Source organism: Candidatus Nitrosotalea sinensis, from assembly GCF_900143675.1.
Taxonomy (GTDB): Archaea; Thermoproteota; Nitrososphaeria; order Nitrososphaerales; family Nitrosopumilaceae; genus Nitrosotalea; species Nitrosotalea sinensis.
In genome coordinates this window covers 57292-114962 of record NZ_FRFC01000005.1, presented here as the reverse complement: position 1 = coordinate 114962, position 57671 = coordinate 57292, and the positions used below count along the sequence as shown (strand labels likewise).

Here is a 57671-nt window from a genome sequence, read left to right as displayed (position 1 = left end):
TGAAACTGGTCTCAGCTCTCTATATGTTATTTTTATAGTTGTAATCACGGCCATTTTAGCTATCTATTTAGCAAGGAGATTGAAAAATGGGGTTTAAGCGATTTCTTGTTAAACGTGCAATTACCATGTTTGGAGTTCTAATGGCTACACTTCTGGTTACTGTATCACTTGTAGGTTCCAACATGGATTCTATATCAAAACAAAGTGTTGCACTAGAGATACGTCAACAAGTGACTGCGAACAAGAATCTACTGTCAAGCTTCAAAACTAGTGAACAGCTTGATACGTATGTTTCAGATCAAATAAAACAAAGAATTACTGCACTTGGACTTGATCAACCGTGGTATTCCCCACAAAGAATAGGATTATCTATGTACAAAATACTTACTCTGGATTTTGGTCATGCTAAATTTCTCACAAGTGATAGCGGTTCATCTGATGTAAAAGACATAATATTGGAAAAATTACCTAGGACAATACTGCTTTTCACGACCGCAACCGTAATTGTTTCTGTACTTGGTATATTTTTGGGAATGATTGTTGCAAGTAAAGTAAACTCGATGCTTGATAAAATTACCTCTGGTTTTGCTATAATTTCTAGTAGCTTCCCAGTGTGGTGGGTAGGTGTCTTAATGATATTTGTATTTGCATTTCTCTATCCAGTATTTCCCGCAAGAGCAACTCCTGATGTACCAGTAACTGATCCTGGTTATTTGGGGTCTCTATTGTACCACATGATTCTTCCTATGATTACTCTTGTGATTATTGGATTTGGTTCATGGGCCTATCTTGTCAGAAATTTCTTGATAGGAATATTGCAGGAAGATTTCATATCTGCAAAAAGATCTGTGGGCATAAATGAAAAAGATATTCTTTACTCACATGCATTAAAGAATGCAGCTCCTCCCATAGTGACCATTCTGGCTCTTAGTCTGTCAGGTTCTCTCGGAGGTGCAATAATAACAGAAGCTGTATTTGACTGGCCTGGCATGGGAAGATTATATTTTGAAGCAATAAGTGTTCTTGATTTACCTGTGATTATCGGTGAAACCTATGTGTTAACTGTACTCTTTCTTGCAAGTGTGTTCATATCTGATATATTGTATGGTTATTTCGATCCACGGGTGAGACACAAATGAGTATTTCTAGTAAAGAAATCTGGACTGAATTTTCTAAAAGTAGAATTGGACTGGTTGGAATCTCTATACTGGGGATTCTTTTTTTCATGTCTGTTTTGGCATTTGTTACTGTGCCTTTTGATCAATTTAAAACCTGGAATGATCCTACAAACTGGCTATCTTATCCAAAATCGGCTCTTCCATCATGGATAAATTATTTTGAATCTGAAAAAATTCCAGAACATTTGATATTGTCACCTACTACTTCATCGCAACAAATTGATTCGATACATGTTTCAACCAATTCCTTTGCTGTAGACTATCAATATGATGGATTCCCGAGCGATTTTATCTATCAATACACTGCAAAATATCAAGGCTCCCCACTGTTGAAATTATCTGTTTTAAGGCCTGATGGGGTAGAGGTCATGTTAATTTCCGCTGCTCTACCGTTCTCAAATGGCAGTACAGAATATCATGGTATGATATTTTCCACACAGAATACGATTGCAAAAAATATCGGAAACCTACAAAACGAATATACTTTTTCTCTAGACGGACTTTCTTCTGAAAAAATCATTTTTTCACAATTGTCGATAAATAAAATTCTAAAAGGTCATTATATTTTCAAAGCAAATCTGTATGATATATCTGCAAAGTCGTCTATTGAACAATCTCACTTTATCCTGGGTGGCAAAGTGTATGGCATGATGGGCACTGATGAACTAAGGCGAGACCTATCTATTGGGCTTCTTTGGGGAACTCCGCTAGCTCTTTTTGTTGGAATTACTGTTTCTATTGGATCTGTGATCTTAGGACTTGTCTATGGCGTCTATGCTGGTTACAAAGGTAATTTAACAGATGAGGCATTGATGCGTTTCAACGATATCATATATGCAATGCCTGCACTTCCACTATTGATAATTCTGGCTGTAACGATTGGCAATAGTATATTTTTGATGGTTGGATTTCTTGTAATATTTGGTTGGGTGGGAGTGGCCAAAGTCTCTCGAAGCATGGCTCTGCAGATTAAAACGCTTCAATATGTTGAGGCTTCAAAATTAATGGGTCAAAAAGACTATAAAATAATTTTCAAACATGTTCTACCTCAACTTCTTCCTTATGCTTTTGCAAGTATTGCCATATCTGTACCGTCTGCAATCACAACTGAGGCGGGCCTGAGTTTTCTTGGTCTGGGTGATCCAACCTTTCCCACATGGGGACAAATATTGCATGATGCAAGCACATACAATGCTGCAGCAAGAGGAATGTGGTGGTGGATATTGCCTCCTGGAATAATGATTGCAGTGACCGGTTTAGCATTTGTCTTTATGGGTCAAGCAATGGATGCTATTGTAAACCCTAGGCTGCGGCGGAACTAAATTGACGAATTATCTTTATCGTGCTATCTGAAAGTTTGATTGTATATGCAGCGGCGTTTGGATCTGTAGATTGTGCAAGTGTTTCTGCAAATTGTGTTTTATCTCTTCCTCTTTGATACATCCCGCCTGATTCTTTTATGCATAATGGGAATTTCTGTAGTTTCAAACCATTCTGAAATAGATGGGATATGAATTTCTTGTAATTTTCTGGTAAAAACCATTCTGCATTTTTTTCTTCACATAGCATTATCCATGTATCAATTGTGTTTTGGAATAATGCCTTACTTCTAAGCTCTTCTAGAGTCATTTTTACTCTAAAAATCTGCTCGTTTCATTTTGGAGCCACATCTTGGACATGTTCCACCTTTGTATCTATTGTTGCAAGCAAGACAAATGTACTTTACTCCTTGATTTTGGCCAAAGAATCCTCCTCCGCCAACTCCTGAATCTGAACCCATTCCACCCATTCTCTTCATGGCTCTGTTTCTTAGAAAGAGTGGGAATACTATGAAGATGGCCAACGCTGCAATCAAGCCATATGGGAATGGCAATAACATTTGTAATCCTATGCTAACTGCAAGTGAACCAAAAAGGAATATGAGATAAGTCTTGTAATTAATCAACGTTATTGCTTATCATCAAAAAGCTTATAAATTTTTGTCAGAATTGGTCTGAACTTACCGTAGTTTCAAGCAAATTTCCATCACGATCATAAGAGAAAATGTCACCGTCTTCATAAGGTGACTGTATTATTATGGAAACAAAGCCAAAAAAATTGTGCAGATCGGTAACTGATGGCCTGGCAAGCCCTGTTGGGTGAGAATGCACCGTTCCTACATAGCTAGTATCTAATGGTAGAAATGAATGTGGGAATCCTGCAAATGTCGGACCTGTATGAAAAAATGGTGGTATAACAAGACCATCGACATAGATGTTTCCTTGCTTTGATCTACCCCTGAGTATCAATATGCATTCGTTTGGATGATTCATCTTGCAATATGATAGAATGCCATCTCTGACATCTTTCTTTATAGTGACTGTTTTTTTGCGTTTTTCTTTTCTAGAAAAGATCAATTGTGAATATGATTAGATGTCGTTCTAATTAATCTTAGATGTATCAAGAAAATTCAATTGATATTTTTGAATTTGTCAATTTAGAAAGATTTACTTCTAATTCTTTAACATTCTCTGAAAGCGTCTGCCTGTTATTCTTTACCTCCTCTTCTAATTTCTTTTTGAGATTCTCTGTACTTGTTAGATTATCTTCTGCTTTTTTTAGATCTTGTTCTTTTGACTCTAATGCTTTGATATTAAATATTGACAGATCCTTCTCTAGTTCTGATACTTTTTTCATGTATAGTTCTTTTAATGCAATAAATTCATCCAACTTGGATATTGTTTCTTGTATTTGTTCTAGTGATTTCTCTGAATCTTTGACAGAGATAGAGCCTGAAATTACAGATTTTTCAACTGCCTCAAGTATGTTAATTATAGAATTTTTACTTTGTGAAGAGACTACTTCATAAGGATCTACAAGTAAATCATCCATCATTTTTTTTACAGATTTTTCAAATGATGAAATGTATGTATATCTTCCAAGTGGTCTTGAAATTTTTGAAAATTGTAAACTAATTATATTTTTGATACTGGTTTTTTCAGACAATGTCAAATCTATTTTCTCTTTCACATCTAAAAATCTTCTATAATCATTACTTTCCTTTAATTCTTGAATCTGTTTCTGTAAATCTATTATGCTATGTTTTAAAGATTGCATCTCGACATCTATCTGTAACAGTCTGTCTGTTTTTTGCTTGATTGTTGTCTTGTATTCTGAAATTTTTTGCATCATGCTTGAAATATTTTCTTGATGTGCTTTGATGTTTTCAACAGAATTTATTGATGCCTGTAATTGGTTTCGACTTTTTGCTATTTTTGCAATTTCATCTTTAAGGATATCTGCATATTTTTTTGCAAAAATATGTATTATTCTGGAATTCATTCCTAATACATCTCCAATTCTTTTTAACATCTGGGCAATTTCCATGTTAAGTAAAACTACCTGATCATATTTTACAGGATTTGTCAAAGATGAGGATGTTTCTTTTTTAATGGTGGCTACTATCGAGCCTTTGCCTCTCTTCACTATTGTTGCAAGATTCTTGTCTATTTCGTCAAGTTTGAGATCATCTGATTCTAATTGAATGATGATCTCTCGAATTTTTTTTCTATGTATTTCTATTTCTTCTTTAGATGTTTTTGAAATGTTAATTGCATTTTCAATGCTGGGAGTCTCTATCTGACGTAGCATAGTATGGATATCGTCAAGTTTTATTGTTTTTTCGATTTGTGTCGGTACTGTGGGTGGTTCTGTTTTTTTCTTACCTAGACCAAAAACCATTTTTATTCGCTTATTGTCCTACGATGTTAACAACATTAAATATTGTGCAGATGATTATCTCTGCATAATGAGTGATATAAGACTCATAATGATAGGAGCTGCTATTATATTTGGAGGCTTTGTGGTTGGCGGAATTGGAAATTCAGGATACTCTCAATATGCAATACAGCAACAAAATTTTGATGATTGCTATGATTATTCGTCGGGTATTGCAATGCATGTGAAATGTTCTGATAAGAGTTATGATCATATGTTGTATCTACTGATGTCTCTTGCTCTGTTGGGAGTAGGAGGAATTGTCATGTATAAAGGAATACGGGGCAAATGGGATCATGATGTGAAAGACAATGAAATGCTTGGCCCTGAAGATTCATGATGTTACTTTATGATGTTCGTACTTATCAAGTATCTTATAATGTCTAAAAATTCTTTTTCTGATATTTGCCCATTCTCATACGAAACTGCATTATGTTTTACCCAATTTGGAATTTTTGTAAAATTGTGATTGTTTAGAATTATATCAGTAATATGTGATTTTAAAGAATTAATGAACTCTGAATCGGATGTTTCATTTTGAGACCATTTGTAAATACTTGATACTGTTGAATTTTGATTCTCAGATAAACTTGATAGTTTTTTAATTGTACTTATCTGGTATCCTCTATTTCTTATCTCGTCTATTATTTTTTCAAGATTTTGTATCTTTTCCATATCAGGTGTATCTATTTTGATTGTACCATTAGTCATGGCATAATCTTGAAAATTAAGTGAAATTATGGCATAGCCATTTGTTTGAATACTATTGTCTATAGAAGATAGCATTTTGTCGTTTACCGTGCTTTGATTATTGTTTTGTGTTACGATGTTCGGAAATACGCTGGTCGGATAACTGGATATTTTTCCAGCAAGATCTTGAGGAATCTGAAGTTCACTACCGCTAATGACGGTGACATTATTGTCTCCCATTGCGTATAATGTGTCATTGTTGGCCTTGCCATATGGTGGTATGAAGACAATTGGGCTAATGCCGATTATGTGTGATATCTTTGATCTTGATTCACGTAGTAAATCTGTCTGTTGATTTTTTGTCAAAGTTGTAAAGTCTTCAAAATTCCATCCATTTATAGCAGCATCTATGTTTCCGGTATTTGTTTCTGATTTTAGATAACTTATAATTTTTGTATCATTACCAAATGTATTCCCAATTATTCCTGCTGTAATCCCTATGTCCTTGCTAACAAAACTATCTATTATTTTGATCTGAACATCGTCAAGCCAATAGTCCTGTATGTTGTCAAGCCTAAATACTATGCAATTACAATCTGTCTTTGATTTTTGTGATGTGCTAGTTGGTGACGGAGTGTGTGTCTCTGTATTGTTTTTGATTGGGATTATATGTACATTAGTAATAGACCCATCCTCAGCTATTGTTGTATTTGCCCATTCTGAACCATCATCTGTTTTCATGGCCTTGAATGTATAATCGCCTACCTTAATGTTTGAAAAATATGCTTCTCCTCTTGATGTTACAGGAGAATTGGCAATTTCATTTCCATTACTGTCAAATAAGTTCACTGTAAATTTTCCATCTGATAGTCCAACTGTGTGTGATTGTTGATTGAATATTTTTACTGTTATGAGTGAATTTACTATTGGAGGCCAATTTGTTATAATTTTTGCCTCTTGAGCTGTTCCAGGTCTCAAATATATTGGAGATTCAGAATACGACAAATGATTTCCTATGCGTATTTCAGTAATATAGTGATCATCTTGATATGTTGTGGGTTGTATCCAAAAACGTAATGATTCGCCATCTGTGTTTGTATAGCTATGTGCCCATGTTTTATTATCTTGGGCTGATTTTATGAATACTGTAGCATTTGCAATTGGTGTAATTCCGTCATTGTAAAACGCGTTTATTCGTATTCCTCCCGGAAGAGGTATTTTCATTATTACATCTTGATGACTTTGTTGTAGGTTAACATATGACACACTTGAATACATACTGTCTGCATATGCTACTATCTTGTATTGGTGATTAATGGGAAGAGATGTGATGTTAAATGGATTCCCTGTCACTGATTCAATTTCTTTGTATGGTGTTTGACTAGTGTCTTGGTAGATCTTTAGGGATACTGGCCAATAATCTGCAGTATCTCCATTTGTATAAACCAACGTAACTGCTACTGATCCATTGATTTCTCCAAACACTGTTGTTGGAATTGAAAGCATGAAAACTGAAAATACAGCCAAGTAAATCTTTTTTTGAATTGATCCTAATATGTTCAAATTTTGCTTCATTTCTGCTAATTCTTGCTAGTTATTAAGAATCAATATTGTTACTTTTCTGGTTGTTACACTCCAACTCTTTCTGCACTAGTCCATGTACCGTCTCTACTTTTCAAGTATCCAAATATTGCACTTAGGAGAAATATGTCCAAGATTTGTTTGAATCCTATGACTAGGAAAATCCCGTATGCAACAAGCCTTGATTCTTCGTTATCTAATCTAACTGCAAGTGCAACCTGTAATGTTTGTAACACTGAAAATATGGTAAACATTCCAAGCACAAACCATGTGCCACCAGTAAGCCCTGCATATATTGCACTGCCTAATGTTATAAAACTGACAAAAGGCATAACACAGCTAGAAAAAACCATGTATGGAAAAACAAGTCTTTGTAATGTCCCAAACCTGGGATTTGTTAGTGCATCCGAATGTCGAGAAAAAACTTGCAAGTTTCCCTGATACCATCGTTTTCTCTGTTTGTATAAATTCCTTAATGACTCTGGTGCTTCAGTATAGGCAGTAGCGTTTGTGCTTCCAGATATGACTAGTTTTGTTTTAAGAATTTTAAGTGTAACATCAAAGTCTTCAACAAGTGTATCCTTGTGGTAACTGCCGATCTCTTCTAAAATATTTTTCTTGAATGCTCCTAGTGCTCCTGGCACTACTGATATTGCCCCAAATACATCTAATGCTCTTCTTGCTATTTGAATGCCTGATACATATTCTGCCGCCTGGCACCATGTAAGCCAATTTTTACGATTTCTTACCTTGATATTTCCTGCAACTGCTGCATTTTTGTCAGTGGAAAATCCTCTGACTAGATGTGTCAGTGACTCCCGTCCAATTATTGTATCAGCATCAACAATTGTTATTATCTCTCCTGTTGAATATGCGAGTCCTAGATTTATCGCGCTGGCCTTTCCTCCATTTTCTTTGTGTAATACTTTAGCCTGCTTTTTGTATCTAGACATTATCGCAAATGTTTCATCTTTACTACCATCATCTATCAGAATTATTTCCTTGTCTGGATATTTTGTTTCAATGAGGGCCTGAATTGTTTTTTCTATGACTTTTTCTTCATTATATGCAGGAACAATTATTGATACTCGAGGAAATACTGTTAATTCTGGTATGGACATTTCTCTGTGTTTACTGTATAATGCAAGTGGTATGAACAAAAGTGTATTCCAAAATGTCAGAGTGAGACCCCATAACAAAACTGCTTTTGATATGGATGCCTGGGTAAAGTATGTGTCAGAACCAACCGTGATGCCAAGAGCTATTGGAGTTGCAATAAAAAAAACAAACAACAGAGAAGGAAAATGTACACCCTGTTTAAATTTAGAAGATAAATTCTTGCGTAAGGTAATTATCTGATAGACTATCACTGCCATTCCAATTAATATTGCAATAATACTGATAAACGATAATGCCATGTATGCCATGATCATCAGCAGAGAAAATATTGCTACACTGATGGTAATCATAACTGGATCATTTTTTTGATACTGCATATTTTTTATCTACAGTTCATCTTAATTGGTCTTTTTATACCGCTGGTGATATTTTACACATATTGTATCTCTACATTTGTAATTTGAGAGAACATAGTTTGCAATTTCTCATGTCGCATACCTGTGAGAACTGGGATTTTCATACTGATGCAAGTATTCAACAAAATCTGAATCTCTAAGAAAGATTTAGTTAATTCCATTATGATTAAATTTTTAGTTGGATGTTCTTCAAAGTCTTGAGGTGTTGGGGCTTAAGCCTGGTGCATCTATGGATGAGATAAAATCTGCATATAGAAATTTGGCACTCAGATATCATCCTGATAAGGATTTTTCTGACGGTGCCGAAGAGAATTTTATTAAAATATGCAATGCCTATGAGATTCTCAAGGATCAGGGCGTCCCACAATCAAAGTCAATACAAAAATTTGATGATATCTATCCTGAAGATGCTGTAGAATACTATCGTCAAGCCGAATCAAAGATGCTACAACACAAATATGATGAAGCCATACTATTTCTTGACAAAACGCTGAATAAACTACCAAGATATGCAAATGCCTGGATAAAAAAAGCAAATGCGTTGTCTGCATTAAAAAAATACGATGATGCATTGTATTGCTATGGAAAAGCATTACAGATAAATCCTGAATCTTCTGATATCTGGAATCTACAAGGCATATGTTTTTCTGAATTGCAAAAATATGATGACGCATTACGATCATTTGACGAAGCAATATTATTAGATCCTAAAAATGCGGCTACTTGGAATTTCAAAGGAGTTTGTTGCTTTATTCTGGGAAATTTTGTACAATCCTTAGAATGTTTTGAACAAGCAATACGTCTACGGCCAGAGTTTGCAGCAGCCTGGCAAAACAAGGGACGTGTACTTGCCAAAATGGGTAAAAACAAAGAATCTGAGAAATGTTTCACAAAATCAAATAACTTGAAAAATAATATCTGATCTATTCTAAAAACAAGGGACTTCATAATTTTCAAATTTCTAATCTACATCTGTCTACGAATTAATGTAAACTCCAAGAGGATAGTGCAGAAAGTTTGGCACCGTGATGTCTTCTATGTGAAGCATAAAATACCACTCTAGTATAATTCGTCTCTTTTTCAGTACGTGCTGATGATGTTCATCGAATCTGGTGTGTTTTTACCTGTTCTTGACGAATTAGAGGATCTAGTTTTTGCCTAAAGAGTCTACATACATTTCTTACAGAGACGTTACTTATTCCACACACTTTTGCAATTTCTACCTGAGTTTTATCTTCTCCGCTGATGTTACATGCCAAGTAAACTGCAGCTGCAACTAGACACATGGGATTCTTTCCACTTGAAAACTTGGCGTCTTCTGCTTTCAATATTAGATTTGAAGCAATTCTCCGAGTCTTTTCACTTGTACCAATCATATTACATATTCTAAGAACAAATTCTGCGGGGTCATAGGGTTCAACCTTCAGATCTAATTTTCTCATCATAATTCTGTATGTTATAGCAAGATCACCACGTCCAAGATTTCCAGCCTCGGCTATGTCTCGTAATGATCTTGGAATATTGTTATTTCTGCAAGCCACATATAATGCAGTATATAGCATAGATGCTATGCTTCTTCCCCGTATTGTTTTAGTCGCAAGAGCCTTTCTGTAAATATATGCAGTATCTTCAATAACATAGTCTGGTAGCGTAAGTTTTGACTTCATTCCGTTAAGAAGCGTAAATGCATATGCCATGTTTCTGTCACGAGGCTTGGCTTTGCTTCGTTGATCCCAAACTCGTAGCCTCCCAAATGTATTTCTCATGTGCCCTGAGAGATTTTTACCAGATGCGTCCTTGTTTGTAATTCCTATTATTGTTGTTAAACCCATGTCATAAATTGCCAGGCTTGATTTTATTCCTGTTCTACTTTTTTCACTGAATTGTTCAAGACCAAATGAACGAGTCTCTGGTTCGATACTGGTCATTTTTTCTATCAAGACCTGACCACAACTGGCACACAGAATCTCTCCTGTGTCCTTATCTGTTACTATGGGTCCTCTACTACACAAGTCCAGTTTGCATTTGTTAAATAATTCATCTAGCATATGCTATATCGTGTCCATATCTAAAGAATCTACAAATATTGTAAGGGTTATTTTGCAAAAGGTTAGCTAGTTCATCACTCAAGAATTTCTAACTCCCAATTATGGTTTACCCAAGCTCCTATTGTCTTAATTGGTAATTTCCAAGATTCTATTACAGAAACTGCATGCTTTATCTGATCAATGTGTTCTGATTTAGAAACTGGATTTCCCGCACAATCATTATGGCCTGATACTATAATCAATTTTGAGCCATGCTTGTTAACTGAAATTAATGTCTTGGATTTGATTTCCTTTATTTTATCTGTGTTAGTGAACAGATTGTCTATGCCTGGCTCTGTTATGGTATCAACAAAAGATGCTTCATAATTCTCTTTTAGCCAATGTATTATGGGAAGCTGGATTCTACCATCCATGCAACTGATTGATGTGCAAAATACTTCGGATTGTTTCATCATTATTGGCAATCATGTCATTGAAACAATGATTAAACTAGTAGCAATACAATGTGGTACAAAGTAAACTTAGGTTAAATAGGCCATATTGAAAAAATAAGATTGTGAAAGCTGCAGTATTTCGAGAGATCGGTAGAGAGCCTGCCAGAGTTGTAAAAATTGAAGATGTTGATATGCCAAAAATAAAACCTAATGAGGTCATGGTAAGAATAGAGTCTTCAGCATATAATTATGATGATCTGTGGGCAATGTATGGTCATCCGATTAAAGTTCCACTACCACACATATCTGGCAGCGATGCAGCTGGTACTATAGTATCGGTAGGTGAAGATGTTACAAAATTCAAGACAGGCGAGAGGGTAGCAATTCATCCAAATCTTAGTTGTAGAGTTTGTAATGCGTGTAATACTGGAAGAGAATACGATTGTGATGATAGGCTTGTCTGGGGATATCAAACGGGACCTTTGTGGGGAGGATTTTCACAGTATACTCATATGCCTGATACTAACCTAGTGAAAATTCCTGATAATCTATCGTTTAAGGACGCCGCAGCCATATCAATGGTGGGCATGACTTCCTGGCACATGCTTGTAGCAAGGGCAAAAATTCAACCAAGGCAGACTGTTCTTGTAATGGGGGGTGGTAGTGGAATTGGAACCGCATCAATTCAGATTGCCAAACTCTTCAATTGCACAGTGATTGCAACCGCAGGCAATAAGGAAAAATCTGAAAAATGCTATTCACTGGGGGCGGATCATGTCATAAACCATAGATTGGAAAACTGGGAACGTAAAGTCAGGGAAATTACTAAAAAACACGGAGTCGACATAATAATTGAACATATAGGTAAGACTCATTTTCCAAGTGAAGTACGATTATTGCGAAAGGGTGGGACGCTTGTATCTACAGGTGCCACCACTGGTTACGAATCGACAATAGATCTTCGATACCTTTTTTTCAAAGGTGTTAATATTTTGGGTTCAACCCAGGGAACCAAGGCAGAGTTGGATGAAGTGATCTATTGGACTAGTCAGGGAAAGATAAAACCTATCATAGATACTGTTTTGCCATTTGGTGAAGTTGCAAAAGGACTTGAGATGATGGCAAATGGGACTCATTTTGGAAAGATACTTTTGACACCTCAAAAGATTTGAAAGTTTTCTACATGGCAAGTATGGTTAGGACTAGAAAAGAAAATCTTCATACCGATGAAATGAATCAATTTGGATTAATTCATCCTAGGTATCCTTTTAATTGTCTGATATGGAGGTATTCTGATGAGAAATGGTGAAAACAAACAACCTAAGAAAAAAACAGAAACAGTTACTTTTAGATTGTCCTCATCACTTCTTGAGGAATTAAAAAACGAGGCAGATCTTGAAAAGATTAATTTAAACGCATTTGTCTCTAAAGTACTTTCAGGTCATATGCAGTGGGGAAGGTATGAAAGAAAAGTGGGTCTCTTACCCATGACAAAGCCATTTGTGAAAGATGCCATAGACCGCATGACTGAAGAGCAGATTGTAAATCTAGCACAGAAGATTGCCAAAGACGACTTTACTAACATTCTTGTTTTCACAAAGGGTGATCAAGGTGTCGAGGAATTTATTGAAATATTACGATCTTGGCTAAACGTGGCGTACATGCAGCATTACATAGAAAAAGGAAAGAACTCTTACATATTTACGATACAACACGACCTTGGAAGCAAATGGTCATTGTATGTCAAGACGATGGTATCTGAACTTGCACATGATGTGTTAGTTAAAAAAATTCAGATAAAAACCACGGAAAGTACTATTTCACTTACATTTCCTTTAGAATAGATAAAATTGTAATTTTTCATTTGTATGAACTTTGTATCATCAAATAAATTGATCATGGGCGATGTAGATCTTTTTGCAGTCAATAGATTTTTTGTCTCCTGACACATCTAAAACATACTTCATAGTACATTAATTGCACACATTTTCTGTGCAATTAGTTACCATCACTTTAGATTAACATGTCACATTTTCTACCTGAATTACTGTGTAAATGGCTGGCTTGAATGATACAGGATTTGTCATCTATGTTGTTCTAACAGAATTTTTCTAGCTTTATGTCATGACTAGGTGTCAAACATTTAGTTCGAATCTCTATCTTTCATATACAAAATACAAACAAATTTCTGCAATTTCTGAATGAAAAATAAAAAGCGCCAGGTAAGTGAATAGTGTAAAGAGTTTGACACCCCTCATGTGTTAGGCTAAATCACCGGCTGTTTCGTATCTTCCCTGTTAAATCTGACTATATTGGAAGTAATTCTTATCATTGCACCTTTTTTGAATTTGTAACTCTCTTTTTTACCTGCATCTGTCCATAAATCCAATACCGCAGGCTCGCCTTTTGCCTCATAGTATGTCTTTATGTCTGATTCTGAAGAATCCCACATGCCACTTAACTCACATCGTTTGAATTCTATGTAAACAACATCCATTTCGTATCTTACCTCCTCGCTAGGTTGTCAGTTCATCTACTAGAGTTTTCATTGTTCCTTTGTCCATCTTATCATGTAAACCTCTTAATGCATTTAGTACTTCGAATTTGTTCTCGCTTATCATGTGGGACAATTCTGTTACAGATGTGGGATTTTCTTTCATCATTTTGTATATTATCTTTCTTTCAAGATGAATAAAATTGTCTTGCCCAATTTGATGAACTTTTTGTAAAAGCATTTGTCTTATTGCTTTTAAATTATTGATTTCAGATTGAAGGTTTTGAATATCATTATCTATCTCTGTAAGATATTTTCTTAGTGTTCCTAATGCATTACTGGGATCATCCGAAATTTGTTTGAATTTTTTATTGGATAATATTTCAATTTTGTCACTTGGTATTTTCTCTTCATTGTAATCTATTGTAAATTCATCTTCTGAAAGTGATATTGATAGATTAAATGATGATTCTAAGCGATAGTATTTTCTATCAGGTGCGCCAAAATCACTTTTTTCTCCATAAGTTCTGACAAAGCCGGTGTCTACCAATGCTTGCATGTGGCGCAACATGGCTTGTTGTCCAATTCCTATCTTCTTTGATACTTGATTGAAGTACATTGGTTCATCTGACAGCGCAAAAAGAATATCTCTTCTGGTTTTATTTCCTAATATGTGAAAGATTGAATCAATTTTATTTTTCATGCCAATAAAAAGGAAAGGGAATTACATATCCATTCCGGACATGTCCCCGCCTGGTCCTCCGTAACCTCCAGGTTTTGGCATTTCTCTGGATTTTGATGCCGCTATCACATCATCTATTCTAAGGATCATACAAGCCGCTTCTGTAGCCGCATTTATGACCTGCTCCTTTACAGCAAGTGGTTCGTAGATGTCTTTAGCAGATAGATCACCTATCTTTGCAGCATTTACATCAATTCCATAAGTTGCCTTGCCTGATGCACTCTTGGAACGCAAGTCTACTTGAGTATCAAGTGGATCCATTCCAGTATTTTCAGCAAGCACAAGTGGAATTGTTTCAATTCCGTCCGCAAACTTTTGTGCAGCTAGTTGTGCTCTTCCTTCTAGAGTATTTGCCCATTCCCTTATCTTGTGGGCAACATGAGCTTCTGGAGCACCTCCTCCGACAACTACCTTGGGATAGACAACAGCATCTTTGACTGCCATGAGTGCATCATGGACTGATCTCTCGGCTTCGTCTGCAATTCTTTGAGACCCTCCTCTGACAAGGATGCTTACAGCTTTTGGATTCTTACATCCTTCTACAAAGACCCATCTGTCTGTCTCTACAAGTCTTTCTTCAACAAGATTGGCAGATCCCAAATCATTTGAAGTCATCTCGCTAATATTTGAGACTATTCTTGCTCCTGTTGCTTTTGCAATCTTGGTCATATCACTTTCTTTTATTCTTCGTACTGCCAAGATCCCTGCCTTTTGCAAATAGTGTTGAGCCATGTCGTCTACTCCTTTTTGACACAATACTACATTTGCACCAGCCTGTGTTATTTTGTCAGACATTTTCTTTAACATCTTATTTTCCTCATCAATGAACAGTTGCATCTGTTCTGGAGAATTGATGTTGATCTTTGCATCAAATTCTGTCTTTTCTATTTCTAATGGCGCATTGAGTAATGCAATCTTTGCATTCTCTATTCTTTTTGGCATTCCGCCATGCACAATCTCTTTGTCAAGAATTATTCCGTGAATTAGCTTGGTGTCTTTAATCGTGCCACCGCTTTTCTTCTCCACTTTAATGTTGTCAATGTCTACACGGTATTTGTCACCAGCTTTTTCTGCAACTGCCAAGACGGAATCTACTACTACATCCGCCAGTTCTGAAGAATTTGTTGAAACAAGCTTTGATGCCAATGTTGTCGTGGCAATCTTCTTTAGGTACTTTTTATCTGTTGGATCAATTGCTGTAGCAACTTGTCTTAGCACCTCAATTGCCTTTTCTGATGCTTTCTTAAAGCCGTCAACAACAACTGTTGGATGAACATTTTTGGTTACAAGCTCCTCTGCTTTTTCAAGTAAGGAACCTGCAAGAACCACAGTTGATGTAGTCCCATCGCCTACCTCATTGTCGGTAGCCTTGCTTATCTCTACTATCATCTTGGCTGCAGGGTGCTGCACGTCGATCTCCTTTAGGATTGTAGCGCCATCATTTGTAATGGTTACATCCCCTAAAGTATCTACTAACATCTTGTCCATACCTCTTGGACCAAGACTAGTTCGAACTAGCTCTGCAACTAGCTTTGCTGCTTGGATATTGTTTCTTTGGGCATCATTTCCCTTTGTTTGAGTTGATCCTTCCTTTAGAAGGATGATTGGAGTTTGTTGTGTTGGTACAGACATACTGTATCACTTGGTCACATATTGTGTGTAAGAGATATTTTAATTTTACGACGATTATGTTTTGGAAATCAAAATTGGTTCGATCCAAAAAAATTTGCAGGAAGTAGGAGTAATTGTGAATCGTGGATCGAACTTAAATAAATTCTATTTTTTGAAATTTATTTTTTATGGATCATTTGTCTACAAATTTTTGTTTGAAAATTTCTACCAAAAATTTAAATTTGATTTTGTAACATATTTGATACTCGGAGGTTTTCAATCTTGGAAACAATTTGTAGAAAATGTGGTAATGTGTTTTCAATTTTGGAAATATGTGTATATTGTAGTGAAGCACTAAAATGGAAATGTACAAGATGTAGAAACATCAAAGAATCAATTCACCATCATGAACAGATTCCATTTTGTGTTACACAATAATTTTTTTATTTTGTATACATATTGACATCTTTGATGGGTATCTTGATTCTAGTTCAGGACACACTAGATTTTGAAAATTAGTTCTACGCCATATCTGAGTTCTAAACATTTATTCGAATCTCTGATTTTCAACCAAAATTACGAACGAATTTTAACAAATTTTAAATGAAAAATAAAAAGCGCCAGGTAAGGGATTTGAACCCCTGAGTGCTGAAAGCACAACCGCTACCTTGTTTTGATCTCGAGGCGGTCGCCGTACCGCTTGGCTAACCTGGCATCTTGTCAAGGATTTTGTTTTTGGTTAATAAATACAATGAGAATACTGATCAGTAGATCAAATATATAATAAAAGATATAAAGTAGATAATTTATTATTTCATAATGGAAACCGTAACTAAAAAAACAACATTGATAGAATTTGAAGGGAAAAAACACGTGCTACCAAATGATATTACTTTGGGAACGTTTCTAGTCATGCTGGGCTTGTCTGAAGAAACGCCAGTGAAAATGATTGCTACAAAAGAAGGCTTTTTACTAATACCTAATATTGTTAAAAATCTACAATAGATAGTTTATTATTGATATTATACCATTATTGATGTGGTTGGCAAAAACTAGAGTCTCTATAACAATTGATGATAAAATTGCAAAGGCAATAGAGTTGTATTATCGTGAAAAAATCAAGATTGCTGCAGAAAAAGGAGAGTCTATTCCAAAACTTTCAAACATCTATGAAGAAATTATAGAGAAAGGCTGGGAAAAATCTTTTCAAAAAAAGAAATAAGAAGACAAAAATCTGTGATCAATTGGACCGATATCGATGGGATTAGATCTAAAACAACTATGCGTTAGAGAACGAACAAATCTTGAATCTTTTACTTCAAAAATTGTTGCAATTGATGCCTATAATGCAATATATCAATTTTTATCAATAATTCGTGGTCCTGATGGTCTTCCTCTGACAGATTATAACGGAAAAATAACCAGTCATCTAAGTGGTTTGTTCTATAGGAACATCAATTTTCTATCATTGGGCATAAAACCATTATACGTATTTGATGGTAAACCTCCATCATTAAAATCCGCAGAAATTCAAAGAAGAAAACAAGTAAAAAAAGACGCCACAATAAAATATGAAAAAGCAATAAGTGAAGGCAACTATGCAGAAGCAAAAAAATTTGCACAACAGACTTCTGTTCTACGAGATGATATGGTCGAAGAATCTAAAATACTTCTTCAATTATTTGGAATACCATTCATTCAGGCTCCCTCTGAAGGGGAAGCAACAGCTGCTCATTTGACAAATACTGGACAAGCTCATGCATCTGCAAGCCAAGATTTTGATTCTTTGCTTTTTGGTGCAAAAAGACTAGTAAGAAATTTTACCAACAGTGGTAAAAGAAAACTTCCAAATAGAAATACAACCATTGAGATTGAACCTGAAATTATAACTCTTGATAAAACCCTATCATCCCTAGGAATTACACGAGAACAACTTGTTGATGTTGGAATACTGATTGGTACTGATTTTAATCCTGATGGTTTTGAAAGAATAGGTCCTAAAACAGCTCTTAAACTCATAAAAGAAAATGAAAAATTAGAAAATATACTACAAATCCAAGATAAATTAAATGAAATTGACTATGAACAAATACGTGAGTTATTCCTAAAACCATCTGTTGCAAATGTTCCCGAAATAAAATTTGACAACGTGGACTATGGAGGAATTGTGAACTATCTTACAAGAGAACGAAGTTTTTCACTAGATCGTGTAGAAACTTCCTTAAATAGATTGAAAAAATCACTTGAAAAAAAGAGTCAGAATCTTGACCAATGGTTTGGATGATGAAATGATATGTTGGGAATATCTTGATGTGAATGTGCATCTGAAAATAACTACTTTGATGTCTCTTAATAATTAAATACGTTGTATTGCAATTTAATTTGAAATGATTCATGTCAAAGGCTATGCAGCAAAAAATGCAAAAGCCTCTCTTGTACCATATTCGTTTGAAAGACGTGAACCTGGAGATAATGATGTTGTAATTGATATAAAATATTGTGGAATATGTCATACTGATATACATCAGGTTTCTGACGAATGGGGAGGTTCTACATTTCCGATGGTCCCAGGACACGAGATTACTGGAATAGTATCTCAAATAGGTCCTAAAGTTACACGATACAACAAAGGTGACAAAGTTGGGGTTGGATGCTTTGTTGATTCTTGTAGAACATGTACTGCATGTATGAAAAACTTAGAACAATATTGTACTGCTGGAATGGTTACTACGTATAATGGTGTGGGAAAGGATGGAATTCCTACGCAAGGAGGTTATTCTAATCAAATTGTAGTGGATGAAAATTATGTACTTCGTATACCTGATATGTTATCACTTGATAGAGCAGCACCATTACTTTGTGCTGGAATCACATTGTATTCACCACTTATGCATTGGAATGCAGGTCCTGGAAAAAAAATTGCAATCGTCGGACTGGGAGGAATTGGCCACATGGGGGTAAAACTTGCTCATGCGCTTGGTGCCGAAGTGACTGTTTTGAGTCACTCTCTAAAAAAACAAGAGGATGGAAGAAAACTTGGTGCAGACCACTTCTATGCCACATCTGATCCTGAAACCTTTAAAAAATTAAAAGGATACTTTGATCTAATTATCAATACTGTTTCTGCCGAAATTGACTGGAATCAATATCTTGAACTCCTAACATTGGATGGCTCTATGGTTGTTGTGGGAATTCCTGAAAAACAAATACCTGTTGGTTCTTTTTCTCTTGTAGCAGGACGCAGAAGCATAGCTGGATCTCTGATTGGGGGGATAAAGGAAACACAAGAGATGTTAGATTTTTGTGGTAAAAATAACATAACCAGTGAGATTGAGGTAATCCAAATCCAGCAAGTAAATGAAGCATATAAGCGAATTTTAAATAGTGATGTACGCTACAGATTTGTCATAGACCTCAAATCATTGGAACTGTAAATTGATCTGAATGTATAGCAGAGTCAGATCATCAACATGATTTAACCAGGTTAGTTTTTCAAGTCTATTTCTGTACTGATGTTTTATGTGAATAATGGATACTTTTTTAAATTACAGTACCGGACTATCTTCATGGTTTTAAATTGTCCTGATTGCGATTCTGCCTTGGTAGAGTTTGATCCAGGTTCTGGAATATATCACTGCCCAAATTCTGATTGTACCTTCATGTATTTTGATAAAAATACGGGAAAAAAATACCGAAAAACTGAAAAATAATTTAACACCTGACAGAAAGTTATGGATATGTCATGATAAACTACATGTGTCTATACAAGCTTAAATTTCAACTAGATAGCTTAGCAACCTGTATATGCAATATGGTGTATGAAATCATGTCATCAATATGGTAGGCGCCACGCTTGCAACTGGAAAATTCCATGATCTTAGTCATTTAGGACTGAGGGCCTCCGTGGGATTCATGTTCATAGTTCACAGTTTGAGTAAATTCGATAGTAATATGGGAGGATTCTTTTCAAGCATAGGTCTTCCGTCTGAGATGGCACCATTGATTGGACTGCTTGAATTTATTGGAGGTGTATTGCTTGTTGTGGGCATTATAACACGGATTTCTGCTAGTCTTCTTGCAATAGAAATGCTATTTGTCATGGTGTCTATTAAAAAATTACAATCTTTTTCTGGTAAAAATGGGCTTGAGCTAGAATTGCTTGCATTTGTAGTTCTTTTAACACTTCTAGTACTTGGTCCGGGCCGAATATCTATTTCACATGTATTGAAAAAATTGCCACGATTTGTACATTAATATGTTTTAACAAATTTGACGTGTCACAAAGATTGAGTATGATGAATTATCAGTAACATGATCTCTGGATTTACATTATTTCTTTTCAAGTATTTTTCGTTTTGCTTCAATTCTTTTTTCTGCTTCTAGTCTCTCAAGACTGTATGATCTCATGTCTGCAAATTTTATTATTCTTGCCAAGTCTGGATGTACTTTTTTAATCAATGAGAACATTTTTTGTGCGACTATTCTATAATCCTGATGTCCCTGAGGAACTGTTCTAAGTTCTATCAAATGTGTTGCCTCTCGTAGATTCAGTTTCATGAAATACTGATAATTATATGCAAAGTTTACTACATATTGTGCTTGCTCGGGCATTCTCGGATTAAGCAAATCAAAAACCTCTTTTGACTTGTACATACAATCTTCAAAATCTTTTTTGATTCCTAGTTCTTTTATTTCTCTTGGCATAAAGTAACCATGGTTTGTTCCAAGCAGTTGTCTTTGAAGTGTGAGAACTCTATGTCTATGAAAGTCTCGAAACATTCCAAAATTTGTCATAAAATCGAAAGTGTATTCTGTCATCTCAAATGAACGTGGAGGTCTTTGCCTTCTATTGTTTCTTATTCTAGAAAATAAATTAATAATTTTTTTCCTATCTGTTTTTTTCATCTTTCTTACTTGGTTGAGTATGTCTTTGTATGATTGACCGTTTGATGATTCATATAATATTGCTGAAATTATCTTCTCTTCTGCTCTTCTCTCAGATTCATAATCTATTAGGTCTACAGTATGACTTGTTTTCTTTTTTGTTTTTAGATACATTTTGCTGAATACCTGTGATCTAGTCTTGATGTCTTTGAGGTAGCTCTGTAACGCTTTTCCATGGTTATCGTTGGCTCTTCTCACAAATGACCTTATTGTAGTATTAAGCTCTCTCTCTATCTTGTTTGCAAGAATTCTTTCTTCTTGAAGATTTGACGAATACAGTATTGTAAGTAAATATTCAAAAGCTCTTCCATTTCCTGTTATTCCAACATTAGTGAGAGTAGATGCTGGTAATATTCCTCTAAGAATGTCAAGAGCTTTTGCACGAATTGTGGCATTGTAAATTCGTGTTGCTGATTTTATATCGTCTTCTTCTGTTATTTTTGAAAATAAAATATCATTACCTTCAGAGTTCTTGAATTTTTGTTTTTCAATAGGTTCAATTTCTTGCATGTATTTTATTGTAGGCTGTATATTCTTCGAATAGATCTCAAAATAGAAATTACATGCCTCTAAATATTTGTCTGCGTACCTGGAACTCATTATGTCAGGTTCCTTGTAAAACTTGTATTCTCCGTTAATCTTTTTGTCCCATGCTACATATCTCGATGACTTTTCAAGATATGACAGTCCAATCCTACGATCTTCTATTTTTTTTACAGCTATATTTGATAACCCTTCAATTGCAATTTGAGCTTCTCCAAGTTCTGCGACTGAATCATCACCGTATTCTAATAACACTTTATTGTAAAATTCTTCTCCGCGATTTTCATTCTGTAAAAATTCGTCAACAAAAATTCTTCTCATACTCTTATCAGTTCTACTATATCTTGACATCAGGGCACCTCTGTCAACTTGTCTTGGACTAATTATTGCAAATACTATATCATCCAAATTTGAAAAATGTTTTAACAGCATATTCCGCTCCGAATCTGAAAATTCACCGGATGACAATGTTGTAATTCACCTAATCGCTGATAATTAACTACTTCTTTCCAATTTGGATCAGATCTGATGGTCCAAATTTTGGACCATTGTGTTTTGCTTGCCATCTAAGTAATACTTCTTTGAATGATTCTGCTTCCTGAGCATCTTCTGTATACATCAAAGTTGTGACCCATCTTCCAGTGCCTGCCGAGCCACCCATGGAATTCATCCAAAAATCTGTTGGCATGTTTTCAAACGCTTTGTGTTTTTCGTCTCTGCTCATGTCTATCCATCGTTTGGAGACAAAGTGTAATATCTGATCCAGTTCTTCCTTTGTAATCATCATTGGACCATTACTATTAATCTAATTATAAAATTACGCATTTTTCATATTTTGGCATAATTATTAGTTAAAATGATCTTACTAAAACTGGAAAGCTTGTTAACACTTTGTTGGTTATATGAAAATTAAAACACCTACGCAATGAGCAAGGAAGAGATCGAATTTATCGGCAAGCAAGTTAAGGACATGTACGGAACCCATATCGGCAAAGTAATTGGAACCATCACTGATATCGACGGAAGTGTACAAACCGTTGGTGCTGATTGTGGTTCTGAAGGACTTAAGCAGATAGCATTCGAACAATTGGTCATTCAGGGGCAATTTGTAATCTTCATTCCTAGATGGAGATTGGATGCTCAACGACTATTGAGAGAAAAGGGTCTAACCATGCGCCGAATACGAGCTCTGATGGATATCGTATCTGAAAACGATGACATGAAAGAGGATGCTGAATTGATCCGAGAGAAATACAAGATGAAGTTGCTAACTCTTGATGAGACCGAAAGGCAAATCAAAGAGAAACTTGAGAAAAGACTTGGAGAACTTGATAATCAGCTAAAATCAATCAGGATGCTACGATTTGATGCCAAGTTGCAAAATAAAAGCAATGAGATATCTGATGCCAAGTATGACCTAGTCAAGACTCATACGGTCGAAATCATAGAACACATCGAACATGAAAAAGCAGAGATAGCAAACATTCAACGTCGCATCAACGATCTTTCAGTTGAGAGTGGAGAGCGTGTAGAAAATCCAAAACAGGATGTACATTCAGCCGCCATTTCATATCTTGGAAAGGTAGAAAGTCCTTCTCCTTCACAACCAACGACTCCTATTCCTACTGGGGTAGGGGTTGGTGCCAGTATTCCCACTGCAACAACACCAAAACCTGTGGCAATTGGAGCCGATGGTGATGAGGAACCTCAAGATTCAGATTGGCTTAGAAGAATCTCATCATAATCCGATCTGATGGTATAAAGGACTCGCTCCTAACTCCATTTGAGCGAACCTTTTTTTTGACATGATTTTAATCCATTGTGTATGGACAGCTCTTATGATGTAGGTCTTGGAAATTATGATTCGATAATACGTAATGTGGCAAATAAGGACAGCATAAAATTCTGGGAATCACAAGCCCATAACATTCATTGGTTTGAAAAATGGCATACTGCGTTGGAATGGAATCCTCCCTTTGCAAGGTGGTTTGTAGGTGGAAAAACAAATGCGGCCTATAATGCATTGGATGTGATTACGCAAAAAAAACCTGATAAAAAAGCAATAATTTGGGAGGGTGAGAATGGGGAAGAAAGAATTCTTACATATGCTGATCTTTTGCAGGAAGTATCAAAACTTGCAAATGCACTAAAAAAATTAGGTGTAAAAAAAGGTGATAGAGTTACAATATATCTTCCAATGGTGCCAGAATTGATAATCTCACTTCTTGCGTGTGCCAGGATTGGAGCAATTCATACCGTAATATTTTCTGGATTTAGTGCTAAATCTATTAGAGACCGAATTGACGACTCTAAATCAAAAATTGTGATAACAGCGGATGGGGGAAGAAGGCGTGGTACTGTCATTAAATTAAAAGATATTGTTGACGATGCAATAAAAAATCTTGACTTTGTTGAACATGTAATAATCTTAGAACACACTCATAATGATGTTAAATTTACAAACAAAGACAAACGATGGGATGAACTTGTTGGCCCCATGGATGTTTGTTGTGAATCTGAAATGCTTGATAGCACACATCCTCTGTATATTCTGTATACTTCTGGAACTACTGGAAAACCAAAGGGAGTTTTGCACGGAACTGGAGGTTATCTCACACATGTTTTTAGCACATTCAAATGGATTTTTGATATAAAGGATTCAGATGTTTATTTTTGTACTGCTGATATTGGCTGGGTCACAGGTCATAGCTATGTAGTATATGGTCCCCTGATGCATGGGGCCACACAGGTTATCTATGAAGGATCTCTAGATTATCCCACACCAGCAAGAATATGGAATCTAGTATCAAAATACGGCATTACAATTTTGTACACTACTCCTACTGCACTAAGAATGTTTATGAAAAATGGTGATGATATTCCAAATTCAAATAATCTTTCTAGCTTACGATTATTGGGTACTGTAGGTGAGCCGATAAATCCTAAAGTATGGAAATGGTATTTTGAAACAATTGGAAAAAAACGGTGTCCAATTGTTGATACTTGGTGGCAAACAGAAACAGGAGGGGCAATAATCTCAACTGTGCCTGGATTGGAAACCATTCCTCTAAAACCTGGTTCTGCTGCAAAACCTGTGCCAGGAATACATCTTTCTGTAGTTGATGATAACGGGAATAAAGTAAAATCTGATTCTAAGGGATATCTTGTCATAGAAAATCAGTGGCCTGGTATGTTGCTTACATTGTGGGGTGATGATGAAAAATACAAGGCGGTTTATTGGTCCAAATATAAAAACAAGTATTATGCGGGAGATTATGCCATGATGGATACAGATGGTTATATGTGGCTGCTTGGAAGAGCTGATGATGTACTAAAAGTAGCAGGTCATAGACTTGGAACTATTGAATTAGAGAGCACTCTTGTATCCCACAAATCAGTTGCAGAAGCTGCAGTATGTGGCGTGCCTCATGAAGTAAAAGGAGAATCAATAATTGCGTTTGTTGTTCTCAAAAGTGGACTCTTGTCTGATGCGCAGCTAAAAGAAGATCTCATTCAACATATCCGAAAAACTATAGGTCCTATTGCAACTCCAGATAAACTATATTTTGTAGAAAAATTGCCAAAAACCAGAAGCGGAAAGATAATGAGACGACTACTAAAAGCAATTACTCAAAATGAAATAACAGGTGATGTGAGCACAATAGAGGATGAAGCATCTATTGATGAAATAAAAAAAGCAATTGCAGAACTAAGTCAAACATTGAAATCTTGAGATTATATTGAAATTATTTGCATTTTTGAACCCTCTGTTATGTGGAACTTGTCAGTGAAACCTCCAGTTACTTCTAAAACATATTTTGCTTTTTTACCATCTGCATTCTGGACTGTACACGTTGCAGTTTCTAGAGCTGATTTACATGGTAGCACATTTTTTTCTATATGCACCACATTTCCATTTGTATCAAACCATATTATGTCCAACGGAAATTGCATATTTAACATCCATATGGGAACAATTTGCTCTTGATTGAAAACAAATATCATTCCTTGATCATCTGGTAGTTGGTTCTGAAACATAAGACCACGTACTTTTTGTGCATCTGTTTCGGCAATTTGTACATCTAGTATCTTGCCATCTAATTTTATGGTGCCTCTGGGAAATTTGACTTCTGCAAGCTTTGAATCTGCTGGTATGGTGATAATTCCAACTATTCCAATTATCACTGCTGCAATTGCAATAGGGATTAAAACTTGGGCTCTTGTTGCCACATTCATTATGTGGCCTAGTCTAGTTAAAAACCAATGCAGATTGAAATTTTATTCATTAACGTATGTGATCTTTCAAGTGTGTATAATCTGAAAAAAAGCCTTTTGTTTCAGTACCTATGTCTTTAATGGTTGCTCCATTGTATACTTTTTCAAGATATTTTCCTGCAATTATCATTGGAATTCCAATGGGTGTAGTTATGGGATCTGGTGATAATAGGAAGATAAATCCAATCTTTGTGATCTTCTTTCCAGGTGCTGGTGCTCGTTGAAGCGCACCGAGTGCCCTCGCAGTACCTCTGTCATCTATCTTGCCAAGTTCTGAGTAAATTTTTGCTCTTCTATGAAGAGAATCTCTGACTCTCTTTATTTTATCAATACCCTCTCGTATTCCCTCATCCATGTAGCCATCATTTTAGAAAGAATAGTTAAGATTCCATGCAAAAGATCAATCACAACTGGGTTAACATTTCTGATCAAGAGATTAGGTTATATGATTTCATGTATAATTATAAAAAATATGAAAGAAAAACATGCTGAAAGACTAGAATCTATTAAAGAGGCGCATAAATCTACAAAAACTGACTCTTCTCGTATTGAGGATTACCTTGAGGTCATATCAGAACTTGTTGAATTGAAGGGGTATGCTAATACTATTGATATTTCCAGATACTTGACTGTGAGTGCTCCTTCTGTTACAAAAATGCTTCAAAAACTTGCTGAAGGTGGATATCTAGAATATGAAAAATATAGAGGAATAAGTCTAACTCCGAAAGGCTCTTCATTGGCAGATGCGGTGAGACAAAAGCATGGCATTCTATTGGAATTCTTTAAAATGCTGGGAATAAATCATGAAATTGCAAATCAAGATGTAGAAGGCATAGAACATCATCTAAATCCTCAAACTATCAAACAGCTACGCAAGTTTATTGCGTTCTTAAAATCAAATCCTAAAATTCTTGAAAATTTTGAATAGCTAATCATGTACAGTTATTCGTATGTCTTCTTTAGACATCACTGCGTTGATTAATCGTTTTCCTGCGACAGATTTTTTTGCAATTATTATTCTACCGTTCTTTCCAACTCTGGTGGATGCTATGTTTTTGTCATTAACATAAATCTCTGCATCCATGCCTGATTTTGATATGTCTACTTCTAAAATGAAATTGTTCCCCGACTCTGACATTTCAAACCATTCTCCTCCTCTGGAAGATCCTCCATCTTTTGGCTCTACATCAATATGTACACCTAGTGTTCTTTCTAACTCATTCACGGTCGATCCACCTCGTCCTATTATTACGGGAATTGATTCTTTGCTAACACGTACTCTAATACTGCTGTTTGACAAAATCTCTATTTCAGCATCAGGATCAAATCTGCGTATTGTGTCTTTAATTTTTGATTCTGCTAGCTTCTCAATACCTCCACTCTTATTTTCTTTTGATATTGGAATTACTATGTTCTCTTCACCATATGTGTAAATTTCATATTCTAAATTATGATCCTCAAAGTTTCTGACCTCTATTACTGGTCTTGCCAAATCTTGTTCTGTCATGCCTGTGGGAACCTTTACTTTGAATTCTAATTCGTATACTTTAGAGATCTGTCCTGCTTTGATAAACACGACCGTGTCCAAAATGTGCGGAATCATCCCGAGTTCTACTTTTCCTATGAATCTCTGAATTGCATCCAGTGGTGCATGTGCGTGAACTACTCCCACCATGCCAACTCCTGCAAGTCTAAGATCTGAAAATACTCTAAAGTCATGATATCTTCTGACTTCATCAAATATTGTATAGTCTGGTCGTACAAGCAAAAGTATATCCGCAGCATTTTCAAAACTTCCTTCTAACTGTGTGTACTGTGTAACTTGTTTACCTACCTGTAAATCTCTTGGAGACTCGAATGTTTTCACTATCTTTCCCTTTGTGGCGTAGTAATCTGCAAGACTCGATGCAAGTGTACTTTTTCCAGATCCAGGAGATCCTGAAATTAGTATTCCTTCTGCCTTTTCTGACAGTCGTTGCATCAATTTTTCAGAAATTTTGTATTGTTCTAATGTCATTCGTACTATTGGATGAGTGATTGTAATTTCATAACTATTTGAAAATGGCGAATGAGTGACAACTATTCTGAAATCCTTATACTGAATAACAAGTGTTCCTGATTTTGAAATTTCTATCATTCCTAACTGCGTGGCACGGGATGCTTCTAAAATCTCGCTTGTGATGCCTTCTAAGTATTCTTTAGTCAATAATGTCTCTCCCACTGTTACAAGTGAAAACATGCCTGGCTTTCCACGTTTTGCAAGCGGAAGTGTACCCTCCTTAAGATGAATACTCATAGTCTGTTCATCGAAATATTTCTCAAATTCTAAATCTGAAATTTTCACTTGGGGTTTTGAATAGCTAGTCTTTACTCCTTCTGCTTGTGCAACTAAAGCTTGAACATAATCTGCAGTATAAAAAGTCGCTCCATTTTTTTTCGCGATGTCCTTTATTATGGCATCAATTCTGCCATGCCTAGCAAGCTTGATGTCGTCCATACTTGGTCTCTCGCCTTCAAATCGTAATGTTATGTTGTTCTTGTCTGCAAGTTCACGAATTTTCTTTATTTCTTCCAGTCCTACAAATCCATAATCCTTGTGTTGGGATGCTTGTGATTGTAGTTCATCTAATACTGCTACTGGTATTATGATCTCGCAATTTACAAGAGTGCCAGACTCAATAAGTTTTGTAATTTCTCCATCTATTATGATACTTGTGTCAACTACGAATTTTTCCACATTTGTACTCGTTTCTGACACCTATTAATCATAACTGTATTTAAAAATGACATGATGTGATATCCATGTTAATGTCTCTAATCTCGAATAAAAATGACGTACTGGTTATTGAAGATAGTCTGGCTACTACTCTCTTGCTAAGGGATTTTTTAAAAAAATTAGGATATGAAAATGTAGAGACTTGTAATAGCGGAAAAACTGGAATCAATTTATTTTCTGAACTAGAACGTGCTGGAAAAAATCCAATAGTCTTACTTGACTTTCATCTACCTGATATGGATGCCAATGAGGTCATGACACAAATCTTTAACATAAAACCTGATGCAAAAATCATACTTGAGACTGCTGATTCCAAATCTGATGAACCCATAAAGAATGCTCTTCGAAGTGGGGCTTATTTGTATATTGAAAAACCAATTAGATATGAAAATTTAAAAAATATTTTTGAAACCCTTGAACAAGAAAAATCAATACTTGAGGAAAAACCATCTGATAATACAAGTGTAATATTATCACACATGAACTCGCTGAAAAATGCAAGTCTTGCGCGACTTGCTGAATCTATTGGTGTGGAATCCAATCTGATAGAAAAATATTTGTTACAATTGGAAAATGAAAAAAAGATAATAAAAACTTATGATGTAAAAGAAATATCTTGCATAAAATGTAACTCGGTTCGAATATCCCTGCATTTCTTTTGTCCCTCCTGTGGAAATTATAACTTCGGCCAAGGTAAGTTGATTGAACATTTCAAATGTGGAAATGTGTCTACAGAAAACTCTTACAAAGAAAATAAATGTCCTAAATGTAAAAAAGAAATTAAAATCTTAGGAGTAGATTACAAAACAATGGATAATTATTATATCTGTAATGATTGCAATAATAAATTCTCAGAACCATCTCAAAATTATGTCTGTGCCAAATGTGGTAACATATTTCAATTAGAAAATGCTCATTGGATAACTAGTACTGGATATAAGATAATTTAGTTAGATGTGGATACTTTATTGATAGTGTCTAGCACATCTTGAAAGTTAAATGGCTTTAGAATATATGCACGTGCTCCTACTTTCAAACAGTCCTTTATTGTTTCCTGATTGTCACTAGCTGAAATCATAATGACTTTTGCATGTGGATCGTGCTCCATTATCTCTTTTAGTGCCATGAGACCGTCTTTTTTTGGCATTGCCATGTCTAGCAAAACTATGTTTGGTTTTGCTCTCTTGTATTCTTCCAAAATCTGAATCCCACTTGATAAATCTGCAACCATGTGATGTTGTCCTATTGTTAGGATGTCCCTTAAGACCATGCGTATTGCATCGGAATCATCAACTATCATGACCTTGACCATGATGTGATATATTGAGTCCGTCTATATAATCAAGAGCTACTGATTGTCAAGAATCTTTGGGAATGCTTTTCTTACTTTTCTTTCAAAATCTTCGATTTCTCTGTCTAATCTGCCGTTGAAAAACTCGTGCATCCTGTATACTGAATCTGAAATTATGTCATAAGCACCATCTGTCATACCTTGTTTTATTACCTGTTTTGTGATAGAGTCGCTTATTTTCGCTAATTTGCCAATCTTTTCTTCGCCCATCATGGGTGCCAATCCCTTTATCTTGTGTAGGTGTTTTTCAATGTCTTTCATTCTTTCATAAAATTGCTGATCAGTTGTGCATGCACGAAATATTTCCTGAAGGCTATTTAACTCAGATTCAATTTCCTGTCTTGCTATCTTGAGAAATCTATCAGACATTTAACTAAATGTTACATATCTTTTATACTAACTTTTATACGCGTTTCTTGTATGCTTTTTCTGTGAATCTAACTCAAAAGACCTATCTTTTACTTGGTATAATAATTGGGGTTTCAGCTATAAACTTTTACCTCTTAATTTTCTCATCACAACAAAATCAAGATATTCTTCATTCTATTAGTTATGCAAGTGATCTCAAAGTAATTGTTGAAAGAATAGGAGGAACAGCTAATTCTATTGCAAGTGGGAATGAAAACGATAGGCCAGTTCTCGAAAGTCAAATATCTGATTTTGACTTGACATACCAAACACTTGGAACTGGAGGAAATATCGGAGGGCTAAATATTGTTTCAGTTCCTCCTTCACTGATACCTGCATATGAAAGCGTTGGTAACGCTTGGGCTCCGTATAAAGAGGATGCAGAAAAGATAAAAAAAGAAAACATATTCGATTCCAGAGCTAGGGATGATTTGACGTACATTCTAAGTAAAAATGGTGAATTGATATCTCTTACAAATAACGTTGTAAACGATCTTACTCCTTTGGATCGAAATTATAACAAACACAAACTGATTGCACTTGATATGGTGAATCTTGCTAAGGACATTGGTGAGAAAACATTGTTATATTCTATTGGCGAGGGAGGCAATGTTTCTTCTACTTTGAAACAAGATAGAGTATTCTTTGATGCTGATCTGAAAAAATTGGAGGGGTTTCCATTAGATGATCCTGAATTTGCAAGCTATGGTATAGTACCTGAAAATTTGGCCGAAATTCCACGACAAAACTCTGATTCCATACGACAACTTGATCCTCTCTGGCAATCCGTTCGTGTAAAAATAATATATGTGGAATCTAATTCTTTACTGTCAAAAGATTTTGGAGCAGCACTTGATAAGTTGAATTCACAACGAAACGTATTACTCAATTCTACCTCTGATTTTGTAAATCAATGGAACGGTATGATTGACTCACAACTTCATGATAAGGTGATAATTGTGCAGATATTCATTATAGCAGACATTGTCATATTCATAATAGTTGTATTATCCATTAGAAAATCTCTCTTACCACTTGATATGTTGATCAAAGCAATATCTCGTGTTCGAGAAGGATTCTATGGAGAAAAAATAGCTTATACTGCAAAAGATGAGATTGGAGAACTTGCTAATACGTTTAATGCAATGTCTCTAACAATACAGAAAAAAGAAGATGATGCAAAAAAAATTGAGACTGCAAAAGATGAGTTTCTTGCAATGGTAACTCATGAATTGAAAACTCCTCTAGTTCCAATCCAAGGGTATTCTGACATATTGCTTGGAGAACATCTTGGTGCTCTAAATCCAATTCAAAAAGAACGATTGAAAATAATTAGTTCTAGTGCTTCCACTCTATTACAACTCATATCTGATCTTCTCGATGCACAAAAACTAGAACTAGGACAACTTAGAATTAAAAAAGAAGTACATAACCTGAAAGATACTGTGGAAAAGGCAATAGTAGGAATGCAACCTCAAGCATTGTCTGATGAAATTTCTCTTTCATATGAACCAAAGAAGGATGTGTCTGCATTTTATGATGAAGAAAGAATAAAACAAGTACTTACTAACCTTATTAAAAATAGTCTTAAAGCAACAAATCCAAAAACCGGTAAAATTAAAGTAATTTTAGAAGATAAAGAAAATGAAGTTGTAGTCTCTGTTAAAGATAATGGGAGAGGAATCCCTGCTGAAGCAAGAGATAACATCTTTAAAAAATTCTATCAGGTTGATACCACAAGTACCAGGGAAAAGGGAGGTAGTGGTCTTGGATTATCAATTTGCAAAGGAATTGTTGAGGCACATGGAGGCAGTATATGGATGAAAAATGATACTCCTGGAACTACCTTCTCATTTACTATTCCGAAAACTTTGATACATAAAACTCCTGTATGAGATGATGTCTGATCTTTGACTAAAACATCTCTAGAAGACTATGCTGATAAAGCAATCACAATAGCACTTGATGCAGGTTCAGAATACTGTGATATAAGATCTGAGTTTATACAAACAACCGGTTTTATAATTGAAAACGGAATAGTAGAAAGTTTCACATCTTCAAATGATTCTGGTCTTGGGATTAGAGTGTTGGTTGACGGTGCATGGGGATTTTACTCCATGTCTCAACCCACTTCGTTTGATATGGTGAAAGAAAACATAGTAAAAATTGTAAAAACTGCAAAGCACTATTCTGAAAATAAAAAACATAAAGTAAAACTTGCTGAAGTCAAATCATTTACTGATTATGTGAAATCTCCTCTGCAGGTTGAGCCTAGCATTGAAGAGATGATGAAAATTGGAATTGATGCAGATAATATAATTCGGACCAGAAAAAATATAGTTAAATCCACTGTATCGATGCGACACGATAAATTTCAAAAATATTTTGTAAACACAGATGGTTCCAAGATAACACATGTTTTTGATGATGTGCTTGTAAATATGTCTGCAACTGCACATTATGGTGGACTCACAGAATCGGTAAATACCACTGAGGGTGGTAGAGGTGGAATGGAAATGATAACTGGTAAAAATGATATTTGTGATGATGCTAACTCTATATCTGAAAAAGCAGTTGCTCTGCTTGATGCTAAGACAGTCAAAGAGGAAAAAGCAACAGTAGTTATGAATCCTGATTTTGTGGCATTACTTACTCATGAAATACTTGGTCATCCTTCAGAAGCTGACAGAGTACTGGGAAAAGAAATGGCTTGGGCTGGAGGTGCTTGGTGGACGGGAAAACTTGGTACCGAGATAGGTCCAAAAGAACTCAATGTGTTTGATGATCCTACTTTGCCATCAAATCTTGGTTGGTACAAATATGATGATGAAGGAGTTCCTGCTAATAAAAAAACACTTGTTGAGGAAGGCATACTGTGTAATCATATGCATAGTAGAGAAACTGCTGCATTATTTGATACTGCTCCAAATTCTTCTATGAGAGCAACTAATTATTCATTTATGCCTCTCATAAGAATGGCTTGTACGTGTATTTCTCCTGGTACTTGGAGTCCGGATGAGATGATAAAAGATGTAAAAGATGGATTTTTGATTTGTAACATGAAGATCCCGTCAATAGACATGTTGAGATACAATTGGAGTATTTCGTGTCAATATGCTATTAAAATCAAAAATGGCGAACTGGGCCAACTGTTGAGAGATGTTGTTGTAATGGGTAACTCTCCGGAATTCTTTCAATCTATTGATGCATGTGGAACTGATTTCAAAACAAGGCCCATCGACAATTGTGGAAAAGGAGACCCAATGCAAATAATGAGAATGGGTAATGGTGGACCACACCTACGTGGAAAATCAACTGTAAAGAGTGTGATGATTTGAATTGTCTGAATTAACTAATGTGCGAAACATGGTTATTTCTTGTACTAATTGTGATCTCTGTAAATCAAGGACCAATGCTGTACCTGGAATTGGAAACGAAGAATCGGATGTTATTTTTGTTGGAGAAGCACCAGGTAGAAATGAAGATCTTCAAGGAAAACCGTTTGTGGGAACTGCAGGACAAATTCTTTCAGAGGCTCTTGAATATGCGGGATTTTCACGCGATGAAGTTTATATCACAAATGTTGTAAAATGCAGACCGCCAAACAACAGACAACCACAGGCAGAAGAAAGATCATCCTGTAAACCATATCTCTCAAAAGAACTAGAAATAATAAACCCAAAAATAATATGCATCTTGGGAAATACTGCCTATAATTCGTTACTTGATGGTAGCGCTATAACTAAAAATCGTGGTAAGGTTATAAAAAATAAAGACAAGTTGTATTTTGTGACAGTTCATCCAGCCGCTGTGATATACAATCCTTCTCTAAGGCAAGTGTTAAAAGATGATTTTGTTTCTCTTGCAGGTATCTTGGATAAACTAAGAAAGGGCATCAATGTAGAATATTCTAAATGACTGTAATACCACGCTCGTTTTATGGCTGTGACACAGTTGATGTTGCAAAAAAATTGCTTGGTAAAATTCTAGTCAGGCAAATAAATGGTGAGATGATATCCGGGATTATTGTTGAAACTGAAGCGTATCGATACAAAGATGATGAAGCCAGTCATACTTATCGTGGGATGACTAAGAGAAATAGGGCCATGTTTGGTCAAGTAGGAAAAGCCTATGTCTATTTTACGTATGGGATGCATTATTGTGTAAACGCTGTTGCACGAAGCCCTGATTATGAAGCAGGTGCGGTATTACTGCGCTCTCTTGTGCCTCAACAAGGGATTGATTTTATGATGCGACAGCGTAGCACATCTGATATTTCTAATCTTACTAATGGGCCTGCAAAATTGACTCAGGCTTTGAATGTCACAATACATGAGTATGGAGAAGATCTGACCAAACAATCTGGATTGTACATTATTGAGGGACTGAAAATTAAAAAATCTGATATTGTGTCTGGACCTAGAATTGGGATAAAAAAAGCGACTGACAAAATGTGGAATTTCAAACTCAGAACGGATGTTCTTTCAAAACTATGATGATGGTGTGGGTCTTGCACCGAGTGTGGCTGTTAGATCAACTGATTTTCCTTCCCTGAATACTGTCAACACCACCTTGTCTCCTACGTTCTTCTGTTCATCTAGGTATGCAATGACATCATAAATTGTTCTTACTTGATGACCATCTATTGCCGTGATAATGTCTCCTCCATGTAGTATGTTATTTTGATCTGGAGTTGCTGGCGTAATTCCTGCCTTGTCTGCAGGTCCTCCTTTTACTATACTTTCTACAATTACTCCTTTGAAGTTTCTAGCAAGTCCATTTGCAAGGGATACATCTGGATCAAGACTTCTTCCTGATATCCCTAGATATGGATGTGAATAATTTCCATTTTTAATTAATACTGGAACTATTCTGCTGATGGTATTTGATGGTACTGCAAATCCAATGCCTGCAAAATCACCAGTGTTTGTCCTTATTGCGGTATTCATTCCTACTACTTGACCATTCAAGTCTAGTAGTGGTCCTCCTGAATTTCCTGGATTTATGGCTGCATCGACTTGTATAACATCAGGTATTGAAAATCCAGCCGCATTTTCATTTGGAAGTAATCTACCTATTTGACTAATTATTCCTGTTGTCATGGTGTCACTTAGTCCAAAGGGATTGCCAATTGCTATGACTTGTTGGCCTACATCTAGGTTTGATGAATTGCCCAGAGTTAAAGGAACAAGTGTCTCATCTGAAAAGTTATCCATTATCTGTATTACTGCAATGTCATTTCCTGGGTCAGTGCCTATGACTTTTGCAGTATATGTATTACCATCTATAAATGAAACGTTGACTGTCTTTGAACCATCAACTACGTGATTATTGGTAATTATTCTCCCATCTTTGTCATAGATGAAACCTGAGCCTAATCTTGTAGATTGGCTTTCTAATGGCTGACCGTTGATTATGACACTGTCATCAACTGAAGATACTCTACTTGTTATTTGAACAACAGAATTTTCAGTCTTTTTGAAGATATGTGTAAGAGTAGAGTCCATCACGATGGGGCTAGATGTGTCTCCTGTTCCAGGCGGTCCTGGTGGGCCGGGAGGTCCTGGTGGGCCCTGTGGACCAGGCGGTCCTTGAACAGTTGCCTGTGATGTGTCTCCTAATATTCTGTTGTTACTGTATTGCAACACTACTGTGGCAGCAAGTACAATTATGACTCCCAAGAGTATTGTTTCTAATCGTTTCATGTTAAAACCTCAGGGAAAATTCTGTTGTTCAAAATATTATATTTTACTATCAATTGTTCCTTCAAAATTATCATCTCGTGAAAATGAACTTTTTAGTAATATCTTTTACTAAACTTGGGTAATCATTACATAAATATACACACCTATCACTGACTTTGTTGTTGACTAAGAAACAGAAGAAAGGAAGTTCTAGTCCAGTTTCTAAAGGTCTAGTAATAACTATTGCAGTTATCGCAGTTGCTGTGGCAGGAGGCGTCTACTATCTGTGGGAGTCTGCAACACCTGTTAATGTGGATCATCCTGTATTTGCAACCGCTACTAATGTCTACATCTTGGCAATACATAATGATCAAGGATATGCATATGATGAACAATCTACTAAGACCGGAAAGAAGGCTATATCGGGTGTCAATATTGATCCTTCAATCCATATTCCAAAAGGAACATTGGTCTCATTACATGTGATAAATGAAGACAAAGATACGGGCTCTGATCAGGATCTGAACATTGATGCCTTTAATGTTCATACAAGACATTTGAAATACTTTGAAGCACAAACAATCAATTTCCTTGCCGATAAAGAGGGCACCTATTCATATTATTCCACAATTCATCCTGAAATGAAAGGTACGCTTACAGTTGATCCATAAATTGATTTACAAAGTATTTTTCACAAAGTTTGTAACCTCTGATGGAAGGCTATGTCAAAATGAGTGATGATACACAGTCTTCTCGTCGTGATGTACTTGATCTAATGGATAACTTTATCAGTAAAATACTTGAAATTCGAAAAATACTTCTCGGTGTTTCACTTTCCGGTTTTATTCTAGCTCCTTTTGCAATAGGATTGTCGATATTTCTTATTACACACCCACATTTTTTCATAGTGCTTGAACGCGAATATGAGTTTGGCATAGCACTTGGCATCTTGTTGGGTGTGATTATATCGTTATCTTCTATTTGGATGATTACAGGCATACGACAATATGTTGCATTGAAATCATGGAATAAAAAATATCGTGAATACCTACAACAAAAAGATGAACTAGATAAAAAAATTGCATCACAATATGGTCTAGATCAAGATTAGATTTCTTTCTGATCTTGTTTCTTTCTCGGAAATAATGTTTCGTAGGGTTCTAATATTGTTCTACAAAATTCGACTCCTCTTGCTGTAGGTTTGTATATTGTAATGATGCGTTTACCCAAACGTCTTTCTTCACTTTGAATAAGATTATTTGATTCTAATTCATCAAGTATGGATTTGTGTTTTTTCAAGTTTAATCCGCAAAAACTTACCAATGCAGTTTGATTTAGTTCTCCATATTGGACTAGAGTAATTATAATGTCCTTTATTATGTAAATTCTATCTCTGTATGAGCTCGTTCCAGACACTTGCTATGCCACCGCCCTGATGTTGTAATTGTAATATGTAATTGCCATGTTGTGCAGGCATATGATCATTTCTAGTAACTTCTCGCAAAAATTGCAGTTGTTGTACTTGCATTGTTACAAATAATGCATTTTGAATCGCTATTTTTGGCATCAAATGGAATGACTCTGATATCTGCACCTGTAGTTTCTTTTATGGTCTCCTCACATTCTTGTTTTCCGCACCACGGCGAATGAAGAAAAGCTCCTTTCTCCATTTCTGTTTTGAAGATCTCAAAGTCTGTCACATGTTTTGTTTTTTCTCTGAGTAGGGATTTTGCATTTTCAAAAAGAGTTTGTTGGATGTCATTTAGCATGTTGATTATTCCGTTTTCTGTATCAACAAATGGTAAATCACTTTTTTTAAGACTGTCTCGTCTGACAAGAACCATTTTTCCTTTTGCAATATCTTTTGGTCCTATTTCTATTCTCAAAGGAACTCCTTTCATTTCCCAATCGTGGAATTTGTATCCTGGAGTTACCTCGTCTCGTGAGTCTATGTGAACACGAAGATTGTGTTTTGCGAGGATTTCTTTTATCTCAGTTGCTTTGTCCAACACTAATTTCATATCTGATGGCGAATAGTATATCGGAACAATCACTGTTTGTATTGGGGCAACTCGTGGTGGTAGCACTAGTCCTTTGTCATCACCATGAATCATAATTAGTGCTCCTATTAGTCTCCATGAGACACCCCATGATGTTTGCCAAGCAAATGTCTCTACATTCTGTTTATCTAAAAACTTCACATCAAATGGTTTTGAAAAGTTCTGCCCCAAGAAATGAGATGTTCCCATTTGTAATGCCTTACCATCTGGCATTATGGATTCCATTGTTGTAGTATATACAGCTCCTACAAATTTCTCCTTGTCACTCTTCCTGCCTGTAATTACTGGGATGGCTAATTCTTCTTCAACTGTTTTTTTGTACATTTCAAGTATTTCTATAACCTCCTTTTCGGCTTCTTCTCTGGTTGTATGGACTGTATGTCCTTCTTGCCATAAAAATTCTGATGTTCGTAAAAATGGCTTGGTGGCCTTGATCTCTGCTCTTAATGCGGTATTCCAAAAATTGATCTTAACTGGAAGATCTCTCCAACTCTTTATCCATTTTGAATACATGGAATATGCTAATGCTTCTGAAGTTGGTCTCAAAGCTAGTCTGTCTCCTATCTCTGTTTCTCCAGAATGAGTAACCCAGAATACTTCTGGAGTAAAACCTGCAAAATGATCTGATTCTTTACTAAGTAATGATTCTGGTATCAGAACTGGAAGAAATCCGTTTTCATGACCTGTTGCTTTTAATTTTTGATCAAGTGATAACTTGAGTGATTCCCATATTGAATATCCATATGGTCTTAAAACAATCAAACCTTTTACCGGAGCATAATCGGCAAGGTGTGCTTTCAATACTACTTGGGTATACCATTCACTAAAATCTTCATTTTTTTTAGATGTAATTCCTATTTCTTTACTCAATTACAATCTTTCTTATTGTTATACTAATGAGCTTTCTGATTTAATGTGTCGCCTTTGCAAAGTACCTGACCTGATACTCTGCTTTGAAAATTGGGACAGACAAAGCATTGTATGAACGCGATCTCATTTTTCAAAACAGGGCAATCGACTGACTCTTCTTTCATGCGTTTGAGCATCTTTGGACTTACTCCTTTTAGCTTTAGTTTTCCTTTTTCATCCATCATGCCTGATGATTTTAGCTCACTCTTTGTTTCATCTGTTAGCTTGATGGCCTTTGCAGCAACTTTTACTGGTACTTCGTATTTATGTGGAAGTTCAGCCATGTTTTTCAGCTTGCAAAGCTTGAATATATTACTAGTGGTGGATGAATCTGAAGATCGCTCAAGATTAATATAATCTGATTTGCGGTTTGAAAGAAGAAACTGATGTTAGCAATCTTTGATGTTGAAGGTGTATTACTTGATGCAGAATTTCTCCCAATACTTGCCGAAAAAATTAACAAACAAGATGAGATATGGGCTATAACAAGACTGGGCATTGAAGGTAAGATCAATTGGGAGGAGGGGTTAAAGAAGAGAATTGAATTGCTTCGTGGAATAGATTTTCAAACATGTAAGGAAGTTTCTGATTCTCTAAAGATAATGACTGGTGCTAAAGAGGCATGCAGGGCATTAAAGGCAGCTGGATGGAAAATAATGGCAGTGTCAGGTGGATTTACTATGATGACTGATAGGCTAAAAGATGAACTAGATCTTGATCATGTATTTTCTAATGAACTGATCTTCAAAGATGGTAAACTTGATGGAGTGGTAATAGATGTTGACTCGGACAAAGCCAAGTCTGCTATGATAAAAATAAAAGAATGGGGTGAAAAGAAAGAAAATATTGTTGTAGTTGTAGATGGTGCAAATGACATTAAATTATTTAACATATGTGGTTTTGGAGTTGCATTTAGGGCACAAGATATGGTGAAAGAATTGGCAACTGTAACACTTGAAGAAAAAGATCTTTCCAAACTTATTGGATTGATAAACAAACATTATGGATTAAAAATACCGTTACAAACAATCGCTTAAACAGGATTTTTAACTGACACCGACAGATACGAGTTATGTCTTTACAAATAATTCCCGTATCTATTTTAGAAGATATTTCCTTTGGGGATGACTTGGTTGATGTACTGTTAAAGACCAAAGTGGGTCGCTCTATAAAAGATGGCGACATTTTGATATTTACACAAAAAATTATATCAAAACAAGAAGGCAGAAAAATCAACCTCTCTGAGATTAATCCTTCACTTTTGGCTATTGGAATTGCAGGTGCTTATGAAAAGGACCCTAGAATAGTACAACTCATACTTGATGAGACAAAAAGAATTGTACGCATGAAAAATGGTATAATCATATCTCAAACACCTCAAGGGCTTGTATGTGCAAATGCTGGTGTTGATGAAAGCAATGTAGAAAAAGGATTTGCAACATTGTTGCCAAAAGACTCTGATAAATCTGCACAAAAAATAAGGCGCAAAATAAAGGCAAAGACCGGCAAAGACATTGCTGTGTTGATATCTGATACATTTGGCAGACCATTTAGAGAGGGACAAACAGATGTGGCAATAGGAATGTCTGGAATCTCTCCTATTGTTGACTATAAAGGAAAACACGATACATTCAAGCGCATACTTCGAGTTACAGAGATTGCAATTGCAGATGAAATATGTTCTGCAAGTGAGCTAGTACGTGGGAAAATGTCTGGCACACCTATTGCAATTGTTAGAAACTATAATTTCGATAAAAAAAATGGTAGCCTTGACGATCTATTGCGAAACAAGTCGCTTGACCTATTTAGATAGGTAAAAACTATGAAATAAAGAATATATGCATTGATCATAAGATTCGATAAGCATTGACTGGACTAAAAGTTGAATTACACTGCCATAATGAGTTTTCAAATTTCCAGCTTGGGCCGAAAGAAACACCATATGATTGTGGGGTATCTATACCAGAACAATTAGACAAGGCATATGAGACAAGTCTTGATGCTTTTTTTATAACAAATCATAACACTTTGAATGGTTATCGTTCTATTTTGGAATATCAAGAAAATCATGTCAAATACAAAAATATCAAGGTATACCCTGGAGAAGAAGTTACAACAGATACTGGTATTCATGTTCTTGCATTTGGACTGCACCAAACCATCAAAGCAGGACAGGAACTAGAAGAAATTCTTGACCAAATCAAATCACAAGATGCCGTATCTTGTGCCCCACATCCTTTTGGTTTGAGTAATGGCCTGAGAGAAAAAGCAATTCTGTGTGATCTAATTGAGGTCTTTAACAGTAATAATGTGGATAGGTATTCTAATATCAGAGCGTATAACTTTGCCAAGACAAATAACTTGATTGAGGTATCTGGAAGTGATTCACATGTTGTTTCAACACTTGGACGATGTACCAATATGATAGACTCTGAAAATAAACTAGATGATATCTTGTATGCCATGAAACATGGAAAGATAACAATTGAAAACACTGGATATATTACAAGTCGTGAAATGATAGAACACGCATTATACAAAATTGAAAACTCGAAAGAAGATATTTTATTGTATTTTGAACAAAATCATCCTCATATGACTGGGTTGTGTAGATTTTTGATTAATGCATTTGAATCAAATCCTAACAGTATAGTGTGGACAACTGCATACAAGATTGCGGTACGCTTGATTACAAAACTTTCAAACAAGATAAATTTCAAAGACCAGGATCATACTGTTTTGTATGAAAGAAATCTCAGAGCGATATTACCGATGATTCTAAAATGATGGAATGTCTCAAATATCTATGAATAGATTTTAATATTGCACAAGTGATTTTTTAGTTAGGTGATTAGATATTTCAGAATCTACTCCGACAAAAACTATTGATGTAAGAGGCATGTTCTGTCCAGAGCCTGTCTTTAGAACAAAGATAGAAATGGAAAGAATGGCAGTAGGAAATATTCTGAAAATTACAGCAGATGATCCTGCATCAGAAGAAGATATCACCAGATGGGTAAATAGAAATGGTCATCAATTACTTGGTATCAAAAAAACAGACAAGGATCTAGAATTTACTATTAAAAAGGTGAAATAATCTAATCTTGGCTGAAACACTAGTTGGCTCTAACATGCCGATAAAAATTGGTGGAACACCGATTGTAAAATTAGAATCATTATCAAATGTTAAAACTGACTTTTATGCAAAACTTGAATTTTACAATCCATTTGGTTCTGTGAAAGATCGCGCAGCATACTGGATGGTAAAGATGGCAGAAGAGAACGGTCTGATAAAAAGAGGACATACTATCATCATCGAACCAACCTCTGGAAATACTGGTATTGCACTTGCTGGAATTGCCAAGCTTTTGGGATATAAAGTTGAAATTGTAATACCTGAAAAAGCAAGCGAAGAAACTAAAAAAATTATTGAATCGCTTGGAGCCACATTATATCAAACAAGTGATGATCTATGTCCCAAAGTTGGGGCAGGAACGGATCAAAGTATTGCACTTGCGCGTTCTATTGCATCTGCTAGGCCTGACAAGTATTATTCTCCAAATCAATATGCCAATGAGGCAAATTTTATGGGTCATTACAAAGGAACTGGGCCTGAAATATGGGAACAAACACAGGGCAAGGTAACACACTTTTTCACTGGTGTGGGAACTGGGGGAACCATTACAGGAATAGGAGCATATTTGAAAGAAAAAAATCCAAGCATCAAAGTCATTGCAGTACAACCACAACAAAATCATCTCATTCAAGGACTACGCAACTTTGAAGAGTCTGCCAAACCTGACTTGTTTATCAAACGAGAAAAAGTTGTTGATGATTGGATAACAATAACCAATCAAGAGGCATTTGTTTCTGTAAAAGATATTTTTGTAAAAGAAAAGATGCTTGTAAGTCCTTCCTCTGCTACTGTGTATACTGCTATGAAAAAATATGATATAGAGAGTGGTTGTGCAGTTGGAATATTTGCAGATGATGGTAGAAAATTCAAGAGTTTGTATACTCAGCAAAAAATATTTTCAGAAGAAGAGTTTGAATCTGCATTAAAGGATTCCAAATATATTTCCAAAGTACAGACTGTCTGATTATTTTTTGTGCTCTGAAAGATATCTGTCCACATCAATAGCTGCCATGCATCCAAATGCGGCTGCTGTGATTGCTTGTCTGTACCTGTGATCATGAACATCGCCTGCAGCAAAAACTCCTTCGATATTAGTCTGAGTATGATTCTTTAACACAATATATCCTTGTGAGTCAAATTCAATCTGTCCCTGGAATAGCTTTGTATTTGGTTCATGTCCTATTGCAACAAATAGCCCTCCTATGTCTAATGTTTTAGCACCGTTGTTTGTTACATCTTTTATTACTGCTTGGGTCACCTTTTGATTGCCTTTTATCTCCTCTATGACTGCATTCCAATGAAATTGGATTTTCTTATTTTCAAATGCTCTATCTTGCATCACTTTGCTTGCTCTAAGCTTGTCACTTCTATGTATTACATGAACCTTGTTTGCAAATTTTGTAAGAAATATGGCCTCTTCCATTGCAGAGTCACCTCCTCCAACTACTACTATGTCTTGATTTCTAAAGAATGGTCCATCACATGTTGCACAATATGACACTCCTCGTGCGCTGTACTCTTGTTCACCTTTGACACCTATCTTCCTTGGTGATGCACCTGTTGCAATAATTACTGCATCTGCTTCATATTCTTCAGAATAAGTAAGTATCTTAAACGGTTTATGTCTGAAATCTACATTGACAACCTCATCATCGATTATGGTAGTACCCATTCTTTCTGCTTGTTGTCGCATTGTTGTCATTAATTCAGGTCCCATTATCCCATTTGCAAATCCTGGAAAATTTTCTACCTCTGTTGTGAGCATCAGTTGTCCTCCTGGTAGAATTCCTGATATTATCAATGTCTCATGTTTTGCACGTGAAGTGTATATTGCAGCGGTATATCCTGCAGGCCCTGCTCCTATGATTATTACGTCAAACTTTTTCCTAGTTTCCGGTTTTTTATCTTCTGTCCTAATTTCTGCTTGCACAGTTCAAACTCATTCAAATTCATATTTAAATTATTCATGATTTTTGATTAATTCTAGAATTTTTTTGTGTTGGTCACAAAGCTTACCTGATTTTGTCTGTGTGTATATTAGATCTTCTTGCCAATGGGCATTATGTAAAATGCATTCTTTGGAATGACAAAATGGATCAAGCGTGATATAATAAAAAATGGCTTGTAACGCATATCCTCTGATGATTATGCCTAGTCTTTTGTCATGGTACTCAAGAAACCTGCCCCTGAATTGTTCCTTTAAAGCATCCAAGTTCAAACCTAATGCAAATTTTTGTTGCATGTACAAATAATACTCGCGAGGTTTTGCTGGCGCTTCAATGATTCCTGTAGTTGATATGATTGCTGGGTTTGAGCAAATTACTGCTCTTCCATGATATCTATAATCATCATAATCGTAAGTACATCCAAGTTTAGTAGTGATAATTAAATGAAATATGTCACTTCTTAACTCCTCATCTGGAATACAGTCTAACAGAACATTCTGAATTTCAAAACCATCGTAAAGAATTATGTTGTCTGAAGGTTTGTTCTCTATGTTAAATTCTTCAATCTGAATCTCTTCTTCTGTTGGTTTATGTTTTTCAAATGGTGTATGTATGTTATAAATTCTCGATGCTGCTAATTTGTACGAAACTGTTTTGTCCTGTATGAAATGTTTAAAGAAATTTTTACGGATCTCTATTTCTATATGTAGAATATCTCTAAGAAAAATAGCAAGCTGTTCTATTTCTATCTCTGGAACTGATGGTTCATCATAGAGAAAAATTTTTGATATTTTCTGCAAATGGTATGTTTTATCTTCTTAATTCTTTTAATTTTGCGGCTGTTACTTCTGCTGCTTTTTTACCTGACAATAACATGGAACCATATGTTGGACCCATTCTTGCAAGCCCATATGTTTCAGTGACAGACATTCCTGAAATGACTAATCCTGGATATACCTCACCTGTCTTGTATACTACTCTGTTTTCGCCATCATCTACCCACATAGGATCCATGCCTTTCCATTCTACAAGTTTTCTATCAACGAGTCTCTTTACTGCAACAGAATCATGACCTGATGCATCAATGACCATCTTGGATTCTAACGCTACTGGATCTACACATGTGATATTTCTTGGAAGTGCTGATACTGGCATCCAGTTCACAACGATGCCAGAAACACGACCGTTTTTCAAAACTAGATCATCAAATTTAGTCAACTGCAGAAACTTGACTCCTGCATCACATGCCGCTGCTATCAGTTTTGATACTGCATGTGGACCAGGTGTCAAAAATAGGCCTTCTGAAATTTGTTTATATGGAATTCCTAGTTCATCCCAAACTTTTTGGGCCGGTGCTCTTACTGTCACTGGATTCATCATGTATCCCCCTAACCAATATCCTCCTCCAAGGTAGTTGTTCTGTTCTATCACAAGTACCTTGAATCCCATTAGTGAAAGCTCTCTGCTGGCAGTAAGACCTGCAGGACCTGCTCCTATTACTATGACATCACAATCTGATCTGTCTATTAATACTGAATGAAATTCATTGGCAATAGCTCTTGTAATATCAACTTCTCTTGAATCTGCAAAAATCTTTGGTGCTTCGTCCTCTCTCAGAGTTGCTTTTTGCATGGAAAATCATTCTTTGTCTAGTACATTAATAGTTTGCTCAGTTTGCAAAGGTGTCTTCAAATGCTTTGATACATTCTCTTATGTGCATCTTCTTTGGAGGGTTTTTGAACGCGTATGCTGAGATTATTTCAGATTTTGTAAAGTCTTTGTTGGATATTGCTTTTTTAGCAGCCCGAATTGCGTCAACTATTACATTGCATCCATTAGTGCTGTCGTTTGTTCTAAGGGAAAGATCTAATTCTACGGGTGAGCCAAGAAAACCTCTAGCTTCCATCCAATAGTAACTAACTCTGGAATCTCCTAATTGTTCTGCATATTCTGTTGTACCTGCTGTTGACATGAATGGAACGGGAGATTCTATCGCAATTGATTCTGTTTTTATCTGTCTTTTCCTCTCTCTGATCTCTTCTGCCATTGTATTTTGTGTATCTTGATTTCCCCCTACATCCAATTGATATGCTTTGTGTAGCAAAATACCTCTGCTTGCCATGAAGTCTATCATTCCTCTGTGAAATGCAGTTCCTCCAAATTGGCTCATAAGATCATCACCCAGTATCATGATTCCTTTTGACTCGAATGCCTTTCTTGTTTGATCTGTGGCCGTCTTTGCTGCAGTTGCGTTGAAAAAAGAACAACCTGCATCTAGTGCCGCTTTTGCATATTTCTCACTACTTTTCTCCATTCCTGATGAAATCAAATTAACAAGAAAATCTGGTTTTATTTTTTTCAATGAATTTACAAACTCGTCATAACTTGATGATCTTGCTTGCCCTTTCTGAGATATGTGAGGTGGGATAGCATCTTCTAATATTCCTGGTTGAATCACCAGATTGCCATATTCTGATTTGGATTCTTTTACAAGATTGCTTATGTTTTTGCCTACCTTTGATGCATCAACGTCATATATTGCAGATATTGTAAAATCATTTAATGTGAGGCCTCCTATCTTGGGATGCCATAGTCCTTGAATTGAATTTTTGTAGAATTCGAAACCTTTCACAAGTGTAGTTGAAACATTGCCCATACCTACTATGGCAAGGCTAATTTTATCCGACACGTTTGTTTTTTCTTGTCAGTCATCATTTAACTCTTTTCTGGTTCTTTACTTGTTATGTCTTTCATGTATTGATGTAAAATATGCAACTTTTGCCATGAATGTGATAGATTTAGCTAAAATTCCCATAATACAAAATTTATATGCGTTCTGAAGGGTAGCTATCAATAATTGAGTAATGCTAGCATAAGCCAATCAAAATCAGATGCTCCAAAACACAAAATCAATTGGGGAAGATTAGAAGAAGCAGAACGATTTGCTGATATGGTAAAACTGTATAGGCAAGGAAAAATCAACCGTGACGATTTTAGACGATTTAGGTTACAACATGGTGCATACGGTAGTAGAATGACTGATGACTACAGCATGATTAGACTAAAACTTCCCGCAGGTGAAGTCTATCCTGAACAACTTGAAAAAATTGCAGATCTGAGTGAACAATTCTCAATAGGCAGTGCACACGTTTCTACACGACAAAACTTTCAACTTCATTGGGTTGCTCTAGAAGATGTATCAGAAGTATTAAGAGGTCTAGCAGAATCTGGAATGACAACCAGAGAAGCATGTGGAAATTCAGTAAGAAGTATAATGTGTAGTCCTCTTGCAGGTGTATGTCCTGACGAGGTATTCGATCCTACTCCTTATGCCCGAGCTGCTACCAAGTTTCTCTTAAGAAATCCATTATCTCAAGCACTTCCAAGAAAATTCAAGATTAACTTTACTTGTTGTGAAAAGCACGGCATGGCAAGAATGGTTGACATTGGCCTAATTCCGCAGCAAGTAGAAGAAAACGGAGTACCGCAAAGGGGATTTAAGATATTCCTCGGAGGTGGACTGGGAGCACAATCTTTTGCAGGACACCAACTTGAACTATTTACTCCTGAAGAAGAATTATTGTACACTATTGTATCTGTAATCAGAATATTTGACAGATTAGGAAATAGGGAAAACATGGCAAGAGCAAGAATGCGTTATCTTGTAAATGACATGGGTTGGGAAAAATTCCAGAATCTTGTACTCAAAGAAAGAGCAATGGTGAAGATGCTTCTATCGGTAGTGGTAAAATTAGATGTTGACAAGACTCCTGACATGTTGAGAAAAATATCAATTAGTTCTGAAATGCCTTCTGTCCCACAAGGTTATTCAAGATGGGTAAAATCTAATACTATGAAACAAAAACAATCTGGATTCAATGCGGTATTTCTAACACTAGAGTCAGGAGACATCACATCAAACCAACTTAGAGTGATTGCAGACATTGCAAGAGAATTTGCAGCCGATGGTCAAATACGAAATGGTTTTACACAAGATATTGTATTCCGATGGGTTAGAGATGAGGATCTTCCTAGATTGTATTCCAAGCTATTAGAAGTAGGTTTGGCAAATCCCGGTGCTCTCACAATGGCATCTGTTGTTGGTTGTTCTGGAACTACTTCGTGTAACTTGGCTTTGACAAATTCTCACAGGCTTGCAAAAGAAGTGCAGCGAAAATTCCTTGAATTAAAGATTGATGAAGATGACGACCTTAGAAATTCTACCATAAAGATAAGTGGATGTCCTAACTCTTGTGGCCAACATGAGATTGCAACCATAGGATTTTACGGTGGTGGAGGAAGACTTGGTAAAGACATGTATCCATTATACACAATGTCCCTTGGAGGAAGATCTGATGAAGATACTACTCTTGGTCATACATGTACAAAGGTTCCAGCAAAACGTGTAATTCCAACAATATTAAAAATAATAGAGATATTCAAATCTGAAAAAAGATCAGGAGAAACATTGGACATTTGGATAAAAAGAATTATCGAAGGAGACGGAGGTAAAAATGTAAAGTCTCTTGACGATGTAAAAGAATTGCTCAAACCTGTTGTGATGGTTCCTACAAAGGATACCGATGAAGACTTTTACGCAGACTATGGAAGTGATGGGAGCTATCACACAAAAACAGGAAGAGGCGAATGTGCAGCTTGAGTCGTGAAAAATCTGTGTCAGTGACAATTGATTCTGACAGATTGCGTTCTGAAATACGAGACAAAAGTGTCAAAGTCTTAGATATTAGAAAAGAAGATGATTACAAACAGGGACATATTCCAGGTGCAATAAATTTGCCCCTTGCAAGTCTACTTGCAGATGACAGTCCTGAAAAGGTTCTACAATATGCCAAATCTTTTGGAATTGGTGATGAAACACCTGTTGTAGTGTATGATGATACTTTTGGAGCTCTTGCTTCTCGTGTTGCTTGGACTCTAGAGTATATAGGACATGAGAATGTGTCACTTCTTGATATTACATACAGTACCTGGAAGAAACTTGGTTTGGAAACAAATTCTGATATTCCATCATTTAACAAAAGTGATCATTCTTTGAAACTACAACCTCAAATTCTTGCTACTTCTGACTATCTAGTACCGGCCAAAGAAAAGGGCGCTATATTGATAGATAATAGGGAAAGACTCAATTTCCTTGAACAACATATACCGGGAGCAATCAACATTCCTTACAGAATGCTTGCATCTGGACAAAATGTATTAAGACCGAAAGATGATCTGAAGAGATTATTTGAAAACAGGAATATCAGACACGACTCTGAAATAATCACATACTGTGGAAGTGTGGGAACTCTTTCTGGCCTAGGCTATTACGCACTAAAGTCACTTGGCATGAATAATGTAAAATTGTACGTACGCTCGTTTAAAGAGTGGAAATCTCTTGACAAGCCAATTGAGAAACAAAAAGATGCTAACTATTGGGACCTGTCTGCCGAATAACTTTATGAATTCTGGGCCGCTTCGTTTCTAAGCTTCTTTGTGATCATCATTTCAATATTGTTGAAAAGATCCATCATTTTCTGTTTGTTTGTCTGAAGATACTCTGATCCTTTGTCTGTAAGCCTCACTTTGAAGAGTCGTATATCTCGGTGTTCTTCAAAAAAATACTCTATCATCTGCCCGCCTTTTTTTGACGGTTCAATGAAAACATCTAATTTTGAAATGATTTCTTTGGTATCTCCATTTTCTATTGCTATCTTGACTGCGTGAACTGCTTCGTTTATCTCCTTGAGGTTCTGTATTACAATTGGCTGTGATTTTTTTGCTGTTCCAAAAAAGCCCTTTTTCTCAACACCTATCTTTTCTGCAAGCTCTGGAACTATTTCATACTCTTCTACTTTTTGTAGGCCTAAGTTTTTCTCTGCCTTGATAAGTAATCCTTTCTCTACTAATTTTCTTGCAGCATCTTCAACCTCAAGCTTACCTATCATCGTAGTCCATACTATCTGTCCTACTTTGTGATAGCCTTGCCTGACTGATTCTAAAACTACTACTTCTACAATTCTTCTATATCCTTCATCTGTCTTGATGTTATCGAAATCTTTGTCCTTTACTGCTTTCTTTGCATTCTTCACATCAATTTCAATTGAACGCTTTAGTGCTTCTATTGATTCTGGAATGTGATTTAACAAAGAATGATAACATGCCTTGTTGTACCAAGACATTCCATCTGTTGGGTTTGAATCTATTGCTTTTTCTACGCAATCTAATGCTTTGTCATAATTTTTTTGCCTGTAGTAAATCAAACCTTTTAAATTCCAAGCTTCTGCATTTGTGACATCAATTTCATGTACTTTGTTATATTGCTCTAATGCTCCTGCTAGATCATTCATGTGAAAACGTGTGTATCCTAACTTGAGTAGAGAATCTACATGTCCTGGATCTATACGTAGTGCATCTTCAAAGGCGCGCGCGGCATCTTCCATTCTTTCATCTGCCATTAAAGACACTCCTTTCTTGTAATGCTTGGTTCTGTTGTAATTTGGATCTGTTAGTTTAGTGTTTGTAGATTCTTCTGGAATCTTGATGTCTGTCTTCTTGCTTATCTTGGGTTCTTCTTCCTTTTTATCTCCAAATAATTTCTTCACGGTCATCAAAATATGGTTTTGCCGTAGATAAATACATTAGTTTGAAAATTAGGCAGGCTATAGGCAGAAAACCAATTCCCAAGTATCTAAAAATTCACAAATGGGCTTTATATCGTATTGAAAATACAAAAATACTTAGGAATTACACGTAGCATATGTCGTCAAAAGGTAATACTATTGAAATCACGGGAGAATCACCCTTCAAACTCTCCTCTGGTGTGTTTGAGGTTCAAATTGCATTATGTGACACTCCTCCTTCATCTGACGAGATAAAAAGAAGAAGTTTCCATTCTTTGTGGAAAGACAGTTTTCACTTGAGAGTAAAAGATAAACAATTTTCTCAAATTCTTGGATCTACAAGAAACCCATTGCCTGACTCTGTATTTCAGAGAGGAACTGTTTGGGTTGTGGTGATTGACCAGTTTTCGTCTATTCATACTAGTTTCCAGATTGATGTTCCACGAACTAATTTGGAACATGTAGCAAGTACTGTAAATGAATCAGATGTTGTACCTCATTTTACTAAATCTGATTCTGAATCTATTCAAAAGCAAAAACCTGTGATGGTGCATTATGGTGAAAGAGGATCAAGAGGACCTTCAGGACCTATGGGTCCACCGGGTCCTATGGGACAACCAGGACCTATGGGTCCACCGGGAGTACAAGGTCCTCCAGGTCCGATGGGTGTACAAGGTGACAAAGGTCCTCCAGGTCCTCCTGGCGACAAAGGTGACAAAGGTCCTCCAGGTCCTCCTGGCGACAAAGGTGACAGGGGAGACAAGGGACCAATTGGAGATAAAGGAATTACAGGTGACAAAGGTCCTCCAGGTCCTCCAGGTCCTCCAGGTGACAAAGGTCCACATGGAACAATAGGTGACAAAGGTGACAGGGGAGACAAGGGACCAATTGGAGATAAAGGAATTACAGGTGATAAAGGTCCACAAGGTGACAAAGGTCCACGTGGTGATGAAGGAGAAAAAGGAGAACGTGGCGATAAAGGTGACAAAGGTGACAAAGGCGACAAAGGATTAACTGGGGAAGTTGGGCCTATTGGAGAAAAAGGTCCTACTGGTCCTCCTGGTCCACAAGGTGATAAGGGCATCATTGGTCCTCCGGGTGATCAAGGTCCTAAAGGTCCGCCAGGTCCTCCTGGCGACAAAGGATTGCCTGGTCCACAAGGTCCACAAGGTGATAAAGGATTAACTGGTCCGCAAGGCCCTCCTGGAGAAAAAGGTCCTCAAGGCCCACAAGGCCCTCCAGGAGAAAAAGGCCTAACAGGAATTCCAGGTCCCCAAGGTGACAAAGGTCCACGAGGTCTTCCAGGTCCAAGTGGTGACCAAGGTCCGCGTGGTACTCCTGGTCCTGTTGGTCCTCCAGGTCCACAAGGAATTCAAGGTCCACAAGGAGAAAAAGGTACAACTGGTCCACAAGGTACTCCGGGTGACAAGGGTCCGCCCGGAATACAAGGGCTTCCTGGTCCAGTAGGTCCGCTTGGCCCACAAGGCCCTCCCGGAGAAAAAGGTCCTCAAGGTGTACAAGGTCCGCAAGGTGATAAAGGATTAACTGGTCCTCAGGGTCCAGCCGGTGACAAGGGTCAACAAGGCCCTCAAGGTCCTCAAGGTACTCCGGGTGATCAAGGTCCACGAGGTCCTCCAGGTCCTCCAGGTGACAAAGGTCCAACTGGATTTTCTGAACAAGAAAGAGCTCTCATCACGCAACTACTTGAGATACTATCATCAAAAAATGTCATTACGACTGAACAACAAATAAAATTGATGAGCTTTCTATACTAGAAAGTATTCAAATAATGCTTTATGATTTTTCACTAACATGAGTGCATCTAAAAATAAAATAGAATTCAAAATGTTGGACCATCAGCGTGTTGGAGGAGAACATGTTATTTTCAAACTCGAAGATGGTACTATGGTGAAAGTCAAAGTTGATCTAGACAGAGTTGGAATTGCTACCAATTACAAAAATCCAGATGGAACGCCACATTATGCAGTAAATGCGTCACTAAAATTGTCTATAATTCCTAATGAAAGAAAATTTTTCGTAGAGCCTGACTCTGTAAAAGGAAAATCATCATCTCCTCCTGGACAGATGTTCAGCTAAAATATTACAAATTATCGCTTACCGTGAAGCGATAATCTGTTTAAAATTTTATCTTCGTCTTTTTGAAGCTGTTCTCTTAGCTTTTCTTGCGGATGGTCTTCTTTTTGGAGCAGACCTTCTCTTTGGAGCTGATCGCTTTGCAGCTGATCTTCTCTTTGGAGCACTACGCTTTGGAGCAGACCTTCTCTTTGGAGCTGATCGCTTTGCAGCTGATCTTCTCTTTGAAGATGATCTCTTTTTAACAGCTCGTGTTGATCGTTTTGCCATTATTGAATTGATGAATTTACTTGTTTTTCTATCGTGACGCTTAAGAAATTTACACTAAATGATGAGTAATATACACACAATTTTTTTCATAAAAACTAAATTTTGATCAAAAATTTAGTATACTGATTCTGCTGAAGGTCTTCTTCCTTGAAGCCATGATGTTAATCCGCATTCTGTACATTTGTACTGTCTTCTTCTTTTGTATGTGGGAATCTCTGGCATGAAAATTATTTCTTGTCTTGTTTTTTTAAAACACTTCTTACACCATCTTTGTTCTAATTCTTCAGTCATGATAATCTCGACAAAAATTCTATCTTGCTTTTACTATTGTTAAAACATCTTCATCTTGTAATGTGTGGTTTATGCCTACACGCTGTCCGCCAAATTTTACACTCTTGCCCCATACTAGCGCATATCGGAAATCTTTTTTGAGGTCTCGATGCAGCTTGTTGCAAATGTCTAATACTGTAGATTTGTTTCTTATGATCAAAGGTTCCTTGTAATCTGTTTCTCCTCCTTTGGGTCTCATGTATATCCTGATGAAATCAAGTCTGTCAAATATTGCATCTTTTAGTGCGTTTATGTTAATGTCAGAATCTGCTGATATTGGAATAAATTTGGATTTTGATTTTTGTTGTAATTCATTTACAAAGCCTTGGTTGACAAGGTCTATTTTGTTCATTATGGTAAGAGATTGAACATAAAATTTGTTGCCCGATATGAAATCTATAAGTTGCTCTGAATCAACATCTTCTCTTACTAGTACTCTGCCATTGTTTATTCCGTATACTCGCAATATGTCCTTCATTAGATTGATTGACATTTTTGTAAGTGGTACTTGCTGACTAACTGCAATTCCTCCATCCCCTGTTTTTTCTATTACAATGTCTGGAGGTTTTTGATCTAAACGAATACCGATGTTTCCTAATTCTGTTCTAATTACATCTTCATGATATGGCTGAAACACATCAAGTACTATCAACACCAAATCTGCACTTTTTGCTACTGCTAAAACTCTTTTTCCAAGACCTTTTCCAGTAGATGCTCCTTTGATGATTCCTGGTAAATCTAATACCTGTATCTTGGCCCCTCTATGTTCCATCATGCCTGGTACTACTGTGGTAGTGGTGAATTGAAATGCCCCTACTGCTGATTTTGCGCCTGTCAATCTGTTAAGTAATGTAGATTTACCTACACTTGGAAGGCCTATAAATACAACTGTAGCATCTCCAGTTCTTTTTACATCAAAACCTACAGAGCTTCCACCTGATCTTGATTTTACCTCTTCTTGTTCTCTACGAAGTTTGGCAAGTTTTGCTTTGAGCAGACCTACATGATGTTCAGTAGCCTTGTTGATCTGGGTCTTTGACATCTCGTCTTTGATAGCTTGAATCTTCTCTGGAATTCCCATCTTGAATTTTTATGGTTCACTGTGGAATAAAATCTTATTACTTGAATTCATGTATGTTTTGTAATCTTCTGCAATTTGGCAAGTCACTACGTCTAGCTCTTTGTATTGTCAGTTTTGAGATATAGCGTCATATTTTCTTTTTTAATATATGCAATTCTAGTGGCAGGGATTATCTCAAAATTTTCAGATAATTTACAAAATTCTGCAAGTGTCACCTCTTTGATATTGCCTAGATCAACATATCCAACTTGATATAATTCCGGATTGTCATCGTATAGAGCTTTACTAAAAATTTCAGCAATCTTTCCCTTTCGTACCATGATTATTTCTGCACCTTGAAACTATTTTAGATAGCAGTTATTATGCCCGGCTTTATTACGTGATTTTGATGAAACCAAAGATCTTTGCAATAGATATTGATGGTACTATCACTGATAACAAAGGAGGACGAGTTGATCTTGATGCACTTGCAGCCTTGAGATATCTGGTAAAAATGGGACACAAAGTAATCTATGTTACAGGAAGATCTTCTGTTGAGGCATATGTTCTGTCTGTCTTTGGAGGCACAACTAGAATTGCAGTGGGAGAAAATGGTGGAATTATCACTTCTGGACCAAATGAGCATAAACTAATTGGCAACAAACAAGAATGCATCAAGGCGTTTGAGTTTTTGAAAACAAAAATTCCAGAAGCAATAGAAAAGCCGGTATTTCCTAGGATTACAGAAGTAGTACTTGAGAGAAATTTTGATGTAATCTTGGGCAAGAAGCTTTTTGCCGAACATAATCTTGATGTACAAATAACTGATAGTCAATATGCATATCATATCAATTCAAAAGGTGTAAACAAAGCAAATGGATTTCTTGAGGTAATGAACATGTTTTCTGCGAAAAAAGAAGATGTTATTGCAATTGGAGATAGTGAAACAGATGTACCATTGTTCAAATTAGCAGGAACAAGTGTGGCGCTTGGAAATGCTCCTGTCGATGTACAATCTCAAGCAACCATGTCAGTGCCAGGACATGCTGGTGATGGAATGATTGAAGCCCTTGAAGCAATACAGTTGAAACTATTGGTAGAATGATGGTATGATGACTCTTCGACTACTATTTGATCAAATCCGGCTTGATGTCAAACAAGCTTGTGATACTCTTGGATATACACAAGTTGATTTTGATATATCTGAAGCATCAAGACCGGAGTTTGGTGATGTGAGTTGCAATATTGGATTTTTGCTTGCAAAAATACTAAAGAAAAAACCATTTGATATTGCACAAACACTTGCACAAGAGTGCAAAAAAACTCTTGGCATCTATGTATCTGATGTGTCTGCACACAATTCGGGCTATCTCAATTTTACTGCAAATTATCAATTATTGATTCCACAAGTGATCAAATCTTCTCTTGATACAAATTATGGACAGATAGATCTTGGAAAAAACTCTAAGATGGTAATAGAACACACAAGTGTAAATCCAAACAAAGCACTACATGTAGGACATGTACGAAATATCATAATAGGAGATACTATTGCAAGAATTCTTGACAAGGCATCATATGATGTAAGTGTGCTCAACTATGTGGATGATTCCGGTCTACAGGTAGCAGATATCATAGTGGGTTTCAAGTATGGGGGATATTCTGACAAGCCTCCTGAGGGACAAAAATTTGATCATTATTGTGGGGATGTAGTATATGTCAAAATAACTGAGAGATATGAGATTGACAAACATCTCGCAGAGATGCGTTCTCACGTGTTGAAAGAACTTGAAGAAGGCACATCTGAGATTGCCAAGTTTGGAGATGATATAACTCGTAGAGTACTTGAAGAGCAACTAAAAACATGCTGGAGGCTTGGAGTTACTTATGACTGTCTTAATTTCGAGTCTCAGATAATTCGCTCCCAGTTATGGTCGATGGTGTTTGAAAAAATGAAATCGATGGGAATTGCAGATCTAGAACAAGAAGGAAAAAACGCTGGTTGCTGGGTAATAAAGGCAGATGATGAGGAGGATAAAGTGCTGGTTCGAAGCAATGGGACTGCCACTTATGTTGCAAAAGATATTCCGTATGCTGCTTGGAAGCTTGGAATTTTAGAAGATCCATTTTACTATAAACACTATGCAATTCAAAAGACAGGAAAAGTATTGTGGCAGACCACCCTTGATAACAAGGATGCAAAGATGCATTTTACCGGAGATAGAGTAATAACAGTTATTGATTCTCGCCAATCACGATTACAAAAAATCATTACTAGAATAATGTCTGATTTTAAATCAAAACCTGACTCCTATGTTCATCTTGGTTATGAATCAGTTACATTGAGCCCTGCAACTGCCAAGACCCTTGACCTTGATACTGGCGGAAAATCTATTCAAATGTCAGGAAGAAAAGGAATCTATGTTAGTGCAGATTACGTTCTTGATATCTTGAGCTCTAGAACGTTTTCAGAGACAAAGAAAAGAAATCCTGAACTTGATGAGATGAATCTTGTGAAAATATCTGAACAGGTAGCAATTGGTGCACTACGATATTCGATGATAAAGCAAGATCTCGACAAAATAATTACATTTGATCTTACTGAATCGCTCAGCCTTGAGGGTGATACAGGACCATACATACAATATGCACATGCACGTGCATTGCGAATTCTTGAAAAATCCGGTAAAACTCTTAATTTTGACGCAAATCTTGCTCTGCTTGATACCATATATGAAAAAGATCTGACAAAAATTATTGGTAAATTCGATTTACAAGTAGAAGATGCTGCAAAGAACTTGTCTCCGAAAATAATTTCTAAATATTGCTATCATCTGGCAGTATCTTTTAATGCATTTTATGAACATGTCAAAGTTCTTACTGCCGACTCTGAAGATATCATAAATGCAAGATTATGTCTTGTCTATTCCTTTAAGGAAACGCTTGCAAAAGCATTACGTCTTTTGGGAATAGATGCGCCTGAAAGGATGTGAGATGAGTTGCCATCAAAAAAAGCTACAATTCCTGTGATATTTGCAGCAATTGGACTAGTCTTTACAGTAACTGGTATGTTTACAGTTCATAAAGAAATGGTTTGGACTGGAGTAGGGTTCTGGGTTGCATCGGTAGTATCTGGAAGGATATTAAAAAAGAAAACAAAAACTGATGGACGTTAGTAATCTCTTTAATGAAT

General features: G+C 36.2%; 65 protein-coding genes and 1 tRNA gene (1 of these 66 running past the window's edge). 34 read left to right on the top strand and 32 right to left on the bottom strand.

The window, feature by feature from the left end:
• The 3 genes in view from NSIN_RS08195 to NSIN_RS08185 are tightly spaced (each overlapping or abutting the next) and all read left to right on the top strand, a layout consistent with a single transcriptional unit that may run on beyond the window.
• On the top strand, positions 1-97 hold the 3' end of the coding sequence (locus NSIN_RS08195) for an ABC transporter substrate-binding protein (protein WP_101010731.1). The gene continues 2357 nt to the left of window position 1, outside the view; only the last 97 of its 2454 coding nucleotides appear in the window; its start codon lies off the left edge, out of view; it ends in the stop codon at positions 95-97.
• Positions 87-1139: an ABC transporter permease gene (locus tag NSIN_RS08190; protein WP_245871951.1), complete on the top strand. Its 1053-nt coding sequence runs from the start codon at positions 87-89 to the stop codon at positions 1137-1139. Before NSIN_RS08195 ends, NSIN_RS08190 begins: the two co-directional genes overlap by 11 nt.
• Positions 1136-2500 carry an ABC transporter permease gene (locus NSIN_RS08185; protein ID WP_101010730.1) on the top strand — a complete coding sequence of 455 codons (1365 nt, stop codon included), beginning with the start codon at positions 1136-1138 and terminating at the stop codon, positions 2498-2500. Before NSIN_RS08190 ends, NSIN_RS08185 begins: the two co-directional genes overlap by 4 nt.
• Here NSIN_RS08185 and NSIN_RS08180 read toward each other — a convergent pair.
• The 4 genes from NSIN_RS08180 to NSIN_RS08165 are packed head-to-tail and all read right to left on the bottom strand — an operon-like array spanning position 2481 to position 4898.
• Positions 2481-2807: a hypothetical protein gene (locus tag NSIN_RS08180; RefSeq protein WP_101010729.1), complete on the bottom strand. Its 327-nt coding sequence runs from the start codon at positions 2805-2807 to the stop codon at positions 2481-2483. The two genes, NSIN_RS08185 and NSIN_RS08180, sit on opposite strands and share 20 nt — an antisense overlap.
• Before the next feature lie 7 nt (positions 2808-2814).
• The gene (locus NSIN_RS08175; RefSeq protein WP_177346303.1) at positions 2815-3123 is read right to left on the bottom strand and encodes a hypothetical protein; all 309 of its coding nucleotides are present in this window, start codon (positions 3121-3123) and stop codon (positions 2815-2817) included.
• A gap of 37 nt (positions 3124-3160) precedes the next feature.
• Positions 3161-3571: a Mov34/MPN/PAD-1 family protein gene (locus NSIN_RS08170; RefSeq protein WP_101010844.1), complete on the bottom strand. Its 411-nt coding sequence runs from the start codon at positions 3569-3571 to the stop codon at positions 3161-3163.
• Positions 3572-3617: 46 nt separating this feature from the next.
• Positions 3618-4898 (bottom strand): hypothetical protein, encoded by a 1281-nt coding sequence (locus NSIN_RS08165; protein WP_101010728.1) that lies wholly within the window; start codon positions 4896-4898, stop codon positions 3618-3620.
• A gap of 67 nt (positions 4899-4965) precedes the next feature.
• On the opposite strand from NSIN_RS08165, the gene NSIN_RS08160 reads away from it, so the two are divergent.
• Positions 4966-5274: a hypothetical protein gene (locus NSIN_RS08160; RefSeq protein ID WP_133124121.1), complete on the top strand. Its 309-nt coding sequence runs from the start codon at positions 4966-4968 to the stop codon at positions 5272-5274.
• Between the two features lie 2 nt (positions 5275-5276).
• Here NSIN_RS08160 and NSIN_RS08155 read toward each other — a convergent pair whose 3' ends face one another.
• Positions 5277-7199, bottom strand: a complete 1923-nt coding sequence (locus NSIN_RS08155; protein ID WP_101010726.1) for a polysaccharide deacetylase family protein — start codon at positions 7197-7199, stop codon at positions 5277-5279.
• A gap of 53 nt (positions 7200-7252) precedes the next feature.
• Positions 7253-8701, bottom strand: a complete 1449-nt coding sequence (locus NSIN_RS08150; RefSeq protein ID WP_101010725.1) for a glycosyltransferase family 2 protein — start codon at positions 8699-8701, stop codon at positions 7253-7255.
• A 217-nt stretch (positions 8702-8918) separates the two neighbouring features.
• Here NSIN_RS08150 and NSIN_RS08145 point away from each other — a divergent pair, with 217 nt between their 5' ends.
• A complete protein-coding gene (locus tag NSIN_RS08145) occupies positions 8919-9662 on the top strand; it encodes a J domain-containing protein (RefSeq protein WP_101010724.1) in 744 nt (247 codons plus the stop codon).
• A gap of 178 nt (positions 9663-9840) precedes the next feature.
• On the opposite strand, the gene NSIN_RS08140 is transcribed toward NSIN_RS08145, so the two are convergent.
• Positions 9841-10788, bottom strand: coding sequence for a transcription initiation factor IIB (locus NSIN_RS08140; RefSeq protein WP_101010723.1), 948 nt, complete (start codon positions 10786-10788; stop codon positions 9841-9843).
• Positions 10789-10862: 74 nt separating this feature from the next.
• Positions 10863-11243 carry a carbonic anhydrase gene (locus NSIN_RS08135; RefSeq protein WP_245871950.1) on the bottom strand — a complete coding sequence of 127 codons (381 nt, stop codon included), beginning with the start codon at positions 11241-11243 and terminating at the stop codon, positions 10863-10865.
• Between the two features lie 101 nt (positions 11244-11344).
• Here NSIN_RS08135 and NSIN_RS08130 point away from each other — a divergent pair, with 101 nt between their 5' ends.
• Positions 11345-12394 carry a zinc-binding dehydrogenase gene (locus NSIN_RS08130; RefSeq protein ID WP_101010721.1) on the top strand — a complete coding sequence of 350 codons (1050 nt, stop codon included), beginning with the start codon at positions 11345-11347 and terminating at the stop codon, positions 12392-12394.
• Between the two features lie 123 nt (positions 12395-12517).
• Positions 12518-13066 carry a hypothetical protein gene (locus NSIN_RS08125; protein ID WP_101010720.1) on the top strand — a complete coding sequence of 183 codons (549 nt, stop codon included), beginning with the start codon at positions 12518-12520 and terminating at the stop codon, positions 13064-13066.
• A gap of 422 nt (positions 13067-13488) precedes the next feature.
• Here the strand turns inward: NSIN_RS08125 and NSIN_RS08120 are convergent, their stop codons facing one another.
• The 4 genes from NSIN_RS08120 to NSIN_RS08105 all read right to left on the bottom strand — a co-directional run bounded on the left by NSIN_RS08120 (position 13489) and on the right by NSIN_RS08105 (position 16783).
• Entirely contained in the window at positions 13489-13719 is a 231-nt protein-coding gene (locus NSIN_RS08120) for a hypothetical protein (RefSeq protein WP_101010719.1), read from the bottom strand.
• 19 nt (positions 13720-13738) lie between these two features.
• Positions 13739-14419, bottom strand: coding sequence for an ArsR/SmtB family transcription factor (locus NSIN_RS08115; RefSeq protein WP_101010718.1), 681 nt, complete (start codon positions 14417-14419; stop codon positions 13739-13741).
• Positions 14420-14440: 21 nt separating this feature from the next.
• Positions 14441-16090 carry a thermosome subunit beta gene (gene thsB, locus NSIN_RS08110; protein ID WP_101010717.1) on the bottom strand — a complete coding sequence of 550 codons (1650 nt, stop codon included), beginning with the start codon at positions 16088-16090 and terminating at the stop codon, positions 14441-14443.
• 597 nt (positions 16091-16687) lie between these two features.
• Positions 16688-16783: transfer RNA gene (locus NSIN_RS08105), tRNA-Ser, on the bottom strand.
• 105 nt (positions 16784-16888) lie between these two features.
• Here NSIN_RS08105 and NSIN_RS08100 point away from each other — a divergent pair.
• The 5 genes from NSIN_RS08100 (at position 16889) to NSIN_RS08080 (ending at position 20323) form a co-directional block, all read left to right on the top strand.
• A complete protein-coding gene (locus tag NSIN_RS08100; RefSeq protein WP_133124120.1) occupies positions 16889-17074 on the top strand; it encodes a hypothetical protein in 186 nt (61 codons plus the stop codon).
• 37 nt (positions 17075-17111) lie between these two features.
• On the top strand, positions 17112-17291 hold the full coding sequence (locus tag NSIN_RS08095; RefSeq protein ID WP_133124119.1) for a hypothetical protein: 180 nt from the start codon (positions 17112-17114) through the stop codon (positions 17289-17291).
• 36 nt (positions 17292-17327) lie between these two features.
• Positions 17328-18353 carry a flap endonuclease-1 gene (gene fen / locus NSIN_RS08090; RefSeq protein ID WP_101010714.1) on the top strand — a complete coding sequence of 342 codons (1026 nt, stop codon included), beginning with the start codon at positions 17328-17330 and terminating at the stop codon, positions 18351-18353.
• Positions 18354-18456: 103 nt separating this feature from the next.
• Complete coding sequence (locus NSIN_RS08085) at positions 18457-19503, top strand: NAD(P)-dependent alcohol dehydrogenase (protein ID WP_101010713.1); 1047 nt, start codon at positions 18457-18459, stop codon at positions 19501-19503.
• Positions 19504-19906: 403 nt separating this feature from the next.
• Positions 19907-20323, top strand: a complete 417-nt coding sequence (locus NSIN_RS08080) for a DoxX family protein (protein ID WP_101010712.1) — start codon at positions 19907-19909, stop codon at positions 20321-20323.
• 75 nt (positions 20324-20398) lie between these two features.
• On the opposite strand, the gene NSIN_RS08075 is transcribed toward NSIN_RS08080, so the two are convergent.
• Positions 20399-21988 carry an FAD-dependent thymidylate synthase gene (locus NSIN_RS08075; RefSeq protein ID WP_101010711.1) on the bottom strand — a complete coding sequence of 530 codons (1590 nt, stop codon included), beginning with the start codon at positions 21986-21988 and terminating at the stop codon, positions 20399-20401.
• Between the two features lie 67 nt (positions 21989-22055).
• The gene (locus NSIN_RS08070; protein ID WP_101010710.1) at positions 22056-22340 is read right to left on the bottom strand and encodes a hypothetical protein; all 285 of its coding nucleotides are present in this window, start codon (positions 22338-22340) and stop codon (positions 22056-22058) included.
• Between the two features lie 141 nt (positions 22341-22481).
• On the opposite strand from NSIN_RS08070, the gene NSIN_RS08065 reads away from it, so the two are divergent.
• The gene (locus NSIN_RS08065; RefSeq protein WP_101010709.1) at positions 22482-23300 is read left to right on the top strand and encodes a CdvA-like protein; all 819 of its coding nucleotides are present in this window, start codon (positions 22482-22484) and stop codon (positions 23298-23300) included.
• Between the two features lie 81 nt (positions 23301-23381).
• A complete protein-coding gene (gene acs / locus NSIN_RS08060) occupies positions 23382-25289 on the top strand; it encodes an acetate--CoA ligase (protein ID WP_101010708.1) in 1908 nt (635 codons plus the stop codon).
• A gap of 2 nt (positions 25290-25291) precedes the next feature.
• On the opposite strand, the gene NSIN_RS08055 is transcribed toward acs, so the two are convergent.
• Both NSIN_RS08055 and NSIN_RS08050 read right to left on the bottom strand, forming a co-directional pair.
• Positions 25292-25786 (bottom strand): DUF192 domain-containing protein, encoded by a 495-nt coding sequence (locus tag NSIN_RS08055; protein WP_101010843.1) that lies wholly within the window; start codon positions 25784-25786, stop codon positions 25292-25294.
• Positions 25787-25841: 55 nt separating this feature from the next.
• Positions 25842-26186, bottom strand: coding sequence for a hypothetical protein (locus NSIN_RS08050; protein ID WP_101010707.1), 345 nt, complete (start codon positions 26184-26186; stop codon positions 25842-25844).
• 117 nt (positions 26187-26303) lie between these two features.
• Between NSIN_RS08050 and NSIN_RS08045 the strand changes: the two genes are divergently transcribed.
• On the top strand, positions 26304-26759 hold the full coding sequence (locus NSIN_RS08045) for a metal-dependent transcriptional regulator (RefSeq protein ID WP_101010706.1): 456 nt from the start codon (positions 26304-26306) through the stop codon (positions 26757-26759).
• Here NSIN_RS08045 and NSIN_RS08040 read toward each other — a convergent pair whose 3' ends face one another.
• On the bottom strand, positions 26760-28589 hold the full coding sequence (locus NSIN_RS08040) for a PINc/VapC family ATPase (RefSeq protein ID WP_245871949.1): 1830 nt from the start codon (positions 28587-28589) through the stop codon (positions 26760-26762).
• 50 nt (positions 28590-28639) lie between these two features.
• On the opposite strand from NSIN_RS08040, the gene NSIN_RS08035 reads away from it, so the two are divergent.
• A complete protein-coding gene (locus NSIN_RS08035; protein ID WP_245871948.1) occupies positions 28640-29557 on the top strand; it encodes a TackOD1 domain-containing metal-binding protein in 918 nt (305 codons plus the stop codon).
• Here the strand turns inward: NSIN_RS08035 and NSIN_RS08030 are convergent.
• Positions 29554-29919: a response regulator gene (locus NSIN_RS08030; RefSeq protein ID WP_101010705.1), complete on the bottom strand. Its 366-nt coding sequence runs from the start codon at positions 29917-29919 to the stop codon at positions 29554-29556. The two genes, NSIN_RS08035 and NSIN_RS08030, sit on opposite strands and share 4 nt — an antisense overlap.
• A 36-nt stretch (positions 29920-29955) precedes the next feature.
• Positions 29956-30327, bottom strand: a complete 372-nt coding sequence (locus NSIN_RS08025; RefSeq protein WP_101010704.1) for an Hpt domain-containing protein — start codon at positions 30325-30327, stop codon at positions 29956-29958.
• A 62-nt stretch (positions 30328-30389) separates the two neighbouring features.
• Here NSIN_RS08025 and NSIN_RS08020 point away from each other — a divergent pair, with 62 nt between their 5' ends.
• Genes NSIN_RS08020 through NSIN_RS08005 form a run of 4 tightly spaced genes read left to right on the top strand, consistent with a single transcriptional unit; the run spans position 30390 to position 34862 of the window.
• Positions 30390-32261: a sensor histidine kinase gene (locus NSIN_RS08020; protein ID WP_165775290.1), complete on the top strand. Its 1872-nt coding sequence runs from the start codon at positions 30390-30392 to the stop codon at positions 32259-32261.
• 15 nt (positions 32262-32276) lie between these two features.
• On the top strand, positions 32277-33704 hold the full coding sequence (locus tag NSIN_RS08015) for a TldD/PmbA family protein (protein ID WP_101010702.1): 1428 nt from the start codon (positions 32277-32279) through the stop codon (positions 33702-33704).
• A gap of 28 nt (positions 33705-33732) precedes the next feature.
• A complete protein-coding gene (locus NSIN_RS08010) occupies positions 33733-34284 on the top strand; it encodes a uracil-DNA glycosylase (protein WP_177346306.1) in 552 nt (183 codons plus the stop codon).
• Positions 34281-34862: a DNA-3-methyladenine glycosylase gene (locus NSIN_RS08005; RefSeq protein WP_101010700.1), complete on the top strand. Its 582-nt coding sequence runs from the start codon at positions 34281-34283 to the stop codon at positions 34860-34862. The genes NSIN_RS08010 and NSIN_RS08005 overlap by 4 nt, the downstream gene beginning before the upstream one ends.
• Here the strand turns inward: NSIN_RS08005 and NSIN_RS08000 are convergent.
• A complete protein-coding gene (locus NSIN_RS08000) occupies positions 34857-36071 on the bottom strand; it encodes a S1C family serine protease (RefSeq protein WP_101010699.1) in 1215 nt (404 codons plus the stop codon). The two genes, NSIN_RS08005 and NSIN_RS08000, sit on opposite strands and share 6 nt — an antisense overlap.
• Before the next feature lie 161 nt (positions 36072-36232).
• Here NSIN_RS08000 and NSIN_RS07995 point away from each other — a divergent pair, with 161 nt between their 5' ends.
• Positions 36233-36721, top strand: coding sequence for a cupredoxin domain-containing protein (locus NSIN_RS07995; RefSeq protein ID WP_165775289.1), 489 nt, complete (start codon positions 36233-36235; stop codon positions 36719-36721).
• A gap of 59 nt (positions 36722-36780) precedes the next feature.
• Positions 36781-37161: a hypothetical protein gene (locus NSIN_RS07990; RefSeq protein ID WP_101010840.1), complete on the top strand. Its 381-nt coding sequence runs from the start codon at positions 36781-36783 to the stop codon at positions 37159-37161.
• Here the strand turns inward: NSIN_RS07990 and NSIN_RS07985 are convergent.
• From NSIN_RS07985 to NSIN_RS07975, 3 genes are all read right to left on the bottom strand, one after another.
• Positions 37158-37466: a winged helix-turn-helix domain-containing protein gene (locus NSIN_RS07985; RefSeq protein ID WP_101010697.1), complete on the bottom strand. Its 309-nt coding sequence runs from the start codon at positions 37464-37466 to the stop codon at positions 37158-37160. The genes NSIN_RS07990 and NSIN_RS07985 overlap by 4 nt on opposite strands.
• A 71-nt stretch (positions 37467-37537) precedes the next feature.
• On the bottom strand, positions 37538-38980 hold the full coding sequence (proS, locus tag NSIN_RS07980) for a proline--tRNA ligase (RefSeq protein WP_101010696.1): 1443 nt from the start codon (positions 38978-38980) through the stop codon (positions 37538-37540).
• A gap of 23 nt (positions 38981-39003) precedes the next feature.
• Positions 39004-39303 (bottom strand): hypothetical protein, encoded by a 300-nt coding sequence (locus NSIN_RS07975; protein WP_101010695.1) that lies wholly within the window; start codon positions 39301-39303, stop codon positions 39004-39006.
• A 102-nt stretch (positions 39304-39405) separates the two neighbouring features.
• Between NSIN_RS07975 and serB the strand changes: the two genes are divergently transcribed.
• From serB to NSIN_RS07950, 5 genes are all read left to right on the top strand, one after another.
• The gene (gene serB / locus NSIN_RS07970) at positions 39406-40056 is read left to right on the top strand and encodes a phosphoserine phosphatase SerB (RefSeq protein ID WP_101010694.1); all 651 of its coding nucleotides are present in this window, start codon (positions 39406-39408) and stop codon (positions 40054-40056) included.
• Positions 40057-40091: 35 nt separating this feature from the next.
• Positions 40092-40832 (top strand): coenzyme F420-0:L-glutamate ligase, encoded by a 741-nt coding sequence (gene cofE / locus NSIN_RS07965; RefSeq protein ID WP_101010693.1) that lies wholly within the window; start codon positions 40092-40094, stop codon positions 40830-40832.
• Positions 40833-40885: 53 nt separating this feature from the next.
• Positions 40886-41806 (top strand): PHP domain-containing protein, encoded by a 921-nt coding sequence (locus tag NSIN_RS07960; protein WP_101010692.1) that lies wholly within the window; start codon positions 40886-40888, stop codon positions 41804-41806.
• 70 nt (positions 41807-41876) lie between these two features.
• Entirely contained in the window at positions 41877-42116 is a 240-nt protein-coding gene (locus NSIN_RS07955) for a sulfurtransferase TusA family protein (protein ID WP_101010691.1), read from the top strand.
• 34 nt (positions 42117-42150) lie between these two features.
• Positions 42151-43119: a pyridoxal-phosphate dependent enzyme gene (locus NSIN_RS07950; RefSeq protein ID WP_101010839.1), complete on the top strand. Its 969-nt coding sequence runs from the start codon at positions 42151-42153 to the stop codon at positions 43117-43119.
• Here the strand turns inward: NSIN_RS07950 and trxB are convergent, their stop codons facing one another.
• Genes trxB through NSIN_RS07930 form a run of 4 tightly spaced genes read right to left on the bottom strand, consistent with a single transcriptional unit; the run spans position 43120 to position 46790 of the window.
• The gene (gene trxB, locus NSIN_RS07945) at positions 43120-44085 is read right to left on the bottom strand and encodes a thioredoxin-disulfide reductase (RefSeq protein WP_101010690.1); all 966 of its coding nucleotides are present in this window, start codon (positions 44083-44085) and stop codon (positions 43120-43122) included.
• 30 nt (positions 44086-44115) lie between these two features.
• On the bottom strand, positions 44116-44901 hold the full coding sequence (locus tag NSIN_RS07940) for a DUF6775 family putative metallopeptidase (RefSeq protein ID WP_177346302.1): 786 nt from the start codon (positions 44899-44901) through the stop codon (positions 44116-44118).
• 10 nt (positions 44902-44911) lie between these two features.
• Positions 44912-45733 carry a sulfide-dependent adenosine diphosphate thiazole synthase gene (locus NSIN_RS07935; RefSeq protein WP_101010689.1) on the bottom strand — a complete coding sequence of 274 codons (822 nt, stop codon included), beginning with the start codon at positions 45731-45733 and terminating at the stop codon, positions 44912-44914.
• 37 nt (positions 45734-45770) lie between these two features.
• A complete protein-coding gene (locus NSIN_RS07930; protein ID WP_101010688.1) occupies positions 45771-46790 on the bottom strand; it encodes a hypothetical protein in 1020 nt (339 codons plus the stop codon).
• A 168-nt stretch (positions 46791-46958) separates the two neighbouring features.
• On the opposite strand from NSIN_RS07930, the gene NSIN_RS07925 reads away from it, so the two are divergent.
• Positions 46959-48761: a nitrite/sulfite reductase gene (locus tag NSIN_RS07925; protein ID WP_101010687.1), complete on the top strand. Its 1803-nt coding sequence runs from the start codon at positions 46959-46961 to the stop codon at positions 48759-48761.
• Positions 48758-49558 carry a sulfurtransferase gene (locus tag NSIN_RS07920; protein WP_245871945.1) on the top strand — a complete coding sequence of 267 codons (801 nt, stop codon included), beginning with the start codon at positions 48758-48760 and terminating at the stop codon, positions 49556-49558. The genes NSIN_RS07925 and NSIN_RS07920 overlap by 4 nt, the downstream gene beginning before the upstream one ends.
• 2 nt (positions 49559-49560) lie before the next feature.
• Here NSIN_RS07920 and NSIN_RS07915 read toward each other — a convergent pair whose 3' ends face one another.
• On the bottom strand, positions 49561-50712 hold the full coding sequence (locus tag NSIN_RS07915) for a tetratricopeptide repeat protein (protein WP_320410680.1): 1152 nt from the start codon (positions 50710-50712) through the stop codon (positions 49561-49563).
• A gap of 149 nt (positions 50713-50861) precedes the next feature.
• Between NSIN_RS07915 and NSIN_RS07910 the strand changes: the two genes are divergently transcribed.
• Together NSIN_RS07910 and NSIN_RS07905 are read left to right on the top strand one after the other, a co-directional pair.
• On the top strand, positions 50862-52499 hold the full coding sequence (locus NSIN_RS07910; RefSeq protein ID WP_101010684.1) for a collagen-like protein: 1638 nt from the start codon (positions 50862-50864) through the stop codon (positions 52497-52499).
• A gap of 37 nt (positions 52500-52536) precedes the next feature.
• Positions 52537-52821 (top strand): hypothetical protein, encoded by a 285-nt coding sequence (locus tag NSIN_RS07905; RefSeq protein ID WP_101010683.1) that lies wholly within the window; start codon positions 52537-52539, stop codon positions 52819-52821.
• 48 nt (positions 52822-52869) lie between these two features.
• On the opposite strand, the gene NSIN_RS07900 is transcribed toward NSIN_RS07905, so the two are convergent.
• The 4 genes from NSIN_RS07900 to NSIN_RS07890 form a co-directional block, all read right to left on the bottom strand.
• The gene (locus tag NSIN_RS07900) at positions 52870-53088 is read right to left on the bottom strand and encodes a hypothetical protein (RefSeq protein ID WP_101010682.1); all 219 of its coding nucleotides are present in this window, start codon (positions 53086-53088) and stop codon (positions 52870-52872) included.
• 114 nt (positions 53089-53202) lie between these two features.
• Positions 53203-53379, bottom strand: coding sequence for a hypothetical protein (locus tag NSIN_RS09550; protein ID WP_165775288.1), 177 nt, complete (start codon positions 53377-53379; stop codon positions 53203-53205).
• 19 nt (positions 53380-53398) lie between these two features.
• Positions 53399-54499, bottom strand: a complete 1101-nt coding sequence (locus tag NSIN_RS07895) for an OBG GTPase family GTP-binding protein (RefSeq protein WP_101010681.1) — start codon at positions 54497-54499, stop codon at positions 53399-53401.
• A 92-nt stretch (positions 54500-54591) separates the two neighbouring features.
• The gene (locus NSIN_RS07890; protein WP_101010680.1) at positions 54592-54819 is read right to left on the bottom strand and encodes a DUF504 domain-containing protein; all 228 of its coding nucleotides are present in this window, start codon (positions 54817-54819) and stop codon (positions 54592-54594) included.
• A 68-nt stretch (positions 54820-54887) separates the two neighbouring features.
• On the opposite strand from NSIN_RS07890, the gene NSIN_RS07885 reads away from it, so the two are divergent.
• Genes NSIN_RS07885 through NSIN_RS09545 form a run of 3 tightly spaced genes read left to right on the top strand, consistent with a single transcriptional unit; the run spans position 54888 to position 57654 of the window.
• Complete coding sequence (locus tag NSIN_RS07885; RefSeq protein ID WP_101010679.1) at positions 54888-55583, top strand: phosphoglycolate phosphatase; 696 nt, start codon at positions 54888-54890, stop codon at positions 55581-55583.
• 7 nt (positions 55584-55590) lie between these two features.
• Positions 55591-57471, top strand: coding sequence for an arginine--tRNA ligase (locus tag NSIN_RS07880; RefSeq protein WP_101010678.1), 1881 nt, complete (start codon positions 55591-55593; stop codon positions 57469-57471).
• Between the two features lie 6 nt (positions 57472-57477).
• Positions 57478-57654: a hypothetical protein gene (locus NSIN_RS09545; RefSeq protein ID WP_165775287.1), complete on the top strand. Its 177-nt coding sequence runs from the start codon at positions 57478-57480 to the stop codon at positions 57652-57654.
• Positions 57655-57671: the final 17 nt, after the last annotated feature.

Bases quoted from the DNA above. Each gene is read 5' to 3' on its own strand.
- NSIN_RS08005 (WP_101010700.1), top strand. From the start codon at position 34,281: ATGACTGTAATACCACGCTCGTTTTATGGCTGTGACACAGTTGATGTT.
- fen (WP_101010714.1), top strand. From the start codon at position 17,328: ATGGGATTAGATCTAAAACAACTATGCGTTAGAGAACGAACAAATCTT.
- NSIN_RS07905 (WP_101010683.1), top strand. From the start codon at position 52,537: ATGAGTGCATCTAAAAATAAAATAGAATTCAAAATGTTGGACCATCAG.
- NSIN_RS07990 (WP_101010840.1), top strand. From the start codon at position 36,781: ATGAGTGATGATACACAGTCTTCTCGTCGTGATGTACTTGATCTAATG.
- NSIN_RS07915 (WP_320410680.1), bottom strand. From the start codon at position 50,712: ATGACCGTGAAGAAATTATTTGGAGATAAAAAGGAAGAAGAACCCAAG.
- NSIN_RS07890 (WP_101010680.1), bottom strand. From the start codon at position 54,819: ATGGTACGAAAGGGAAAGATTGCTGAAATTTTTAGTAAAGCTCTATAC.
- NSIN_RS08180 (WP_101010729.1), bottom strand. From the start codon at position 2,807: ATGACTCTAGAAGAGCTTAGAAGTAAGGCATTATTCCAAAACACAATT.
- acs (WP_101010708.1), top strand. From the start codon at position 23,382: ATGGACAGCTCTTATGATGTAGGTCTTGGAAATTATGATTCGATAATA.
- NSIN_RS08065 (WP_101010709.1), top strand. From the start codon at position 22,482: ATGAGCAAGGAAGAGATCGAATTTATCGGCAAGCAAGTTAAGGACATG.
- NSIN_RS07950 (WP_101010839.1), top strand. From the start codon at position 42,151: ATGCCGATAAAAATTGGTGGAACACCGATTGTAAAATTAGAATCATTA.
- NSIN_RS08100 (WP_133124120.1), top strand. From the start codon at position 16,889: ATGGAAACCGTAACTAAAAAAACAACATTGATAGAATTTGAAGGGAAA.
- NSIN_RS07900 (WP_101010682.1), bottom strand. From the start codon at position 53,088: ATGGCAAAACGATCAACACGAGCTGTTAAAAAGAGATCATCTTCAAAG.
- NSIN_RS08075 (WP_101010711.1), bottom strand. From the start codon at position 21,988: ATGCTGTTAAAACATTTTTCAAATTTGGATGATATAGTATTTGCAATA.
- NSIN_RS08190 (WP_245871951.1), top strand. From the start codon at position 87: ATGGGGTTTAAGCGATTTCTTGTTAAACGTGCAATTACCATGTTTGGA.
- NSIN_RS08080 (WP_101010712.1), top strand. From the start codon at position 19,907: ATGGTAGGCGCCACGCTTGCAACTGGAAAATTCCATGATCTTAGTCAT.
- NSIN_RS08185 (WP_101010730.1), top strand. From the start codon at position 1,136: ATGAGTATTTCTAGTAAAGAAATCTGGACTGAATTTTCTAAAAGTAGA.
- NSIN_RS08030 (WP_101010705.1), bottom strand. From the start codon at position 29,919: ATGGTCAAGGTCATGATAGTTGATGATTCCGATGCAATACGCATGGTC.
- NSIN_RS07935 (WP_101010689.1), bottom strand. From the start codon at position 45,733: ATGCAAAAAGCAACTCTGAGAGAGGACGAAGCACCAAAGATTTTTGCA.
- NSIN_RS08045 (WP_101010706.1), top strand. From the start codon at position 26,304: ATGAAAGAAAAACATGCTGAAAGACTAGAATCTATTAAAGAGGCGCAT.
- NSIN_RS08035 (WP_245871948.1), top strand. From the start codon at position 28,640: ATGTCTCTAATCTCGAATAAAAATGACGTACTGGTTATTGAAGATAGT.
- cofE (WP_101010693.1), top strand. From the start codon at position 40,092: ATGTCTTTACAAATAATTCCCGTATCTATTTTAGAAGATATTTCCTTT.
- NSIN_RS08125 (WP_101010720.1), top strand. From the start codon at position 12,518: ATGAGAAATGGTGAAAACAAACAACCTAAGAAAAAAACAGAAACAGTT.
- NSIN_RS08155 (WP_101010726.1), bottom strand. From the start codon at position 7,199: ATGAAGCAAAATTTGAACATATTAGGATCAATTCAAAAAAAGATTTAC.
- NSIN_RS08115 (WP_101010718.1), bottom strand. From the start codon at position 14,419: ATGAAAAATAAAATTGATTCAATCTTTCACATATTAGGAAATAAAACC.
- NSIN_RS07910 (WP_101010684.1), top strand. From the start codon at position 50,862: ATGTCGTCAAAAGGTAATACTATTGAAATCACGGGAGAATCACCCTTC.
- NSIN_RS08135 (WP_245871950.1), bottom strand. From the start codon at position 11,243: ATGATGAAACAATCCGAAGTATTTTGCACATCAATCAGTTGCATGGAT.
- NSIN_RS08160 (WP_133124121.1), top strand. From the start codon at position 4,966: ATGAGTGATATAAGACTCATAATGATAGGAGCTGCTATTATATTTGGA.
- serB (WP_101010694.1), top strand. From the start codon at position 39,406: ATGTTAGCAATCTTTGATGTTGAAGGTGTATTACTTGATGCAGAATTT.
- NSIN_RS08050 (WP_101010707.1), bottom strand. From the start codon at position 26,186: ATGGATGAGGGAATACGAGAGGGTATTGATAAAATAAAGAGAGTCAGA.
- NSIN_RS09550 (WP_165775288.1), bottom strand. From the start codon at position 53,379: ATGACTGAAGAATTAGAACAAAGATGGTGTAAGAAGTGTTTTAAAAAA.
- NSIN_RS07885 (WP_101010679.1), top strand. From the start codon at position 54,888: ATGAAACCAAAGATCTTTGCAATAGATATTGATGGTACTATCACTGAT.
- NSIN_RS08025 (WP_101010704.1), bottom strand. From the start codon at position 30,327: ATGTCTGATAGATTTCTCAAGATAGCAAGACAGGAAATTGAATCTGAG.
- NSIN_RS08150 (WP_101010725.1), bottom strand. From the start codon at position 8,701: ATGCAGTATCAAAAAAATGATCCAGTTATGATTACCATCAGTGTAGCA.
- NSIN_RS08140 (WP_101010723.1), bottom strand. From the start codon at position 10,788: ATGCTAGATGAATTATTTAACAAATGCAAACTGGACTTGTGTAGTAGA.
- thsB (WP_101010717.1), bottom strand. From the start codon at position 16,090: ATGTCTGTACCAACACAACAAACTCCAATCATCCTTCTAAAGGAAGGA.
- NSIN_RS08070 (WP_101010710.1), bottom strand. From the start codon at position 22,340: ATGATTACAAAGGAAGAACTGGATCAGATATTACACTTTGTCTCCAAA.
- NSIN_RS07895 (WP_101010681.1), bottom strand. From the start codon at position 54,499: ATGGGAATTCCAGAGAAGATTCAAGCTATCAAAGACGAGATGTCAAAG.
- NSIN_RS07975 (WP_101010695.1), bottom strand. From the start codon at position 39,303: ATGGCTGAACTTCCACATAAATACGAAGTACCAGTAAAAGTTGCTGCA.
- NSIN_RS07880 (WP_101010678.1), top strand. From the start codon at position 55,591: ATGACTCTTCGACTACTATTTGATCAAATCCGGCTTGATGTCAAACAA.
- NSIN_RS08085 (WP_101010713.1), top strand. From the start codon at position 18,457: ATGATTCATGTCAAAGGCTATGCAGCAAAAAATGCAAAAGCCTCTCTT.
- NSIN_RS08000 (WP_101010699.1), bottom strand. From the start codon at position 36,071: ATGAAACGATTAGAAACAATACTCTTGGGAGTCATAATTGTACTTGCT.
- NSIN_RS08165 (WP_101010728.1), bottom strand. From the start codon at position 4,898: ATGGTTTTTGGTCTAGGTAAGAAAAAAACAGAACCACCCACAGTACCG.
- NSIN_RS08120 (WP_101010719.1), bottom strand. From the start codon at position 13,719: ATGGATGTTGTTTACATAGAATTCAAACGATGTGAGTTAAGTGGCATG.
- NSIN_RS08010 (WP_177346306.1), top strand. From the start codon at position 33,733: ATGGTTATTTCTTGTACTAATTGTGATCTCTGTAAATCAAGGACCAAT.